The sequence below is a fragment of the Ignavibacteriota bacterium genome (assembly GCA_016707525.1).
GTDB lineage: Bacteria > Bacteroidota > Ignavibacteria > UBA10030 > UBA6906 > JAGDMK01.
The window spans coordinates 57,672-115,342 of record JADJHP010000007.1; the positions used below are offsets into that span (position 1 = coordinate 57,672).

The 57,671-nt window shown below is 62.0% G+C and carries 42 protein-coding genes and 1 pseudogene (2 of these 43 cut by a window edge); 9 read left to right on the top strand and 34 right to left on the bottom strand.

Translation table 11 applies throughout. From position 1 onward, the window contains the following. From tkt to IPI01_12310, 10 genes are all read right to left on the bottom strand, one after another. Window positions 1–1,663, bottom strand: partial view of a transketolase gene (tkt, locus tag IPI01_12265; GenBank protein ID MBK7258550.1) — the 5' portion only. The gene continues 362 nt to the left of window position 1, outside the view; 1,663 of the gene's 2,025 nt are visible here — the first part of the coding sequence; it begins with the start codon at window positions 1,661–1,663; its stop codon lies off the left edge, out of view. A 154-nt stretch (window positions 1,664–1,817) separates the two neighbouring features. After that, on the bottom strand, window positions 1,818–3,473 hold the full coding sequence (pgi, locus tag IPI01_12270) for a glucose-6-phosphate isomerase (protein ID MBK7258551.1): 1,656 nt from the start codon (window positions 3,471–3,473) through the stop codon (window positions 1,818–1,820). Window positions 3,474–3,531: 58 nt separating this feature from the next. Next, window positions 3,532–5,787 (bottom strand): thioredoxin family protein, encoded by a 2,256-nt coding sequence (locus tag IPI01_12275; GenBank protein ID MBK7258552.1) that lies wholly within the window; start codon window positions 5,785–5,787, stop codon window positions 3,532–3,534. Beyond that, a complete protein-coding gene (locus IPI01_12280; GenBank protein MBK7258553.1) occupies window positions 5,777–5,941 on the bottom strand; it encodes a hypothetical protein in 165 nt (54 codons plus the stop codon). Before IPI01_12280 ends, IPI01_12275 begins: the two co-directional genes overlap by 11 nt. 80 nt (window positions 5,942–6,021) lie before the next feature. Beyond that, complete coding sequence (locus IPI01_12285; protein ID MBK7258554.1) at window positions 6,022–6,627, bottom strand: RNA methyltransferase; 606 nt, start codon at window positions 6,625–6,627, stop codon at window positions 6,022–6,024. Further along, on the bottom strand, window positions 6,596–7,486 hold the full coding sequence (locus IPI01_12290; GenBank protein MBK7258555.1) for an EamA family transporter: 891 nt from the start codon (window positions 7,484–7,486) through the stop codon (window positions 6,596–6,598). Before IPI01_12290 ends, IPI01_12285 begins: the two co-directional genes overlap by 32 nt. After that, window positions 7,483–8,043 (bottom strand): hypothetical protein, encoded by a 561-nt coding sequence (locus tag IPI01_12295; GenBank protein MBK7258556.1) that lies wholly within the window; start codon window positions 8,041–8,043, stop codon window positions 7,483–7,485. Before IPI01_12295 ends, IPI01_12290 begins: the two co-directional genes overlap by 4 nt. Before the next feature lie 79 nt (window positions 8,044–8,122). Next, complete coding sequence (locus tag IPI01_12300) at window positions 8,123–10,525, bottom strand: immune inhibitor A (protein MBK7258557.1); 2,403 nt, start codon at window positions 10,523–10,525, stop codon at window positions 8,123–8,125. 45 nt (window positions 10,526–10,570) lie between these two features. Beyond that, window positions 10,571–12,037 (bottom strand): T9SS type A sorting domain-containing protein, encoded by a 1,467-nt coding sequence (locus tag IPI01_12305; protein MBK7258558.1) that lies wholly within the window; start codon window positions 12,035–12,037, stop codon window positions 10,571–10,573. Then, window positions 11,980–13,962: a hypothetical protein gene (locus IPI01_12310; GenBank protein ID MBK7258559.1), complete on the bottom strand. Its 1,983-nt coding sequence runs from the start codon at window positions 13,960–13,962 to the stop codon at window positions 11,980–11,982. The genes IPI01_12305 and IPI01_12310 overlap by 58 nt, the downstream gene beginning before the upstream one ends. Window positions 13,963–14,411: 449 nt before the next feature. On the opposite strand from IPI01_12310, the gene IPI01_12315 reads away from it, so the two are divergent. The 3 genes from IPI01_12315 to IPI01_12325 all read left to right on the top strand — a co-directional run bounded on the left by IPI01_12315 (window position 14,412) and on the right by IPI01_12325 (window position 20,575). Beyond that, window positions 14,412–17,705, top strand: coding sequence for a TonB-dependent receptor (locus tag IPI01_12315; protein MBK7258560.1), 3,294 nt, complete (start codon window positions 14,412–14,414; stop codon window positions 17,703–17,705). A 380-nt stretch (window positions 17,706–18,085) separates the two neighbouring features. After that, the gene (locus tag IPI01_12320) at window positions 18,086–19,159 is read left to right on the top strand and encodes an alanine--glyoxylate aminotransferase family protein (GenBank protein MBK7258561.1); all 1,074 of its coding nucleotides are present in this window, start codon (window positions 18,086–18,088) and stop codon (window positions 19,157–19,159) included. 174 nt (window positions 19,160–19,333) lie between these two features. After that, window positions 19,334–20,575 (top strand): DUF1015 domain-containing protein, encoded by a 1,242-nt coding sequence (locus IPI01_12325; protein MBK7258562.1) that lies wholly within the window; start codon window positions 19,334–19,336, stop codon window positions 20,573–20,575. A gap of 36 nt (window positions 20,576–20,611) precedes the next feature. Here the strand turns inward: IPI01_12325 and IPI01_12330 are convergent, their stop codons facing one another. Further along, the gene (locus IPI01_12330) at window positions 20,612–21,262 is read right to left on the bottom strand and encodes a helix-turn-helix domain-containing protein (protein ID MBK7258563.1); all 651 of its coding nucleotides are present in this window, start codon (window positions 21,260–21,262) and stop codon (window positions 20,612–20,614) included. Between the two features lie 124 nt (window positions 21,263–21,386). On the opposite strand from IPI01_12330, the gene IPI01_12335 reads away from it, so the two are divergent. Beyond that, window positions 21,387–22,301: a DUF72 domain-containing protein gene (locus IPI01_12335; protein ID MBK7258564.1), complete on the top strand. Its 915-nt coding sequence runs from the start codon at window positions 21,387–21,389 to the stop codon at window positions 22,299–22,301. A gap of 106 nt (window positions 22,302–22,407) precedes the next feature. On the opposite strand, the gene IPI01_12340 is transcribed toward IPI01_12335, so the two are convergent. The 11 genes from IPI01_12340 to IPI01_12390 form a co-directional block, all read right to left on the bottom strand. Then, the gene (locus tag IPI01_12340; GenBank protein ID MBK7258565.1) at window positions 22,408–23,412 is read right to left on the bottom strand and encodes a hypothetical protein; all 1,005 of its coding nucleotides are present in this window, start codon (window positions 23,410–23,412) and stop codon (window positions 22,408–22,410) included. Window positions 23,413–23,776: 364 nt separating this feature from the next. Next, a complete protein-coding gene (locus IPI01_12345; GenBank protein MBK7258566.1) occupies window positions 23,777–24,577 on the bottom strand; it encodes an SDR family oxidoreductase in 801 nt (266 codons plus the stop codon). 100 nt (window positions 24,578–24,677) lie between these two features. Then, window positions 24,678–25,262, bottom strand: coding sequence for a MarC family protein (locus IPI01_12350; protein ID MBK7258567.1), 585 nt, complete (start codon window positions 25,260–25,262; stop codon window positions 24,678–24,680). Between the two features lie 30 nt (window positions 25,263–25,292). After that, window positions 25,293–25,556, bottom strand: a complete 264-nt coding sequence (locus IPI01_12355; GenBank protein ID MBK7258568.1) for a hypothetical protein — start codon at window positions 25,554–25,556, stop codon at window positions 25,293–25,295. Window positions 25,557–25,638: 82 nt separating this feature from the next. After that, window positions 25,639–28,407, bottom strand: a complete 2,769-nt coding sequence (locus IPI01_12360) for a patatin-like phospholipase family protein (protein MBK7258569.1) — start codon at window positions 28,405–28,407, stop codon at window positions 25,639–25,641. Window positions 28,408–28,411: 4 nt separating this feature from the next. Further along, window positions 28,412–29,509, bottom strand: a complete 1,098-nt coding sequence (locus IPI01_12365) for a hypothetical protein (protein MBK7258570.1) — start codon at window positions 29,507–29,509, stop codon at window positions 28,412–28,414. Then, the gene (locus IPI01_12370; protein ID MBK7258571.1) at window positions 29,509–30,564 is read right to left on the bottom strand and encodes a PorV/PorQ family protein; all 1,056 of its coding nucleotides are present in this window, start codon (window positions 30,562–30,564) and stop codon (window positions 29,509–29,511) included. Before IPI01_12370 ends, IPI01_12365 begins: the two co-directional genes overlap by 1 nt. Window positions 30,565–30,568: 4 nt before the next feature. Next, entirely contained in the window at window positions 30,569–33,436 is a 2,868-nt protein-coding gene (locus IPI01_12375; protein ID MBK7258572.1) for a TonB-dependent receptor, read from the bottom strand. Window positions 33,437–33,556: 120 nt separating this feature from the next. Then, window positions 33,557–35,326: a hypothetical protein gene (locus IPI01_12380; GenBank protein MBK7258573.1), complete on the bottom strand. Its 1,770-nt coding sequence runs from the start codon at window positions 35,324–35,326 to the stop codon at window positions 33,557–33,559. Further along, on the bottom strand, window positions 35,327–37,582 hold the full coding sequence (locus IPI01_12385) for a T9SS type A sorting domain-containing protein (protein MBK7258574.1): 2,256 nt from the start codon (window positions 37,580–37,582) through the stop codon (window positions 35,327–35,329). Between the two features lie 72 nt (window positions 37,583–37,654). Next, window positions 37,655–39,781, bottom strand: coding sequence for a hypothetical protein (locus IPI01_12390; protein MBK7258575.1), 2,127 nt, complete (start codon window positions 39,779–39,781; stop codon window positions 37,655–37,657). Between the two features lie 155 nt (window positions 39,782–39,936). Between IPI01_12390 and IPI01_12395 the strand changes: the two genes are divergently transcribed. The 3 genes and pseudogenes from IPI01_12395 (at window position 39,937) to IPI01_12405 (ending at window position 44,153) form a co-directional block, all read left to right on the top strand. Then, entirely contained in the window at window positions 39,937–42,105 is a 2,169-nt protein-coding gene (locus IPI01_12395) for a BatA domain-containing protein (GenBank protein MBK7258576.1), read from the top strand. Continuing rightward, window positions 42,098–43,364: pseudogene (gene hflX / locus IPI01_12400) on the top strand (GTPase HflX). The gene IPI01_12395 and the pseudogene hflX overlap by 8 nt, the downstream one beginning before the upstream one ends. An 18-nt stretch (window positions 43,365–43,382) precedes the next feature. Further along, the gene (locus tag IPI01_12405; protein ID MBK7258577.1) at window positions 43,383–44,153 is read left to right on the top strand and encodes an inositol monophosphatase; all 771 of its coding nucleotides are present in this window, start codon (window positions 43,383–43,385) and stop codon (window positions 44,151–44,153) included. Between the two features lie 10 nt (window positions 44,154–44,163). Here the strand turns inward: IPI01_12405 and IPI01_12410 are convergent, their stop codons facing one another. From IPI01_12410 to glnD, 10 genes are all read right to left on the bottom strand, one after another. After that, window positions 44,164–44,610, bottom strand: a complete 447-nt coding sequence (locus IPI01_12410) for a CBS domain-containing protein (protein MBK7258578.1) — start codon at window positions 44,608–44,610, stop codon at window positions 44,164–44,166. 19 nt (window positions 44,611–44,629) lie between these two features. Next, the gene (locus IPI01_12415; protein ID MBK7258579.1) at window positions 44,630–45,973 is read right to left on the bottom strand and encodes a thymidine phosphorylase; all 1,344 of its coding nucleotides are present in this window, start codon (window positions 45,971–45,973) and stop codon (window positions 44,630–44,632) included. Further along, on the bottom strand, window positions 45,970–46,665 hold the full coding sequence (locus IPI01_12420; protein ID MBK7258580.1) for an HAD-IA family hydrolase: 696 nt from the start codon (window positions 46,663–46,665) through the stop codon (window positions 45,970–45,972). The genes IPI01_12415 and IPI01_12420 overlap by 4 nt, the downstream gene beginning before the upstream one ends. Before the next feature lie 13 nt (window positions 46,666–46,678). Beyond that, window positions 46,679–47,215, bottom strand: a complete 537-nt coding sequence (locus IPI01_12425; GenBank protein ID MBK7258581.1) for an NUDIX hydrolase — start codon at window positions 47,213–47,215, stop codon at window positions 46,679–46,681. 7 nt (window positions 47,216–47,222) lie between these two features. Continuing rightward, a complete protein-coding gene (locus IPI01_12430) occupies window positions 47,223–47,807 on the bottom strand; it encodes an orotate phosphoribosyltransferase (protein MBK7258582.1) in 585 nt (194 codons plus the stop codon). Between the two features lie 29 nt (window positions 47,808–47,836). Further along, window positions 47,837–48,502, bottom strand: a complete 666-nt coding sequence (locus tag IPI01_12435; protein MBK7258583.1) for a hypothetical protein — start codon at window positions 48,500–48,502, stop codon at window positions 47,837–47,839. Beyond that, window positions 48,496–48,942 carry a putative metal-dependent hydrolase gene (locus IPI01_12440; GenBank protein ID MBK7258584.1) on the bottom strand — a complete coding sequence of 149 codons (447 nt, stop codon included), beginning with the start codon at window positions 48,940–48,942 and terminating at the stop codon, window positions 48,496–48,498. Before IPI01_12440 ends, IPI01_12435 begins: the two co-directional genes overlap by 7 nt. Before the next feature lie 57 nt (window positions 48,943–48,999). Next, window positions 49,000–49,932 (bottom strand): radical SAM protein, encoded by a 933-nt coding sequence (locus tag IPI01_12445; GenBank protein MBK7258585.1) that lies wholly within the window; start codon window positions 49,930–49,932, stop codon window positions 49,000–49,002. Window positions 49,933–50,034: 102 nt separating this feature from the next. Then, a complete protein-coding gene (locus IPI01_12450) occupies window positions 50,035–50,877 on the bottom strand; it encodes a glutamate racemase (GenBank protein MBK7258586.1) in 843 nt (280 codons plus the stop codon). Continuing rightward, on the bottom strand, window positions 50,874–53,519 hold the full coding sequence (glnD, locus tag IPI01_12455; protein MBK7258587.1) for a [protein-PII] uridylyltransferase: 2,646 nt from the start codon (window positions 53,517–53,519) through the stop codon (window positions 50,874–50,876). Before glnD ends, IPI01_12450 begins: the two co-directional genes overlap by 4 nt. A 136-nt stretch (window positions 53,520–53,655) precedes the next feature. On the opposite strand from glnD, the gene IPI01_12460 reads away from it, so the two are divergent. Further along, window positions 53,656–53,898 (top strand): hypothetical protein, encoded by a 243-nt coding sequence (locus IPI01_12460; GenBank protein ID MBK7258588.1) that lies wholly within the window; start codon window positions 53,656–53,658, stop codon window positions 53,896–53,898. Window positions 53,899–54,045: 147 nt separating this feature from the next. Here the strand turns inward: IPI01_12460 and IPI01_12465 are convergent, their stop codons facing one another. Next, window positions 54,046–54,690 (bottom strand): site-2 protease family protein, encoded by a 645-nt coding sequence (locus tag IPI01_12465; GenBank protein MBK7258589.1) that lies wholly within the window; start codon window positions 54,688–54,690, stop codon window positions 54,046–54,048. 17 nt (window positions 54,691–54,707) lie between these two features. Continuing rightward, window positions 54,708–57,089: a family 78 glycoside hydrolase catalytic domain gene (locus tag IPI01_12470; GenBank protein ID MBK7258590.1), complete on the bottom strand. Its 2,382-nt coding sequence runs from the start codon at window positions 57,087–57,089 to the stop codon at window positions 54,708–54,710. Window positions 57,090–57,618: 529 nt separating this feature from the next. Between IPI01_12470 and IPI01_12475 the strand changes: the two genes are divergently transcribed. Next, on the top strand, window positions 57,619–57,671 hold the beginning of the coding sequence (locus tag IPI01_12475) for a pirin family protein (protein ID MBK7258591.1). 844 nt of this gene lie beyond the right edge of the window; only the first 53 of its 897 coding nucleotides appear in the window; it begins with the start codon at window positions 57,619–57,621; its stop codon lies beyond the right edge, outside the window.

Consider the following 57,671-nt stretch of genomic DNA (forward strand, 5'->3'; position numbering starts at 1 on the left):
ACACCACATACGCCCCGCGCGTGAGGTTCTCCGCGGGTGCGTGCTTCGTCCGGTCGATCACCGGCAGCTTCTGCCGCGTCAGCGCAAGCACCACAGGCCCGGTCCGGTGCTCGAGCGCGAACTTCCACGCCGCACGTGTCTCATTGGCATCGGAAGGCCGCAGCACGATCAGCCCGGGCATCGCACGGAGGGAGGCAAAATGTTCGACTGCCTGATGGGTCGGGCCGTCCTCGCCAAGGCCGATGCTGTCGTGCGTATACACGAAGATCGACGGATACCGGGAGAGTGCGGCGAGACGGACGGACGCGCGCATATAGTCCACGAAGCAGAAGAATGTCGCTCCGTACGGCGTGAGGAGATCGCTCACGGCGATGCCGTTCAGAATGGCGCCCATCGCATGTTCACGCACGCCGAACCGCAGATAGCGGCCGGCCCGGTTCTCGCGCAAGAAGTCCACGGCCCCCTTGAACCGCGTGTTGTTGGATGGCGTCAGGTCCGCAGACCCCCCGATCACCATCGGCAACTTCGGCATGATCGCATCGAGGATCTTTCCCTGGGCCTCGCGCGTCGCCATGGAGATCCCCGCTTCGAAGGCGGGTGCCGCTGTGCGCCAGAGTTCCTCCCACCCCTCGGGCAGGCGCCGGGCAGCGGCATTCTCGAACGTCTTCGCCAGATCGGGATGTGCCTGTGCGTAGCGGGCGAACATCGCCGACCACTCGCCGTGGGCCTTTGCCCCGGCGGGCACGCACGCACGGAACTGCGCAAGCGCTGCATCGGGAATGAAGAAGGACTTCTCCGGATCCCACCCGTACCGCTGCTTCGTGAGCGCCACCTCGGGCGGACCGAGCGGCGACCCGTGAGCATCATGGGTGTCCTGCTTGTTGGGGCTTCCCCACCCGATATGCGTGCGCATCTTGATCATCGACGGCCGGTTCTTTTCGGCCTTCGCCACGATCAACGCCTTCTCGAGCGCCACCAGATCGTTGCCGTCACCACCCACGGTCTGGACGAACCAGCCGTACGCTTCATAGCGGGCAGCAACGTCTTCCGAGAACGACAGCGACGTCGACCCATCAATGGTGATATGATTGTCGTCATAGATGACGATGAGATTGTCCAGGCCCAGATGGCCGGCAAGAGAGGATGCCTCCGACGAGACGCCTTCCTGCAGACAGCCATCGCCGGCGATCACATACACCTTGTAGTCGATCACCGGGAACCCATCACGGTTGTAATATGCGGCGAGATACTTCTCGGCGATCGCCATGCCCACGGCACTCGAGATGCCCTGGCCCAACGGCCCGGTGGTCAGTTCCACACCCGGCGTGTGGCCGTACTCGGGATGGCCCGGGGTCAGGCTTCCCATCTGGCGGAACTGCTTGATGTCCTCCAGCGTGAGCGGGTAGCCGGTAAGATGCAGCATCGCATACAGCAGCATACACCCGTGGCCGGCCGAGAGCACGAACCGGTCCCGGTTCACCCACTTCGGGTCCGCGGGGTCATGCTTCATATGCCTGGTCCAGAGCGCATAGGCCGCGGGCGCCATACCCATCGTGATGCCCGGATGGCCGGAATTGGCCTTCTGTATCGCGTCAATGCAAAGGCAGCGAATGGTATTTATCGAAAGGTCATCCAGCTCGCTGACACCGGAATGACGCGGCAATGGAGAGGTCGTCTGTGTCACTTCAAAACTCCAGAGAGGTAAGGGGAGAATTCGCTACATCTTCAAAAGATAGGAAAAATCACGAGAGATACAATGCGAACGCCCCGGCCAGGAGCGGCCGGGGCGCGAAGGGAACATTGCTTTGAACCGGGGATCAGGATCGCGAAGCAGCCAGATTCCGCCTGACCTCGTCGATAAGCCCGGCCGTCGACGCATCGTGAACAGCACGGGGCCCGTTGGGATCCAATTCCGGAAGAATGGCCTTTGCCAGCTGTTTTCCGAGCTCAACGCCCCATTGGTCGAAGGAATTGATCCGCCACACGATGCCCTGGACGAATATCCTATGCTCATACATGGCAAGGAGGGACCCCATTGAACGAGGGGTTAATTTTTTGAACAGGATGCTCGTCGTGGGACGGTTGCCGGGGAATACCTTGTGCGGGAGCAATCGCTCCAGTGCCTCACCGGACATGCCGGCACGGGCAAGTTCTTCGCGCGCCTCCTCTGTGGTCTTGCCGCGCATGAGCGCTTCGGTCTGCGCCAGGAAGTTCGAAAGGAGCAGGCGGTGATGCTCGCCGAGCGGGTTGTGGCTTTCCAGCGGCATGAGGAAATCCGCCGGCACCATCTGCGTCCCCTGATGGATCAACTGGTAGAACGCATGCTGCCCGTTCGTCCCCGGCTCACCCCAGATGATGGGCCCCGTGGCATAGGTCACCGGCTGGCCGTCGCGGTCCACCCGCTTCCCGTTGCTCTCCATATCCGCCTGCTGCAGATAGGCCGGCAGCCGGTGCAGGTACTGATCATAGGGCAGGATGGCATGACTGCGGGCGTCGAAGAAATTCACGTACCAGATCCCGAGCATCGCCAGCAGCACCGGGATGTTCTTCTCCAGCGGGGCCGTACGAAAATGCTCATCCATCCCATGTGCGCCGTCGAGCATCTCCTCGAAGCCCTCCATCCCGATCGCCAGGGCGATCGACAACCCGATGGCGGACCAGAGCGAGTACCTGCCGCCCACCCAATCCCAGAACGCGAACATGTTCTTCGGATCGATCCCGAACTTCACCACCTCCGCGGTGTTCGTTGAGAGGGCCACGAAGTGCAGCGACACATCCGCTTTGTCCCCGAGCCTCCGCACGAACCAATCGCGCGCGCTGTGGGCGTTGGCGAGCGTCTCCTGCGTGGTGAAGGTCTTGGACGCGATGATGAAGAGTGTCGTCGCCGGGTCGAGGTGGCGCAGGACCTCAGCGCAGTGTGTTCCGTCCACATTGGAGACGAAGTGCACCTTCAACCGCGGATGGTGGTACGGGCGCAGGGCTTCGGTCACCATGACGGGCCCGAGGTCGGAGCCGCCGATGCCGATATTCACGATGTCCGTGATCGGAAGCCCCGTACATCCGTGCCATTGCCCGTCGCGTACTGCGGTCACGAATTCCCGCATATGGTTCAGGACCGCCCGCACGTCGGGGATCACATCCCTGCCATCGACCTGCATCGGTGCGGGGCCGCGTGCGCGGAGCGCGACGTGGTACACCGCACGCCCCTCGGTGAAATTGATCTTCTCGCCTGCGAACATCCGGTCGCGCCATCCCTCCAGATCCTCCTGGCGGGCGAGCGACATCAGCAGGCGCAGGGTCTCATCCGTCGTGATATGCTTCGAGAGATCGAACAGGATGTCCTCATGCCGCAGCGAGAACCGTGTAAAGCGCGAAGGGTCCTTCGCGAACAGGTCGCGCATGTGGACGGACCGCATGGCCTGATGATGTTCCGTGAGGGCACGCCAGGCGGGGGTGAGGGGAAGTGGCGTCATGGAGATCTCCAGGCCGGTGGTGGTATCGTTGAACGAACGATCATGGGAAGACCGCACATCACCGTGCTGCCGGTTGCCCCGGGGCAACGGCCCGATCGAGGGCATCGAGGACAATGCCGGTCGTGATCACTTCGGGAAGAACGATCGGCGACACCGCATCGCCGGTGCGGAACACAACGTACAACGGCACACCGGATCTCCCGAACCGGGAGAGCAGCCGGGTGATCTCAGGATTGCGGTTCGTCCAATCGGCCTTCATCGCCACGATGCCGGACGAGCGGAAGCGTTCCATCACCGCCGGATCATGCAAGACCGTACGTTCATTCACCTTGCAGGTCAGGCACCACTCCGCGGTGAAGTCGAGGAACACCGGCTTCCCGGCGCGGAGATGAGCTTCCAGGCCGCTCGTCGAGAAAGGCTCCCATGCGATGCCTTCGCCGGCCGGCTGCACCCCCTGTTGTCCGGGACTGCCGGCGACCGCCGCACGGATATCCAGCGTCGATTCGATGAAGTAGAGATATCCACCCACGGCGATCACGGCGGAAAGCAACCAGACCAGGTACACCTGCCGGCGTGACGCGGTGAGCGTGGCAAAGCGCCCGACCAGCCATGCCGCGACCGCGACCGCAAGGAGGAATGCGCCGGTCCATATCACGGCTTCCATGCCGAGCTGCTTGCCGAGGATATACAACAGCCAGAGCAATGTCGCCATCATCAGGAAGCCCATGAACTGCTTTGCGGCTTCCATCCATGCACCCGGCTTCGGGAGGTATTTCAGCCATGCCGGCCGCGCCGTGAGCAGCAGGTAGGGCAGTGCCATACCGAACGCTGCAAGTCCAAAGATCAACAGGATACCGCCCGCGGGTTGTGCGAACGCAAAGCCCAGCGCCGAGCCGAGGAAGGGCGCCGTGCACGGCGTGGCAAGAATGGTCGCGAACACGCCTTCCGAGAATGAACTCAGATAGGCGCTCCCCTTTCCTTCCTGACGCGCGATCGTGGAGCTGACCCCGGCCACGGCTGCACCCGGGAGCCGGATCTCATACACCCCGAACAGGCTCAAGCCGAAGGCGAACACGACTGCACTCATGATGATGACGAACACCGGCTCCTGGAATTGGAATCCCCAGCCGACCTGCTGGCCGGCAAGCTTGAGCAGGATCACGATCAGAGCGAGTACGAGGAACGACGCGAGGATACCGGCGGAGAACGCCCACCCGAGCCGGCGTACGCGCCGCGGCTCATCACCCGCCATTTTCACCAGGCCGAAGATCTTCAATGCGATCACCGGCAACACGCACGGCATCACATTCAGGAGCATTCCCCCGAAGACCGCGAAGAGTGCGTAGACCCAGAGCGAAGGTTGCCCTTCCGCCCCTCCTGCCGACGCAAAGTCCCTGTCCAACAACCCTTTCCCGGCACCCGGTGCAACCGTCTGCACATGCAACGGGATGCTGATCTCCAGCCCCCGCGCCGTACCCGCATTGTCGCGGTACACAAGAACACCCTGCACCTGTGATGGCTGTGGAACGTCGGGTGTGGACGTCACAGGAAGAGTGATGACGGCTTCGTTCCCCTCCATCCTCACCGTGGTCCGTCCGGTGGAAAGCCCTTCGACAGGATACGGAAAGATATCCGGAAGTGACGACGCGCCGATGACGGCATGTCCGGACTGTGCGGCAGAGACGCGGACGATGATCGCTGTCTCCTCCACGGTGGCGCTGAACCGTACGGGGGAGTTCTCGCCCGGGGGAACAGGGATCAGGGAACGGTACCGTGAAAAGAGGGATGCATGCGCGGGGACCGGGTCACCTTCACGTACCGGAAGGACAAGTGTTGCACTCCCTTCGCCCGGGACGCAGGTGCGCTCGCATTCGAGCCAGCTCGCATCCAATCGCACTGTTGCCGTGGTTCCCGGTACAAGATCGGCGGGAGGCGTGACCGGAACGAGCAGCATGACCTCATCCGCATAGGCGAATGTGAGAAGGTCACCCTCCTCCACCTTCTTTTCCGGCAAGGGCCAGGCAGGAGCGCCGGCGGTGAATCCTGAGGGAAGCGTCCACTTCAATTCCGTCGGCAAGCCCGACTCCCCGGGATTGCGCCAGTAGGTGTGCCACCCCTTGTCCATGCGCAGGAGAACACCGACCGTGAACGGCGTGCCCGGACGGATCTCCCGGACATCGGCAACGAGGCTGACCCGGGTATGTCCTGTCGCATCTGGTTGTTCGGTCGGGGTAGCTCGTGAGTCGGGTCGGGGAACGAGGAGGAGGACGATCAGCAGGCTGAGAGCACGAAGGAACGTACCGCTACTTTTCATCCGGTTCGCCTTTGTCACTATCGTGGAGGAAGTTCTTCTGCCAACGTTTACGGATCAGCAGAACAAAATAACCGAATACAACGATACCCACGATCAGGAGCAGAAAGAGATTCATGCTCCAGAACGAATAGGTATCCTGGTCCTGTACTACCATGAGGGATCTTCCGTGTGTTCCAGGGGTGCATCTCACACATTGTATGAATATAGAGAATAGGGTATGCGGATGCAAGCCGCTCAGCGGTGGAGCCAGTCCTGCAACAAGCGGTCATAGTCGCCGGGCGGCAGTGCAGGCGCCGGCAGGGGGCCCCGTGCCAGCCTCTGGCGGAGGGTCTCGTAGAGGAGAACAGCGGTCGCAACGGACACATTCAGGCTTTCGATCATGCCCTGCATCGGGATCTGGACTGCGGCATCAGCGAGGCGCAACGCGTCATCCGACACGCCGCGGTGTTCGTTCCCGAGGACGAAAGCGATGGGCCCCGAAAGGTCCTCTTCGAAGATCGTCCGCGACCCCGTAGTGACGCGCGTTGCCAGTATCCGGTAGCCTTCCGCACGGAGAGTCGCAAAGCACGACTCCACCGACGTATGTTTGCGCCGGTCCACCCATTTGCTGGCGCTGGAGGAACTCTTCTTCCCGATGCGCGGGAATTTCTCGGTGGTGTACAATAATTCCACACCCACCACGCCGACGGCATCGCATGAACGGAGAATGGCGCTCACGTTGTGAGGGTCGTGGATATTCTCCATGACGACCGTCAGCCCCGGAAGGCGCCGCCCCAGGACCTCGGCGATGCGCTTCTGGCGGCGTGTACTAGGAAGCAAGATGTTCTTCGGGTTGGACATGGAGAAGGAAGATGGCGATGATGACGAGAACGGCGCCTGCGGCCTGCAGCGGCTGCAGCACTTCTCCGAGGAAGAATGCGGCGGTCACGATGGCGACGACAGGCTCGAGTGTACTGGTGATGATGGCGCGTGACGGCACGATCCACCGGAGTGCGCCAAAGAACAGCGAGTGCGGGATCAGCAGCGAAAAGACGGCGAGGAGGGACAACGCTCCCCACGTCGCACCGTCGAGGCCCGCATCGACCACCTTCCACGGCGGGTTCACAAAGAGCCAGAACAGGGACGCGAAGAGGATCGAATACACCGTCATGGTCCACACGCTGTGCGTACGGAGCACCGTACGCGAAAAGATCGTCAGAAAAGCGAAACCGATGATCGATGCGATGCCTGTGACGGCGCCCAGGGCAGAGATCGTGAGGACCGACCGGTCGTATGCCCCGACCGCCAGGAAGCATCCGGCGAGCGAGAGGAGTGCTGCACCCACCTTCATGCCGGTCCAACGTTCTTCCTTGCTCCACACCGCATACAACATCACGAAGAGCGGAGCGGTATACTGGATCAGGATCGCGGTCGCGACCGTGCTCTCACGGATCGTGAAGTAGTACGTGAAATTGGTGCTGGCCACGCCGATGCATCCGAGCAATGCGAACTTCCAGAGTTCGGTCCACCGCACGCGCAATACCTCGCGCCGGAAGATCAGGAAGAACAGGAGGAGCAGGATGACGGAGAATGTCACGCGTGATTGGACGACGAGGACGGGATCCAGGCTGCGGTTCAGCAGGGCCTTGGCACCGGTGGCAGATACGCCCCAGAGCACGGCTGCGCCGATGATCATGATGATGCCGCGGACCTCTTTCATGCGACGGGCGGAACCTCTCCGGCAGGCGGTTCGGCCTGCTCATCGGCCTTCCGCCGGCACCAGTCACTGCGGTCGGAATCCCCCGCCAGATCGTACAGCTGGGCGAGCCGGCGGTACAGGACCTCGGGATGTGGCACGGTGTCCACTCCACGGCGCAGGAAATCCACCAGCGCCATCAGGGGAGGGATATTCAGGTCGGGATCGTAACAGTCACACGCATCGAGGTACGGAGCCACCTCCCCGGGCCGTATCGCGGACGCCTTCATATAATAGTAGAGGGCCAGTTCGTAATTGTCATCCGCTGATGACGTGACCTCGAAGACGCTCGCCAGCCAGAGATAGACATCATAGGCGAGAGCGTCGAACTCTGCTGCGAGCTTTTCACCGAACAGCCTGATCTCATCCGGGGTCAGCGACTGGTTCCAGAACAGCAGCCGGTACGGCTCGACATCGTTGACCCCCTGGCGGAGCGCCGCCTGGAAGACGTCGAAGATCTCGTTGAAGTCAGTGGAGGTCGAGAATGTGTGACGTATGTCGTCTAAGGAATAGGGGCTCATGGTGGCAGGAGTCTGAGCGAAACTTATGAAACGCCATCAAGAAAAGCAACCTGCACCCGCGGGAAGCGTGTCGCACCGGTCAGCGCAGGAGGACCAGTGGCCGTGTTACGACAGCGGCGCCGCAGCGCAATTGATAGAAATACATCCCGGAGGGCAAGTGCGAGGCATCGAACGGGATCTCATGGATGCCAACCGGTAGGGACTCCCGGAGCAGTTCGCCACGCCCGCGCCCGAGCAGATCGAAGACAGCAAGCGAAACGGTGACCGGCGAAGGCTGTCCGCCCTCCGAAAGAACCTCGAAACGGATCCGTGTCTGTCCGTTGAACGGGTTCGGGAAATTCTGATGCAACCGGAGGGAAACGGGCTGCACACCCTCCGGCACTGCCGTAGGCTGCGCCCGGTAGACGAGGACCCGGATGTCGTCAATATAGATCCCATCGTGCTCCTGGTAGAGATCGGATTCCATCCGGAAGCGCAGGCGGATGGTCGAACCAGCGAGATGGTCCAGGTCCATCACCTCCTCGACCCAATCGGGTTGCCAACGGTCCAGACACGGCTGGCCCACGGACTGCTTGCCCCCGGTCGCTCCCGACCCGGGACGGGTGAAGCGCCCTCCCAGGGGCAACCAGGTGATCCCCCCATTGGTCGAGGCTTCGACACTTGCACAATCATACGCGTGTTCGATGTTCCACCGCGCCTTGAACCGCAACTCCGCATGCGGCCCGTTCAGCGTGACCGGATCCTGCAGCGTGTATGTGCTCGACACGTTCCGGCCATAGTCACCGGCCGGGCTATCGGTATAACTCAGCCACCCCGAGAACGCGGTGCGTGCCGTCGTATCCCAGAGCGCCCCTCCCTGCGCCGCCACCGCGGTCCAGGCCACGCGCGCACTATCCGCGCCATCCGAGAATACGGCGGTTGGCACCCCGGCGCGAATGGCGATGGAGTCGCGGCTGCGTCCGGCAGAAGAGGACACCTGCGTCAGAAGCCAGACGCGGGTACCATCGGCGATGCCACTCTCCCGCCGCATGCGGACGGTGAGCGGAGTGTTCGTTGGTGTATTCACAAAAAGGTCGGACGGCGCAATGACGGTGCCGTTCGCCGCGCTGAATTGCACCGTCACGCCATTCGAGATCGTCTGAACACCGGCGTTGACAAGGCGCAGCGAGACAGCGATGGTATCACCTGTGCGATGCTGTTCCTGGGAGACCAACTCGATCCGGTACTTCTCGCCCGCGAGCCGGGCAGCCATCAGATTCGTCTCCAGATTCTCCTCGGCGATCGGCACGATGCGTGACGGCACCGGCCAGAATCCATCCTCCAGCCCCCCCACCTCAACCGTCATCGCAAAGGTCCGCGGCTTGGTGTCAACGTCGCCGTACATCCAGTCATCGGAATCGCCGTTCGTTTCGTACCCGATCGTCGCCACACTCGTGCCGAAATCGTAATAGCTGTGCGATGTCATCATACCGGCAAGGCGGCGGTAGATCGCGGAGTCCGGCGGCATCATCGCGCTCCATCCCCAGGGATAGAGCAGCGCATTCGCATACGAATGAAAGTTGACTGCGAGAGCGAAGCCACGCGCGACGCAGAGATCGCGGAGTGCTCTGGTCTCGGGCTCGGAGAATGCCGCGGGACCGCGGTACGTGTCCCGGCTGGAGAGAGGACTGGAGCCTGTGTTGTCGGCGCCCCATTGGTATCCGTAGTTGCGGTTCAGATCCACCCCGTAGGATCCGTCGCCATTGTCCCGCCGGTTCTTCCGCCACATCCCTCCGCCACCGGGGGCGATGGTCTCATTGTGGACGTAGCCGTCAGGATTGACCACCGGCACGAACGTCAGCTCCCGATGATCCAGGATGTCCGTCACGTCGTCGTTGATGCCGTACTGCTCGAGAAGGTACCACATCGTATAGAGGAGGGTCATCATCCCGCCGGGCTCGCGCGCATGATGCAGCGCCGTGAAGAGCGCGCGCGGCTCGGCCTCGTCGATATCGGGATTGCGCGTGATGCGCACGCCCCAGATCGTCCGGTTCTCGGCCGTGACACCGATGGCTTCGCGGAACGTGATGAGCGACGGGTAGGCACGGCGCATGGAGTCGAGCTCTGCTTCCACTTCCGCCAGCGTCAGATATCCGCCCATGGAACCGAGATGGAAGTGGTTGACGCGGGACTGCCCGGATGGAACGGCACGTGCGTTGTCGCGGCGTGCCCTGTCGGCATAGGTACGGGTGACATCCGGATCCAGAACGGTCAGGGTGATGCCGAGCCCCTCCACCCGGGAGATCTCAGCACCGGTCAACATGAGGGTCCTGCCGCCACCCGGAAGACGAACAGCTTCTTCCACCGGGATACCGGCAGCGCCCATCCGCGCGAGTTCAGGAGCCCCCGCCTCGAAGCGGACGCGCATATGCGGACCATCACCGGCACGCACAGCGATGCATCCGAACAGGCCTGCCAGCAGCACTGCGGATACACGGAACAACCACCGATCAATACCTGATACTGTCATCGTGGGACCCGGCCATCCTCACCGGAGCAGAAGCATTTTCATCGTATCCGTGGAACCTCCCGCACGCATCGTGCACAGGTACACACCGCTCGCCATGCGTGCCGCGTCGAACGGTACGCGGTACGTACCGGGCGTCATCGGGCCGTCGACCAGCGTCGCGACCTCGCGCCCGAGGATGTCGAAGACCTGCACACGCACCTGCACGGCAGTACCCGTGCCACCCTGCACCCTGACGCCGATCATGGTCATGCCGTTGAAGGGATTGGGATAGTTCTGGATCAGTCCCATCGTCTCCGGGATGCCGGCGTCCACCTGATCGACCCCGACCGTGATCGTACCCGTGCCGCCGAACTGCGTGTACCGCGCGGCGAATTCCTGAAGATAGGCAAGCGCGACCGTGTCATCCTCGACGATGAGGGTGTTCTCGTTATTGGAGTTCTCGGCGGCGTTCGTCCAGTTGTGCGACCCGGTGATCACCGTTGGATGATTCACCCGGTCCCAGTTCGCGCCCCAATCGGCGGAGAGAATGGCATACTTGTGATGCAGAAGGCCACTCCCCGCTTTCAACCGGATGTCCATTCCTTTGCCGACCAGGTAGTCATACTGCGAGCCCTGATCATCCTTGCTGTCGATCGCGCCCAGAACGCGGAGTCCTGCGGTGTGCCGCGCCAGCAACGCATTGGCGATGTCGGACCGCGTGAGCGTCAGCAGCGAGAAATAGATCGACGCCTGCGCACTGTTCACGGCGTCGATGATGTACGACGTGGTGTGGTCGCTCGGGCTGAAATAGCACGAGACACGACGACCGCCGATGATGAACCGGTGCGGCGTGTTGTCCGTCTTGCGGGCGCCAAAGCGTGAGACAGCAGCGTTGGGCGACTCGGTCGTGCTTCCCCACATCTCATTGAATTCTGTCACGAACGCTCCTGCCAGCGCGGGGTCCTGGATCTCCATCGCGTTCTGGTAGTCGAGGTTCGTTCCCGGATCGGTCGGGTTCCAGGAACCCGTCCACACCCATACACTGTCCGCCACCCCGCCGCGACCGTCGATCACCACGAACTTGTTGTGCATCAATCCGGCACCTGCGTTCACCGGATCGAACGCATCGGTGATGAGCGGCACTCCTGCCGTGGCGAGCGCATTCAGCGCTGCCGAGTTCCTGTTGTCCGCTTCGCAAACCACGCGAACACTCACCCCCCGGCTGCGCGCAGCGATGAGGGCATTGGCAAGTTCCGTCCCGGGCGACCCGCTCAGGCTGTAGAATGCCGCGTCGATCGAGGTGCGTGCGGCACCGATCCGCGCAAGGAGGCGTACGACGAGGTTCTGTTCCCCGTTCGCCGGAGGGACATAGGACGGGAAGGAGGTCGAGACGCTCTTGTTGAAATACACACGTATCGTCCCCGTCGCCGTCAACGGCGACGCGGTGCTCACGAGCATGTCGCCGGCCTTGCTGGTATCGCCCGCCGCCACAGAGAAGGCTTGCACGTGGTAGATCGTTGCAGGCTCGAGGCCGGAAGAGCGACCTCGTGCCCGGTCCTGGAGGCGCTATCGGTCCCGGCGATCCCGAGTTCATACGCCACGGTCTTCCCGTAGCGCACCCGGGACGTTCCCGGATTCACGGTCGTCCAGGTCAGACGGAAGCCCTCCGGCGTCATGTCCTTTTCTACGGGAACGGTGGCAATGACCGGACCGGCGGAGATGATGTCGGCCGGTGTGCGCGGCATCAGCTGGTATCCACCGATGTACGGCGACGCGCTGATGAACTGCCCGACGACGCCGATGATATCGCATGCCGACAGCGGTATCGGCGTGCCGACCAGCGTGGTGTTGTTGTCGATCCGCAGTTGGGTCGAGTCGGATCCACCCGTCACGATATAATTCGTATTGGCGACCCACGCACCGCTGGCCGCAACGTGGACGTTGTTGACCCGCACAAGGCGCCCTTCGAACTCTTCGACGCCTCCCGCACCGTCGTGCGCGATCTGTCCGGCGGTGACCGGCACAGGCGTGACGTCATTGCCGGAACTCAGGAGCGTGTGCAGGATCGGGCTCACGATCTCCGTGAGTCCGGAGAAAGGCTGGACAAGCCCCGACACCACAACCTCGTCACCCCGGGAAACCGCGGTGGAGAATGTCGTGCCGAAGACCGCCATACCGCCGGTGTTGTCCTGGATATAGGAGGGCCCGCCGAACTCATTGGCAACGGTCACCACCCCGCGCACCGTCACCAGCCGTGCATTCAGAACCGGGATGCCATTGGCATCGTTGGCCTTCACCGTGGCGATGGGAAGCGGGACGCCGTACACGTAGACCGAAGGGGGGGTGCCGATGGCAAAGATGGAATCCGGATGCGTGCCGGTCTGTGCCGCGATCACGAACGATGCGGTGGTATCCGGCGCAACGATATTGGCGACGGTGATCCGCGCGCTGTCCGGCCCTGCTACACTCAGTCCGCTGATCGCAAGCGTATCCCCGGAGATCGCGACGATGGGGCTTCCCCCTGCGGTCACGGAAACATCGCCGGATGCCTGCGACCAGCTCCAGCGTGCGGGGATGATGATGCGGGCATGGGAGATCACGTACGGGTTCTCACCGAGGATCGTCAGCGTGATCGTATGCGTGCCGGTTCCCTGGATCACGCCGGGTGCGGCGCGAACGATACCATGGCCGATCGCACCGGCCGTTGCACTCGCATCGGTCTCCTGTCCTGCAGAGATGACCCATGGGCCGGGGAAAGCGAGGGAACGTGTTCCGTCATCGTTCAGGGCAACGAGGGAGTCGATGACCCCTGCCGGGACGGCGATCTTGAATCCGCCGGCTGCGTAGGAGTATCCTTCCGTGATGGCGTTGTCTTCTGAACGATACGAGCCGACGACCGCGCCACCGGCATAGGCCAGGATGCCTTTGTTCGGTGCGGGGGAGGATGAACGTACGAGCCATCCCCCGTTGCCGGCCGGGGTGGTATTGAGCACGGCAAAGGTCTTCGGTGACGAGGTCAGATTCGTGGAAGTCGCGCCGACCCTGGCAGCACGGACGGATCCGGTGGTCCCGAGGCCGGTATTGTGCTTTGCATGGATCCACCCCGACCAATTGCCAGAGGCATCAATGGCAACAACAGGCTGATTCGCGGCGTTGTACGCCGTGGTATTGCTCCAGGTACTCCCGGTCCACATGAACTCGTTGTTCGTGCCGGAGTAGATCTTCAGAAATGCCTGTCCATTCGCAGCCAGCGTCCAGTTCTGGATGCGGACGAAGACCGCATACGGATAGCCGGTTGTCCCCGTCCCACCGCCGTCAGCGATACTGTTGGGAATGGCAACGGCCGTCAGCGATGCCTGGGAAATGGCCACAGTGTGAGCGAACAGGATGGCGATAAGAAGAGAAGCAAAGCGGGAGGCTGGTTGACGCATGGGGAGATCCGTGATCCGTATTCCGATCAGCCAGATCCCCCCAGGGTCTGGACTCTTTATCTGTAGTGTAAAGATACTTATAGATATTTCGAGGTGCAAGGATGGCAGGCCGGGAGGCTGTTCTTGTCAGAGAACGGCACACGTCAATGTCATTTTGACAGCAGGGAGCACATCCGGAACCCACGCAGAGCACGCATATCTGCCATGATTTCATAGTATTATAGAGAGAACCCTTGTCAGGTGTCAAGTTTTTTAATATTTGGTTAACTTGCTTTTTCAGGATTCTCCCCGTAGATTGGTGCCGGCTTCTCTCTCGCTCTACACCGCTCTCTGTCAATCCCATGTAACGACCCAAACGCGTTGGCACAGAGGCATAAGTACACCCGTACATCCGTACGCACCAGGAAACACCCAGCATCACCCAGCAGGCTCACTAACAGGAGGAGTGGATGAAAACAACTACGACCATGTGGACGGTGGTGGCAGTTCTTGTTTTGCTCATGGCCGCCCCGACCGCGATCTTCGCACAGGGAACCACGACAGGCGCCATCAGCGGGCGGGTCATCAGCGCGACGGGCGAGGTTCTGCCCGGAGCAACCGTGACCGCCAGGCACACAGAAAGCGGAAGCACGTGGGGTTCGAGCAGCCGCGAGAACGGCCGGTTCGTGATCCCGAACCTCCGTGTCGGCGGCCCGTATACGGTCACTGTCGCCCTCGTTGGATACAAGAAAACATCTCGCGAGAACATCTACACGATCGTCTCCCAGACGACCGAGGTGGACTTCACGCTGACAGAGACTCCGGTGGAGACCGAAGAGCTGGTCATCCGCGGAACGCGGCAGGAGGGATCCGACAAGACCGGATCAAGCACGAACGTGGATAAGCTGACCTTTGCCCTCCTGCCGACCATCACCGGCCGGTTCCAGGATTTCGTACGTCTGACCCCGGAATCCCGTGGCAGCTCGTACGGTGGCAACTCCTACATGGGCCAGGACAGCCGCTACAATAATACCACGATCGATGGCGCCTACTTCAACAACTCGTTCGGCCTGATGGGCCAGGTCGGTGAGCGCACCGGCGTCGCCCCGATCTCCCTCGACGCGATCGAGCAGGTCCAGGTGAACATCGCTCCGTACGATGTGCGACAGGGCAACTTCGTTGGCGCCGCGATGAACAGCGTCACGAAGAGCGGTACCAACTCATGGTCCGGCACCGTTGCCTTCGGCACCCGGAACAACAGCTTCGTGGGCACGCAGGCCGGCATCAATACGTATAACCCGGGCACGTTCCGCTACAACAAGATCACGTTCAGCCTCGGCGGCCCGATCATCAAAGACAAGCTGTTCTTCTTCGCGAACTATGAAGGCGACAAGACCACGGCACCGGGCACGAGCTTCACCGCCAACCCGGGTGGAGCAACGGTGGGTGGCAACATGACCCGCGTGCTCGCGAGCGACCTGAACGCCCTGTCCACCTTCCTGAAGTCCAGTTTCGGCTACGATGCAGGTTCGTACGAGGGATATGATTTCGAGACCCCCGGCAAGCGGTACCTCCTGAAACTCGACTACAACGTCGACGATAAGAACAAGGTCACGCTGCGCTACAACCGCCTGGATTCCGAGACCCCGGTCCTCATGTCGAACTCGAGCTCCCTCGGCTTCGGCACGCGCCGCAGCAGCACCACGGGCCTCAACTTCACGGGCTCGAACTACAGCATCCTCGAGAACAGCTACTCGGTCGTGGGCGAGTGGAACTCGATCCTGAGCAACGACATGTACAACAACCTCATCGTGGGCTACAGCTACAGCGATGAGAGCCGCGGCGATGCGGGCACCCTCTTCCCGTTCGTCGACATCCTGAACTCTGGTTCGGTCTACACCTCGTTCGGTTCCGAGCCGTTCACCCCGAACAACGAACTCCGCTACTCCAGCTGGCAGGTGCAGGACAACTTCACGTGGGACCTCGGTACGGGCCATGTGCTGACGTTCGGCTTCGCCGGCGAGAAGTACCATTCGGAGAACGTGTTCTTCCCGGGCAAACAGAGCGTGTATGTCTACAATTCGCTGCAGGACTTCTACACGGACGCCCAGGGATATCTGACGAACCCGAACCGGACGGTCTCGCCTGTCACCCTCCGTTCGTTCCAGGTCCGCTACAACAACATCCCGGGCCAGGAGAAACCGGTCCAGCCCCTTGATGTGTACTATGTGGGCCTGTATGCACAGGATGAGTATCAGGTCACGAAGGACCTCAAGCTGACCCTCGGCCTGCGTTTCGACATTCCGAGCTTCGGCGAGACCGGCTACCTGAATGCCAACGCGGATGCGCTGTCGTTCATGGATGAGAACGGTGCCTCGGTCAAGTACAGCACGGCAAAACTGCCGGGTGCCAAGATCCTCTTTTCCCCCCGCGCCGGCTTCAACTACGACGTGTTCGGCGACCGCACCACGCAGGTGCGCGGCGGTACCGGTATCTTCACCGGCCGTCCGGCCTATGTGTGGATCTCGAACCAGATCGGCAACACGGGCGTGCTGACCGGCTTCATCTCGGCCACCAACACCACCGCCTATCCGTTCAATCCGAATCCGGATGCCTACAAGCCTGCGGCCACCGGCAACCCGGCGTCGTCGTATGAACTCGCGTTGACGGATCCGGACTTCAAATTCCCGCAGCAGTGGCGCACCAACATCGCCGTCGACCAGAAGCTGCCGTTCGACGTTACCGCGACAGCAGAATTCATCTATGGCCGCGAGATCAACGGCGTCTATTACATCAACGCCAACCTGACCGCGCCGAATACGGCATTCACAGGTGCCGACACCCGTCCCCGGTGGACCACCACGAACCGCATCAACGCGAACGTGTCGAACGCCACCGTCATTAAGAATCAGAACGACGGCTGGAACTATATGGTGTCCTTATCCCTCACGCGTCAGCTCGCCGACGGCTTCTTCGGCAAGGTCGGCTTCAACTATGGCGTGTCCAAGAATACGGTCGATCCCGGTTCCATCGCCTTCGGCTCGTGGAGCGCCAACCAGGTGCCCGGCAACCCGAACAACGCCCCCGTGTCATTCAGCCAGAACTCGCCGGGCTCCCGTCTGTTCACAGCGCTCTCGTACCGCCTCGACTACTTCGACTTTGGTGCGACGACGGTGTCGGTATTCTTTGACAACTACAGCGTCGGCGTCGTCAGCGGCACCACCCTCGGCAGCAATGGCAGCTACACCTACAGCGGCGATGTGAACGGTGACGGTAACTCAAGCAACGACCTGATCTACGTCCCGCGCAACACGTCGGAAATGAGCTTCGCCGCCATCACCGGCAGCGTACCCTTCACGCCCGAGCAGCAGGCCGCGGCCTGGGATGCGTACATTGCGCAGGATGAGTATCTGAACAGCCGCCGGGGCAGCTATGCCGAACGCGGTGGTGCATTCATGCCGTGGGTGTCCCGCCTGGATCTCAGCCTCATCCAGTCGGTCTATACCGATCTGTTCAACAAGCGCCAGAATTTCGAGATCCGTCTCGACATCCTGAACTTCGGCAATCTTCTGAGCGACAACTGGGGCCAGATGAAACGTTTCGTCAATCTCCAGCCGCTGACCTACGTCAGCACAAGCACCGCTGGTGTGCCGACGTACCGGATGCGCGTTGTGAACAATAGGTTGATGGACCACACGTTTGAAACAGCAGCGAACCTGGCCGATGTGTATAGCTTCCAGCTCGGCCTGAAGTACTTCTTCTAAGCAGCACCTTCCCTGGTTGCCCGGAATTCGCATCAGGCCCGGATGCAGCAGCCAGTATGAACATACAGCGGGCTCAACGAACGGCGTCTGTCCCCCAGGGACGGGCGCCGTTCGCGTTTCAACCCGGCCGACGGTAGAGAGCCCCGCCGTGCCCTCCCACAGCGGAAACGCGACTCCTGTGTGGGCGATGCAGGAGGGAATTGGCAGGGCCGTTCCGCCTCTTGAGCATTTCCGCCGTGGGAGGGCACGGAGGGGCAAACCGACGGCCTCTCTGCGCGTTGCAATTGTGGTGACAAATGGCGAAATTTATAGCGTTGTACCCGGACCACCGTTGTTACTGACCCCGACATCTTGCCCCGCACATACCAGGAGAGGTACGCATGCATAAGAAATTGTTCATCCCGGGCCCGACCGAGGTAGCCCCGGATGTACTCCAGAAGATGGCCACCCCCATGATGGGGCACCGCTCCAAGGACGCCTCCACGCTCCAGCGTGAGATCAGCGACAAGATGAAGCAGGTGTTCCATACCGTGAACCCGATCCTCCTCTCCACGTCATCGGGATCCGGCCTCATGGAAGGATCCATCCGCTCCATGACCGCCAAACGCGCGATGTGCTTCTCCGTCGGCGCCTTCGGCAAACGCTGGTACAAGATGGCCCTCGCCAACGGCGTCGAGGCCGACCTCGTTGAGTCGGAGTTCGGCAAGCCGACCACCGCAGAGATGGTGGACAAGGCACTGGCCACGGGCAAGTACGACGTCCTGACCGTCACGCATAACGAGACCTCCACGGGCGTCATGAATCCCGTTGCCGAGATCGCACAGGTCGTGAAGAAGTATCCCGATGTGATCTGGCTCGTGGATACCGTCAGTTCCATGGCAGGCGTCAAGATCCCCGTGGACGAACTGGGCATCGACGTGTGCATCACGTCCACCCAGAAAGCCCTGGCACTTCCTCCGGGCATGGCGATCTGCTCCATCTCCCCGAAGGCACTCGAACACGGCAAGCAGGTGAAGTACCGCGGATGGTACCTGGACCTCCTCGAACTCTATAAGTATGTGGAGACCAAGGATCACCAGTATTCCGCGACGCCGTCGCTCTCCCACATGTTCGCGCTGCACTATCAACTCGACCGCATCCTTGCGGAAGGGCTCGAGAAGCGCTATGCGCGTCACAAGGAGATGGCGGAGTTCACGCGCGCCTGGGCGAAAGAACATTTCGCACTCTTCCCGGAAGAGAAGTATGCGTCGCAGACCCTCACCACCATCACCAACACGCGGAATATCTCCGTGAAGGCGTTGAACGACGCGCTGGGCAAGATGGGCATGCAGATCTCCAACGGCTACGGCGACCTGAAAGAGAAGACCTTCCGCATCGCGCACATGGGCGAATTGACCATGGCCGATATGAAAGAGGTCACCTCGGCCATCGAAAAGGTACTGCCAACGCTCTAGCAGCGAAGACAGAGGATGGAACAAGGATGAGTGGAGGGACTGCCCCTTCACTCATTCCTTCTCACTCCCCTCCTCTCTCCTGGCGACGTGTTCTTCGTACAGAGCGCGGGCTTCCTTGTTTCTTGTCTGTCGTACTGACATTTTCCCTCTTTCTTTCATTTCTCGACCAACGACATGTCGACCCTCCGTCCGTTCAAAGGATTCCGCCCGCAGCCACAGTTCGCAGCGCAGGTGGCAGCCAAACCCTACGATGTGCTCAACTCCGATGAGGCGCGCACCGAGGCCGCCGGCAATCCGCTCTCCTTCCTGCATGTCGGGAAGCCCGAGATCGATCTGCCACCCGACATCCACCTGTACGATGAGCGGGTGTACCTCAAGGGGAAGGAGAACCTGGAGAAGCTCATCCGGGATGGCGTGCTGATGGAGGAGAAGACGCCTGCATTCTATGTGTATGCACAGACGATGCATGGCCACACCCAGTTCGGGATCGTGGGATGTGCGGCCGTTGCAGAGTATCTGAACAACACGATCAAGAAGCACGAGCTGACCCGTAAGGACAAAGAGGACGACCGGACGAAGCACGTCCGGGTCACCAATGCACACTCCGGCCCGATCTTCCTGACCTATCGGGCCGAACCGGCGATCGATGCGATCGTTGCGCGCGTGAGCGCCGCGAAGGCGGAATACGATTTCACGGCGCCGGATGGGATCCGGCACCAATTGTGGGTCATTGCGGATACGGCGACCGTCCATGCGGTCGCCGAGGCGTTCACGAAGGTCCCTGCGCTGTATGTTGCCGATGGCCACCATCGCTCGGCGGCAGCGGCCCGCGTGGGTAAGGAACTCGCCGATGCGAATCCGAACCACCGCGGCGATGAGGAATACAATTTCTTCCTCGCGGTGCTCTTCCCCGCCCCGCAGTTGCGCATCATGGACTACAACCGTGTGGTCAAGGACCTGAACGGTCGGACCGAAGAGGCGTTCTTCGCCGAACTCCGGAAGGTCTTCAGCGTGGCACCTGCCGCAACGCAACACCGTCCGGCCCGCAAGGGTGAGTATGGGATGTATATGAAGGGGCGGTGGTACATCCTGACCGCACCGTCATCGCTCACCTCGATCGCCGATCCTGTCGAGCGGTTGGACGTGTCCATCCTGCAGAAGTATCTGCTTGCGCCGGTGCTGGGCATCGATGATCCGCGGACGAGCAAGCGCATCGATTTTGTGGGTGGGATCCGCGGGTTGGGTGAACTGGAGAAGCGCGTGGACAGCGGGGAGATGACGGTCGCGTTCGCGATGTTCCCGACATCGATCGACGAGCTTCTGGCCATCGCCGATGCGGGACAGATCATGCCGCCGAAGTCGACCTGGTTCGAGCCGAAGCTCCGCGACGGCGTCGTGGTTCACATGGTGTCGTAACACAGGGAAGAGTGCCGTGGGCACTCTTCCCGTCTCTTACAGCTCTTTGATGAGTTTGATGACCTTCCACACGAAATTCACTTCCCGCTTCTTCACCGTCACCGGTTCGAATTCGGGATTGAAGGGAATGAGGTGGATGTAGTTCCCTTCGAACTTCACTTTCTTCAGCGTATCCTCGCCGTTCACGCGCACAACGCAGATGTCGCCGCTGCGCGCTTCCTGCTGCGGACTCACGATCACGACGTCACCGTCCTCGATCCGCGTGGCCATACTATTCCCCTTCACCCGCAACGCGAACGCCTGCGGGTCCTTCACATCATCGACGGTCACATAATCGTCGGTGTAGTCGGGATGGAACATCGTGGCCACCTTGCCGGCAGGCACGGAGGACACCAGGGGGAGATCGACGAGACGGTTCTTCCTGCGCGCGGACCCCGGGAGATGGAACATGTTGTCCGGCCGGGGCGTGGAGGGATAGACGTCGCCCTCCCCGGTCAACAACCAGCTCGCCGATACCCCCGTCGCTTTGGCCAGGCGCGTGATCGATACCCCGTCGGGCACCTGCTCACCCTTCTCCCACCGCTGGAGCGTGCGCGTGACCACGCCGGCCTTGTCTGCCAACGCCGCCTGGTCCATCTCCTTGTTCTCCCTCGCCTCGCGCAACCGGTCGCCGATGGAATTCTTCATGATTCTTTCCGGGACATAATTGTCAACTTTCCTCTTGACAGGACGACATAAATGTCGTATGTTGCTGGTGTCAAATATACGGAACATCAACGCGAGTGTCAAGACGTTTCTTTCGGAGGAAGCTATGAGCCAGAACGGGATCCGGTATCATGTAGGCGTCGGCGGTTGGGAACACGATGTGCTCGACAGGTGCCTCTATCCGTCCGCCGGATTGTCGCCCGCGGCGAAGCTGGAGATCTACGCACGCTATTTCAGCACGACGGAGATCCGGCCCACATTCTGGGACGATTCCCTTGGCGCCGATGATGCCCGCGAGTGGGCGCGCGCGGTGGAGGCGCGGAGTGACTTCCGGTTCATCGTGAAGGCCCATTCGTCGCTCACCCACGGCCGGTCGGTCACCGCACCGGTGGTGCGATCCCTCACCGAGGTCCTCTCCGCCCTGCAGCACTCCGGCCACCTCGGTGCGGTCCTGGCCCAGTTTCCCTACGCGTTCACGAACACCGGTGCGAACAGATTCCATCTCGAGAAGCTCGCCGCTGCTCTGAAGGGCTTCCCGCTGCACATCGAACTCCGGCATGCATCCTGGGAAGGTCCATCCCTTGCCCCCTTCCTCCAGGAGATCGGCGCGGCATCCGTTCATGCCGACCTGCCGCGCATCAAGCAATTCCCGATCACGTTCCCGCGCCCCCGCGGCGAACGTTCCTACTTCCGCCTGCACGGCCGGAATGAAAAGGCCTGGCTGCTCAACACCTACGATGTGCGCTACGACTATCTCTACAATGCGCGGGAACTCCGTGAACTGAAACGCCGCATCGATGGCGCCCCGGCGGAATGCCATGATGCCTACGTCATCCTGAACAACACCACCGGCGGCAAAGCCGTCGCAAACGCCTTTGAGATGCTGAGCGCGCTGCACGACGGATGCACGGTGCCCATGCCGGTGCAGGCGTTGCAGGCCTTCCCACATCTCGCACCGATCGCACGGCGCGAAGCAGCAACGGGATCTCTGTTCGAAGGTGCGTACAGGCATGCGGGGTGATGCGGGGATGCAGATCTGACGGCAGGCAACATCGTCATGATCCTCAGTACGCAGAAAGCGGCGCCGGGATGGGCGCCGCTTTCTTTTTGTTGCGAACTTCTCCCGCTCAGGACCTTCCCTGACCGCCACCGGAACGCGGACGGAACGGCTTCCCGGATCCGCCTCTCGGCGGACCGGATGAACGCGGCTTGAACGGCCGCCCGGATCCTCCGGAAGGACCACTCTTCCTGAAATCCGGACGGTCACCCTTCGGCGGACCACTCCGTTTGAAATCCGGACGGTCGCCCTTCGGCGGGCCACTCCGCTTGAAATCCGGACGGTCACCCTTCGGCGGGCCACTCCGCTTGAAATCCGGACGGTCGCCCTTCGGCGGACCACTCCGTTTGAAATCCGGACGGTCACCCTTCGGCGGACCACTCCGTTTGAAATCCGGACGGTCGCCCTTCGGCGGACCACTCCGTTTGAAATCAGGACGGTCACCTCTCGGCGGGCCACTCCGCTTGAAGTCCGGACGGTCGCCTCTCGGCGGGCCACTCCGCTTGAAGTCCGGACGGTCACCTCTCGGCGGGCCACTCCGCTTGAAATCCGGACGGTCACCCTTCGGCGGGCCACTCCGCTTGAAGTCCGGACGGTCGCCTCTCGGCGGGCCACTCCGTTTGAAGTCCGGACGGCCACCTCTCGGCGGGCCGCTCCGCTTGAAATCCGGACGGCCACCCTCGGCCGATCCGCTCTTCCTGAAATCCGGCCGACCACCTTGCGATGGTCCACTCTTGCGATACTCAGGACGCCCACCCTGCGACGAGCCGCCCTTACGGAACTCAGGCCGGCCGGCCTGTGAGCTTCCTCCCTTGCGATACTCTGGCTTGTCTCCCCGGGGTGGCCCGCTCTTGCGGAACTCGGGCCGTCCACCCTCTGGAGGGCCGGACTTCCGGTACACCGGGCCATAGCCCTGCGAACCGCCGCCTTCAGCTACCGGTGCACCTCCCGGACGCAGCCACTTCACGAACGATCCCTGGAATTCATAGGCTTCCGCAGAGGCAGCAAGATTCTCCGTTACGGGTGTGAGCCACATATCCCGCGCCATGGAGGGCGTGCTCTCGCCTTTCCGCAACACCCGCTCCTTGTACGTCTTCTTCCAGAGCGTATGCCCGAGTTCCTCGACAAGGATCGCATGCGCACCCGACCGGAACGCACTCAGGAATCCCTTTCATGTACGAGGTATCCTCTTTTCCCTGCACGAGAAGCAGCACGCGCGACGGGAGAAAACTGTACGCCTGGATCTCGAACCCGTGTTCCACGGCGGCTTCGCGGAGCATGCTCAATGCCTTCAGCACGCGTTCACGCGTTGTGAAGACCGGCTTGTCCTCCGCTACTTCGAGCGTGATCGTATACCGATGCCGTCCACGATAGTCGAATCGCGGGCGGGGCTCCTCCCCGGCACTGTGCAGACGCATCACTTCAGTGGTTGCCATAACTTAGAAGAGTCCCTTCAGAAGTCCGCCATCAACGCTGATGGTGGCCCCGGTGATATAACTGGCGCGTTCGGAACCGAGGAAGACGATCATATTCGCCAGTTCCCCGGGTTCGCCGTAGCGCTGTAGCGGAATGTCACGAGATTGTTTCGCGAAGAAGTCATCAAGAGACACCCCCGCCTCCTTCGCGCGCGAGGTGCCGATCTGCTCCATCCGGGCGGTCCGCATGAAGCCCGGGGCAACGCTATTCACAAGGATACCATCCTTTGCGTACTGCGATGCCAGCACGCGCGATAGTCCGAGGATACCCGGACGGATGGCCGACGAGATGATCAGGTCATTGATCGGCTGCTTGGCGGCGATCGACGTGATGTTGACGATGCGCCCCCACTTGCGCTTCTGCATGTGCGGGAGGACCGCACGTATCATCCGCACGGTGCTCATCAGCGTCAGCGCCACCCCCTTCTCCCATGTGGCATCGTCCAGGTCCGGGAACGTCCCCACCGGAGGGCCACCCGCATTCGTCACAAGAACATCGATCCGGCCGAACAGTTTCACCGTGCGTGCGACAACAGCAGCGATCTGACGGGGTTTGGTGAGGTCGGCAACGACGGGGACAACCCGGGCCGCATTCTCGACGGCCGCCGCACGGATCTCATCCGCGGCCAGCTGCAGCACCTTCTTCTGCCGTGAACAGATCACCACATGAGCGCCCTCACGGGCGAACCCCAACGCCGCGGCCTTGCCCAGTCCCTGACTGGCAGCGCAGACCAGCGCAACACGACCACGAAGACCGAGATCCATATGTCCCTCTGTCCGTCATATGCGAGATGAGTGCAGCCTGACTACTGCAACGTGGTCCGTGGGGCGCGTGTCGTTCCCATCCGGCACCACCCCCACACCGTCATTCCATCATGCGGAGCATGCCCTGGATACCGCTGCGGATCATCATCACCGCGATACCGCAGAGGAAGAGCGCCGCAACCTTCGCAATGGCCTTGGCGCCGGCCTCGCGAAGGACCCGTGTCATCAGCCCGGCCCGGTCGAACACCAACCACACGATGACCATGTTGGTCAGGAGCGATACCACGGCCCAACCATAGCCATACGAATTCACCAGGACCAGGATCGTGGTAAGTCCGGCAGGCCCCATGATGAGCGGGATCCCGATCGGTACCACCCCCACCCGCGCACCGGGGAGGCGTTTCAGTTCGTGCGAGAAGAGCAGGTCGTTCACCGCAAGCACGAGGAGGACGATCCCGCCGCCGACACGGAAATCATGTTCCGTGATCCCGAGAAAGCCGAACAGCAATTTGCCAGCAACAAGGAACACGAGCGAAATGCCGAACGCCGTGAGCGTTGCCTCGGCAGCGAGCGTGCGCCGTGCACCGTCACTCATGCCTTCCGTGAGCCCGACATACAGGGGCAGGACTCCGAACACATCGATGGCAACGAATAACGGGATGAATGCCTGAAAGAAGAGTTCCATGGGTGATCACTCTCCGCGCCGCGGCGTGGATCAGACCGAGATGCCTTTCGCCCGCAACGCATCTTTGATGCGCTGGACCGCCTCTGCTTCGGGGATCTCCAGCCGTGCCATCGTGGTCTGTACCACGATCTCCAGCGGATCCTTCCGGTTCGTCAGCCAGTACCAGACGTTGTATCCGAGCCGATCGCGGTCATGCGGTTCGCTCACAGGAATGCCGCTCACCGCGGCATAGGCAACGGATTCGAGGGAATCTGCAGGGCCGGGCTTCACCGGGGATGGTGCTTTGGTGGTCATCGTGATGGTCCGATCGTCAATGGATCTGTACATCCGGAGAACGGGTCAAAAGCGTGCATAATATACGCATTCTCCGCTGGGTTTACAATTGATAGCCAAGCATGACATACGCCAGGAACGGACCCTGCTGCACCGGTTGGTTGGGAAGGTCGGAGGTAAAGTAGAATGCCTTGCCTACGCCGAAGACGGCCGGGCCCACGGGGGTCGCGAACGCCAGCTCCACACCGACCCCATGAAGCAGGGAGCTGAACTTGATCTCTTCCGGCACCGCCGAGATGGTCCCGAGGTCGTATCGGGCACGGAGATACGTGTCGAAAAGCAACTGGATGGGAAGCTTGTACCGCACCTCCATGTTCATCAGCAGGAGCTGACGGCCGCGGCGGTCGTCTTCCCGCAGACCGAAGAACGAATCGCGCCCTCCCAGCCGGAACTGTTGTGCCAGCGGCATGGTGTTGTCCGCAAACCCGAGCGTGAACCGGGGATGGAACGTGAGCGCCTTCCCCCAACTGGCATAATTCTCATACATCGCCTGCAGGGAATTGTATCCGACCTGACTGCCGAGCCCTTCGAGCGAGAACTCGTACGACATCCGGAATCCCACTCCTTTTGTCGGGAACGGATACGAGTCCTTGGTATCCACCAGGGTGGCAAGGCGAACGATCGCCAGGCGATACCGCTCATCCATGCCGGCAAGGTCCTGGACGTTCAGGAGCCGGATGTTCTGCCAGGTGAATTCCGCGGTCGCGTTGCCCAGGCGCTCGAGAAGGCTTCCGAAGGAGACCGTGAACCCGTAGCGGATGTCGCGATACTCCCCGAGGAGGTCACGGTCCCACCGGTTCGGATGCGTCTTGGGAGCATTGCCGTACAGATACGTGTCCCACGTGCGATGAAAGACGCTCACACCCAACGTGAGGTAGGTATTGAAAAGCCCCTTCATATTGAAATCGAGCGTTGCGTCACCGTTGCGCTGGCCGCCCGCAAGCTGGAATCCGAGTTGCATACCCGTCCCCTGCCAGTTCTCATCACGGATGTCCAGCATCCCCTGCAGCTGCCGCTCGTCGTCGGCGCGCAACCCGAGCCGCACCAACTGCGACGGCCGTTCCTTGATCCGGATGGTGAGGACGATCTCCTTCGTGAGGGAGGTCAGCTCAAGATACACGTACTCGAACAACCGTGTGCCCGATAATTGCGACAGTCCGCGGCGCGCCTGGTCGAGCCGGAACACTTCCCCGGGGGTGAGCGGGAATTCCTGCAGGACGAATGCATCCTGTGTCCGTACGCCACCCTGAATTTCGATGCGTGAGATGATCCCTTCATCGATCATCAGCACCAGCGCCCCACGCACCTCGTCGAACCTCACGGAGTCGATGTGCGCAAGGGAGAACCCTTCCCTGCGATACAGCCGGGTCAATCCCTCCAACGCCCCCGCTGTTGCGGCATGATTCAGGACACGGCCAAGGAGCGGGGTGAACACACTCCGGAGTTGTGCGTCCGAAAGGATCGTGTTTCCCGTGAACGACACCGACCGCAGTGTCGGGTTCGGTGATGCAAAGATCGACGATCGGGTCCCCGTCGGCCCTGTGTGCACCTGCGCCCACACACTGTCGAAGTAGCCGCTCGCATAGACCTTTCCGAGGAACCCTTCAAGATCATACAGCGGTACCGGCCCGACTCCCACCGGCAGCTTCCACCGGTCCCACAACGAATCAGGTATCGAGGCATCACCGCGTTCAACGATGAGCGGTGCAGGGAGCACCGGCCCGCCAGCGACCGCGGCCAGGCTGTCGCTCCGGTGTGCATAGATCGCCATGATCTCCTGGATGTGCCGCTCCGCGGTTTCGTCACCCTTTCTGATCAGCGAATCGAGTCCATGAAACGACGAGGAAAGGTGCCGCCCGATGTCCGGCGTGATGACGATGTCCGCATCACCCATCTGGGCTTCATTCAGCCTCTTCATCATGATGCCCATGATCTGATCGGCCGTCTGCCAGGGCGAACGCATCTCGTCCGCCGTGCGGAGCCCGCTGGTCGAGTTCACGGCAATGATGATATCACACCCCGCACCACGGGCGATATCGACGGGAACATTCGAGACCAACCCACCGTCCACCAGCCGCATGCTGTCCCTCTCGATCGGGCTGAACAGCAGCGGGACCGTCGCACTGGCGCGCATGGCCTCGGCAAGGGAACCATCGCGCAGCACGATCCGCTCCCCCGACACCAGGTCGGTGGCGACGGCCCGGAACGGTATCTTCAGATGATCGAAATCGGGGAAAGGATAGTACAGCGCCTGGAGCATGCGTGCGCTGAGGAAGTCCGTGAGCCGCTGGCCGGAGGAGACCGCCGGAGGGAGCACCGGCTCGAGGCCTTCGAAGCGGATGGCGATGAAACTTCTGTCGTCCGCCAGCTTCTGGTCGACGAAGAGCTGTGAACGCTGTGTTTCGTCGCCGAGGACGATCACATCGTCCCAGTTCGTATGGGTGGCGAGGCTTTCCAGTTCGGCGACAGTGTACCCCGCCGCATACAACCCGCCGACGATCGAGCCCATACTCGTCGAAGCGATGAAGTCGATCGGGATGCCATGCCGCTCGAGAGCACGGATGACACCGATCTGTGCGGCACCGCGCGACCCACCGCCGCTCAACACGATCCCGACCTTCGGGCGTTGCAGGGTCTTCTCGCGCAGCAGTCCGCGCTGGACGGCAAAGGGTTGACGGAACCGGGGATACAGTGTGAATGTGGAATCGGAGGAGGACGCAGATCCGGGGAGCGCGGTAAGGAGGAAGAGCGTACAGGCCAGCAGCCTGCCGGCCGTGAGCATGCGGCGGTATGCACCGATCATATCGTGCACGGCGTTACCTCGGGACGTCCGTGCTCAACCGGTACCGGAGGATGATCCCCTGTTCCTGGTCGAGCACATACAGGATCTTCTCGAAGAAGGCGAGCGCTGAAGGCCGGCGCATCAGGCCTTCCGACCGCACGCGCCCGAACGACTCCCCGCGAAGGACCCCGCGGCTGTTGAACTTGAAAATGCTGTCGGCGCCGATATCCGCAATGAACACGTCACGCCGCGACGGATCGATCGCTACCGCCCTTGCCCGCGCGAACCGGGCCGGTTTGATGAAATCCACCGACCGGTCCTCGGCGCGCGCCGGATCGAACCGGGGCAGCCACCCCTGGAAGTCGCTCGTGCTGGAATACGTCATCCAGAGCGAGCCATACGCAACGCCGTCCGACGATTGAACCAGCACGAAGTCCATGCTGTTCGGGAACGCCGTGATCGATGTCGGATGATTGATGTTCGCAATGCCCGTCCCGGACCCTGTCACGAACGCCGGGAGCGGTGTGACGAACACATCGTTCTTGTCGAACAGCAGCACCCTGCCATCGGGATCGATGAGGCTGGAATTGTCCGATCCGTCGCGTGCCGCGAGATACGAGTTGTCGGCGAGCACGGTGATGCCGGAGAAACGCCGCCGCGGATGGGCGAGTTCACGCCAGACGGTATCGACCCGTGACCGGTCCAGCCGGTGCGCGGAATCCGCCGAGGCGGAGACAAGATGGATACGGAAGATGGCGCCGACGGTATCGCCGTTGGCGGCGACCATCTCGCCACAGACCAGAAGGTCCAGACGGCTGTCCTGCGACACCGCCACCGGATGCACCATGGTGCGTTCACTCAGCATGCCGCCGGCCCGATTGAGCATGACGAGGCGGTTCGCGCGGGTGTCGGCCACATACAGCAACTGGTCCTTGCCGATCACCATGCCCTCGGGACCGGTGAAACCTCCGAACGGAGGCATGATCGCGACATAGGCCGTGTCCAGCAACGATGCTGGCTGTTGCGGCAGCGTCGCAAGGTCCATCGGCTTGTCACACCCGATGAATGCCAGAGCCACCCCGGCGAGGGCGACGCACGCAACACGCGATATGGAAGCAATGGTCAGGCGCATCACAGGCTGAATGTCACAGAGAATCGGTGCACGGCACCCAGAAGATTGAAATGGGCATACGCATAGTCCGCGGAGATCGTACTCACGTCGGTTGCAACCCTGAAACCGGCACCAAGCATGAAGCTTTCTTCGGAGGTTTCATCCGCGGCAAGAAGCTTCTGGCCGATCGTCCGCTTCAACCCGCCACGCAGGAAGAACGTATTCTGCCAGGCGTACTCCACGCCGACCCGGACGTTCTCGGCGTTGTCGTTCGGATGATTGAGCTGCACGGACGTCGTGACGCGGTGTTCGTCCGTCATCACCGGTTCGAACGCAAAGCCAAGCTTGAACACCGTGGGCAGAGAGAACGACTGGAAGTCCGTCACGGTCCCGCCGTCCGTCTGCGTCGCCGTCCCATCCGGCTTCACGTCGGCGCCGAAGTTCGTGATCACGACCGCGAACCGCGCGGTCCCGAGGCCGGTCCAGTAGTACGTGCCCAGGTCCACCATGAATGACCGCATCTTCAGCATATCCAGGGTCTCTTCCGCATACCGGACCGTTGCGCCGAAGCTGAACTGTTCAGTCATCTTGCGTGCGTACGAAAGCCCGATGCCTACATCGCCAAAGGAGAAGTACCGTCCCGTCCCCAATGGGCGGGTCTCGGTGGTGATCTCCATATCCTGCATGTGCAGCGAGGTCATCGACAGACCAACAGCATCCACCGCGGTGAGATGGTACACAGCACCGAGATACTCGTGACGGATATCGGCCACATACTCGGTGTGTGCCACGAAGACCTCGTTCTCCGTCATCTGTGCCATGCCTGCCGGGTTCCAGTACAGGCTGGAAGCGTCGTTGGCAACGGCAACGTACGATTCGCCCATCGCAACACCCCGCGCACCCACCCCGATCTTCAGGAACTGGAATGCCGAGATGCCAGCGCGCTGGCCGCCGAGGTTCGGCACAAGTTGCCCGGACACCGGCGCAGCACCCAGCAGCACGGCCAGGGCAAGCACCGTCAGGCATCCGGCAGATGCCGGGCAACGGGGGCGGTATGTGCGTGTGGTGCGCTTCATGGGATCAGAACCTGAACGACAGACTGCCGCGGATCGTGCGCGGATTGAGATACCGGGCCGGGTTATAGGGGAACGGCGACACGTTCCCGACCAGCGTCGGATACAACGGATCATTGTAGCCTGTCGGCGTCCGGTCACCGTATTCGTACGCCTTGCCGGTCACCGGGTTCACGATCTGCGAGTTCCTCGCATCAAAGAGATTCTGGACCTCGATGCTGGCGACGAGTTTTCCCACACCGAGATCGATCGCTTTCTCGATGTTCACATCGATGTAGAACCAGTTCTCACCCACGGCGCCGTTCACGTTGTCGTAGTCGGCGATGTACTGCGGCCGGCCGGTGGCGGCTTCCACACCCGTGTAGATCTGCGACGTGTAGCGCTTGCCGGACTGGAAGAAGACGCGGACGAACGCATTCCACTCGTCCAGGATGCCCGGTGCAACGCCGAAGACCGGCTGGCCCTTCGGAGCCGTGAAATTCAGTGTCGCGGAGATCTGCAACGGCCGGTCCCAGATCAGATAGATCTCCCGGATGTTCTCCGGCTCGCCCTGCGACAGTCGCACAAGGTTCTCATTCGGCGTCGAGCTCTTGCCGGTCGCGATCGAATACGACCCCGAGACCCCGCCGCGGAACCAGTTCCCGAAGCGGGTCTTGTACTCGACCTCGATGCCGCGGACGCGTCCGTAGTCGGAATTGAGATACGTCGAATAATACTGCGCACCGCCGACCGTGTTCACCCGCAACACGCTCTTCTCGGTGATGTAATCGAAGATGTCCTTGTAGAACGCCGTGATCGTCAGGACATCGCTGCCCGAGAGCTGGTTGCGCAGGCCGAGCTCATAGGCGACGGTCGTCTCCGGATTCAGATTCGGGTTGCCGACCGGGAGCGACGAGCGTACCGACGATTGATTGAGCTTCGCGTACACGAACTGCGGACGCGGCAGCTTCGAGAAATGGCCGTACGAGAAGAACAACGTCTGATTGTCGGAGACCGGGTGCGAGATGCCGAGGCGCGGGCTCAAACGCGCCTTGAACCTGCGTCCGAACAACGAGATCGTATTGTCGAGATACGCCTGCCGCAATGCCGGAGAAATGATCAGGGAGGTCGACGTATCCGAGGCGACATCATCCACGAACTTCCCCGGCGCCCAGTAGTCCAGGCGCAGGCCGAAGTTCAACAACATGCCGCTCAGCGCCAGGTTGTCCTGCGCATAGAAGGCCCCCTGCATCGCCTGAACACTGTAGATGTCGTGGTCGAATCCGAGCGGCTTGACCCACGGACGGTAGATGTCGACCATCTGCATATCCTGGAACCGCATCTCAAAACCGGTCTTGAACTTGTTCTTCTCCGTGAAGAAGTTGGTCAGGTCGCCCTTGAAGGTATACTCGGTCAGGAAATGGTCGCGCCATGAAGTGGGTGAACCCAGATCATAGAATCCGTCGCCGGGCACCACACCGGTGGTGTCCTTGCCCGGCCGGTAATACGTGATCGGCAGCGTGACGATGTCCTGCGGTTCAAGGTAGTCGCTGAACGCCTTGCCGTTCGCATCGCCACGGATATGCGCGGTGTACCGGCTCAGCTTCAGTTCATAGAACATCTGCTTGTTGAGGGTGTGCGTCCACGACAACGAATGCTGGACGTTGACCTGTGTGAATGTCTGCGCGCTGTCCGGGATATTCTGAAAGAGGTACTGATAACCCGGGTTCGGTTCCACGTATTCGAGCGTTGCCTGGATCGCCTGCGAGTTCTGGTCGATCACCACGGACTGGTTATAGGCGTACGACAGTTTCACGGTGCTGCTCGGTTTCCACGTCAGCTTGCTGAGCCAGGAATAGTTGTTCGAGCGCCGCGGTGCCCATGACGAGCCCTTCCAGATCGAAGAGTACAGGCCATGCGGTGCACGGACCATCCAACCATTGGGGCGGTAGTCCGGCCCGATCGTCTCCACCCAGCGCGTGAAGCCGTCGGTCAGGTTGACGTATGCCGAGCCAAAGAAGCTCAGGGTACCGGGGATCTGCAGGCCCAGCGCAGGAAGGACGTAGGTCGTCAACGGCTCCGGGCCGCTCAGCGTTGCATCAAAGATATCGGTGTTCCAATTCGACCGGCTGTCGTTGTTGAAGCCGAAGTGATCCGTCTTGTAGCCGAGTGCGCCGTTGTACTTGTCGGACCCTTCTCGCGTGGTGATGTTCACGATGCCGGAGGTTGCCTGTCCGTACTCGGCATTGTACCCGCCCGTGATGACCTCGACCTCCTGGATCGATGCCGGGCTGAGCTGCAGGCCGAAGCCGGATCCGGCCATCGGGTCCTGCACCGAGATGCCATCCAGCAGATACGCATTCTCGTGCGTGCGGCCACCGCGGATATGGATCTCGTTGTCGGCCATGACGACGCCGGGCTGCATCGCCACCACCGCCTGCACATTCTGCACGGCCGCGGCCTGGATGTCCGCCTGCTGCACATTCCTGCGGCTCGAGGTCTCTTCGATATCGAACAACGGTTTCTCACCGATGATCACCACATCCTGATCCAGCGTGAGGACGGTCTCTTCCATCTTCGCGGACACGGTCGCGGTGGCCCCGGCCTCGACCTTCACATTCGTGAAGCGTAACACCTTGTAGCCAAGCAACGACACCTCAATGGTATAGGTGCCGGGGTTCACGCGCTCGATGCGGACGTTCCCATCGATGTCGGTCGTCCCGCCGTAGTACGTCCCCTTCACCGTCACGTTCGCACCGGGCAGTCCTTCCCCGGTCTTCGCCTCCACGACCTTGCCGAGGATGCGGCCAGTCGTGGGCGTCTGGGCATACGCCTGCGATGCCGCCAGGAAGGCAGCAAGCAGGAGGATCCCGATATGTCGTGTGGTGTGGATCATGATGTGAAACGCCGGGGTTGTAGGCGCAGCTTCCTTCGCCCGCACCGTGTATCGGCGGACGCAACGTCCACCCGGTCATTCGCGATACTGATTGTAGGGGCGCAGCATGCTGCGCCCTTCCTAGAATATGAAACGATTCACCCTCTGACCCGGACTGAACTGCGTCAGCGCCTTCGCCAGGAATGCACTGAGGCCCAGAGGATTCCCGAGCGATGTATTATTGAGCACGTGCAACGGCACGCCCACAAAAATGATCGTGTTCTGTCCGTCGATGACCGCGATATTGGGTGCACCGAGATAGCGCTGCGGCGACCGCGTATCCGCCTGCAGCCGGTAGAGATACCGTGCATCCGAACGCCGGTAGATGGGCCGCATGAACACCGAATGGATCGACGGCGACGCATTGAACGCAAGCCGCGGGAAGATCAATGACGGATCCGAGCTGTCGGCATGCATCACATAGTTGGCCGGGATGCGCGAATCACCCGCCACCGCCGGCGGCGGTGCCGGACGCGTCGGCGAGAGATCGACACTGCTCACGCTGTCGATCGGCGCAAAGTCCTTGAGCGCTCCGCGCGGGTCCGTGGTGTTCAGGAACATCGTCGAGAAGATCACCCGTCCGCCGTTCTGCAGATACGGAAAGACGGACAACTGTGCGACGCCCAGACTCGGCAACTGATCGGTGTACCAGAGAATGTTGTCGTACAACATGAATGTCTGGATGAGCGCCGGGTCGACGAAGTGCGGCACCAGGCGGCCATACTTCCCCGATTCCTTGTCCGTGGCCGTCAACCCGAGGCCGATGTCCAGTATATCCACCTGGGTGAACTGTCCGCCCGGCACAGCGGCAAGCGACGACAGATACGTGGTGCGTGCCGTCGCGGCATCGAAATTCGTGTAGTCGTTGACAAGCAAAATCTTCGCGCGGGGCTTCCGCACATACCAGCGGTCGGTCCCTGACGGCATCTTCAGGACGGGGCTGTACTCGCCCGCCACATCGCGCGCTTCAATGTACATCACGTTCTGATCATCCAACCGGAGATTCGCGAGCTGCCCCACAAGGCGGCGCCCGAGGAAACTCCCGCTGTACACATCAGCCGTGACCGTGGACCCCGCAGCATCACTTCTGCTCCGGGGTACCACCAGCGTCAGAATGGTGTCGCGCAGCCCCACCGTCAGCCACTGACCTGTGGTGGCGCCGGTGTCGTTGAGCGCTATCCGGTAGGACGACAGCGTATTGTCACCATCCGGGTCCGACCCCTTGAACCCGATCGACACTACCGTGAACGTGGTGTCCGGCAACCGCTGTGCCGTGTTCGGGTCCGCCGGATTCGGTAACAAGCCGATCGATGGAGGCGTGTTCCTGATCGGGAAGGTTTGCACCGCCCCGACAGGGTCCGTGGCCGCCGACAGCGACGGCAGGGATTCATCCGCGCTGTCGAAGACACCGTTGTCGTTCTTGTCCCAGTACGGTGCCGGATCCATACGGACAATGGCATGTTCCGGGAGCCCGCCGAACCCATCATCCACGGCACGCACCACCACCGCAAACCGGCGGAAGAGCGTATCGAGCGGGAACAACAGCGTGGAATCGTTCTTTGTCACCCACGTATACCGGAGCGTATCGGGCTTCGGCAATGAGGTCACCGATCCCGTCACGACCTTGAACGAGAACAGATACCCGCGCACCAACCCGTCGGGCGATTCGCCCCACCACCGGAGGTGCGTCCTGCTCACACCCGTACTGACGTCCCCCTCCGGGAACAGCCACATGTACGTCCGCGGCTGTTGCCCGGGCACCGGATCATCCGCCAGCTGTTCCTTGCACGAAGGCAGGGCCAGCGCAAGGGCCAGGAGGATGACAGATGCTCTATGGAGACGGTGCGTCACTTACTTCACCAACATCATCTTTTTCACCGCACGGAACGAACCGCTCTCGATGCGGAAGAAGTACACACCGCTCGACAGCGAGGAGGCATTGAAGTTCGCCGTATGCACGCCTGCCGGCAGCACGCCGTTCACCAGCGTCGCCATGTCCTGGCCGAGCAGGTTGTACACCTTCAGGGTGGTCTGGCCGGCGTTCGGGAGTGCGAACCGGATCGTCGTGGACGGGTTGAACGGATTCGGATAGTTCTGATCCAGAACGTACGTTGCGGGGATCTGCGTTTCCACCTGCCCGTCCACGCCCGTCAGCGTCACGCCCACGAAGTCCGCGTCCGTGCGCGGCACGAACTTATACTGGTTGAAGCTGTAATAGACGATGCCGGTCAGCGAACCGATCTTGTTCCCGACCTTGAGGACGATCTTCCCGAGCGCACTGTCGGCGGGGACGTTCGAGTACGAGTACTTGCCGCTCCGCTGCACGACCACCGCGCCCGAGCCGTCGTTCACGGTGTACTCGGTCGGATCGGAGAATGTCGGGTTGACGTCGGTGACGGTGACATTGTTGAACTTCACCAGCATGCCTTCATACTGCTCGGCAGAGGGGGTGCCGTTGCCGACGCTGAACGTGCCGGTGGTCTTCACGACCGCGGCCGGCTCCGGATTGCTGCCCGTTGCCTTCACGACACTGGTGATGTTTCCCAGACGGGTCACATCGAACTGTTCCTGCACGGTGCCGGTGACCGTCACGCTGTCGCCATTGCGCAGCGCAGCCATTGCCTTCTGTGCGGTGGTGTCGGACGTGGTCAGCCAGATGCCGCTCCACGGAGCATTCGTGCTTTGCATGTACCAGGCGTTGGTGCTGCCATTGGTGTACGGCGACAGGCCGATCTTCGTCGTATCGCCGGTGATGATACCGGAAAGGGAGAGGACGGCGCCGAGGTACGGCGTACGGCCATTCACGTACGGCGTATACTGCACATCCTGGATCGCCAGCGCGCGGACAAGCGACGTATAGAAGAAGAAGCCCTTCGACGTATCCGAGGCGATACCGCCGGATGCCGAGGAGTTCGCGAGACGAACTGTCTGGCCGAACGAATCAGCCACGGCAACGAAATACCGCACCACCGTGTTGGTGGTCTGCTGCGGGATCGACGCGACGTAGGTGGTATCGGACGCCTGATAGTTCATCGTCAACGCGGTGAACGCCCCGTAGTTGGTGCTGTAGTAGAGCTGCACCGTCTTCGGGACCGATCCGTTGGTCTGCTGGCTCACGCGCACACTGATCCTTGCGCTGGAATCCGGCGTGACGACCACCGGGTTCCGCCGGTGCGAGGAGACAAGCGGAGGCGTCGGTGCTTGTGCGAACACGATATCACCCGGATACATCGGGCAGATGCGATACCCGCGCGGGCCTTCACTGCCCGACGCGGTGGTGATGTAGCCACGGATGGTGTCGATCCGCGTACCGTTGCCCATCGCCGCATAGATGCGTGCCCACGCCGTATCGGCGGGATACAGGGGCAGCGAACTGCTGCCATGGCCGAGGGTGAAATAGTGCGACCAGTCATAATCCGACATTTCATTGCCGGAGCCGTCGACGAAACTGAACGTACCGCGGCTCGTGCTCACCTTGTTGTTGACGGTCACGTTGTGGAACTCCACGTACATGCCTTCATACGGTTCGCCGGTGGCGAACTTCACCGTACCGGTGGAGAACAATCCCGTATAGAAGTCGCCGATGTTCTTCACGAGCGGCTTCGGCAGCGGCTTCGCATCGAGGATCGTGATCGCGTTCCCGGCGAGGGGCGCGATCTGCGTCGCGCTGGTCCCGCGCGAGGTCGGGAACTCGCTGACGATGCCGACGAAATTGATGATGTCTCCGGCTTCCACGTTGAGGAAACCATCGCTCTTCAACTGGCTGGTATCCGCCAGATTGGCACGAAGCAGCATGCCGCCCCACTGACCGACGTTCGTTGCGGTATCATACAGCACCATCGTCCAGATGCCGGCCGTATAGGTGACTATGCCGGGAGGAACAACGACCTGCGCGGTCACCCGCACCGTGTCACCCAGATACGGAGAGGTCTGCAGTGTCCACCGTGTTTGTGTGGAGTTCGCGGAAAAGCCAGCGATGCCGTCCGCGACGGCCAGAGATTCGGCAGGCACCTGCTGAAGCTCATGGATCGAAACTTCCGGCATCTGTGCCAGCGCGGCCGAAGCCGCAGCGGCGACGACGAACGCAACGAGGAGAATACGCTTCATGTCAACCTCTCTTTGAGTGTATTTGATAGAGAACCAGGACAACCTGCCGTTCCCGCTCCGCGGGACCGGCACCTACTTGATCACAAGGAACTTGCCGGTCTGCACATCACCGGTCTCACTATCCTTCACGCTGAACAGGTACAGGCCCGTTGCGATGGCCTGGTCGAATTTCGTGATGAGGTCCCACGCGTGCTCGCCACCCGAGAACTGCACCGGGACGTCGCTCCCGCCGTAGGTACGGAACCACTGGATATCGCGTCCGGAATACGTTGCGGCATCGTGCGGGATCTCGGCGACGATATCACCGGCAAGCGTGTACACGCGGATCGTGCAGCGCTGCGGAAGGTTCATGAAATAGATCTTGCGTGTCCGCTCATTCGTGCCATCCCACATCCCACGGGCATAGTACGGGTTCGGATACACGCTCACCGTGCGTGTGCCGTCGTTCACCGGAGCGCCGGGAACCGCGCGCACGGTCACCATCTTGCTCTCCAGCGGTGTCACCCCGGCAGCGGCATCACCCTGATCGAACGACGACACGCCGTAGACATATTGCCAGCCGTTCAGATGGCTCACAGTCACGCCCGGAGGCGGAAAGCGGTACCAGTAATGCGTCGTGTCACCCGCGAACGTCTTCGCCTGCGGCAGCAGGATGCGACCGAAGCCGGTATTGTAGCCGATGCTGTCGTCATTCCGGTCGAACTCGCCGACAAGCGGGATGCTCAGGAGCAGGTTCGCCTGATCCGTGAAATCCGCGCCGGCATTCGAACGGTAGATCCGGTACCCTTCAAAATCCTGCTTTCGTGAGATGGGGTCGATCGACGACTCCGCGCTGTACTTGTCCCAGTACACCGCAACATTCTGATTCTCGATCTCCGCCCGCACCATGGGCGGCTTCGGCGGCTGCGGCAAACGGTAATGGTCGAGCACGCCGTTGCCGTTCAGATCCTCACCCGCATCGAGGATGTTGTTCCCGTTCAGGTCCTCGCCGTCATATGCCTGCTGGCAGAGCGCCGCATTGGATGCGAGCCCTTTCCGCTGATCCCGGGTGTCCAGACGGGCTGCCGCAGTACCGACCTTGCGGGCACAAACCACACCGAAGACCACGCGCAGGGAATCGCCCGGGCGGAGCGTGACGAACGGCCCCGCCGAAAGCATCGTGGTCATGTTGTCGGGTTGGATGCGAAGCGGGTCGATCTTGGCCTGGGGTAACGAACCGGACAGACGCTCGAACCTGCTGCGCGCACCGAGGATATTCTCCGCATCGTCCTGCGGCGAGAAATAATCCGCATCGCCGCTCGCACTGCTGAAACGCCATGCATTGTAATACGTGCGCCGCCGGAGATCGCCGAGCGAATCCACTCCCCGCGGGAAGGGGGTCGTGCCGAGCAGTTTGATGCCGATGTACGAATCCGCCGCCGGAGGCGTGGGGATGCCGTCGTAGTCGAACGTGTAGCCGATCCGGGCCGTATCCAGGTACCCGTTCCCGCCGTGGGTGAAATATCCCGGGGTCCCGGGGCGGACGTTGTTGGTGTTGCGCACCACATTGTTCGTCCAGAGGCCCACGTACACCGAATCGAGTGTATCGGTACCCGTATTATAGAGAGTGTAGTTCAGGATGACGAAGAAATCCGCGAAGGGGAAATTCCACGCATAACTTTCCTGGCGGACCGTCAGCCCGAGAGGAGCCGATTGATCGGGTGCCGAGCTGTCGCGTACGACACCGTCGGTGTACAGGGCAATGAAGTCCTGGTGGGAGATCGCATCAGGGCTGAAGTACGGGGATTCAGAAAGTGTGGAGCGCTGGGTGAGGTCCGTGCCGCTCAACGACATGAACTCCATCCCCTTGCCGGTCGTCGTGGACACCCGGTCGCTGGAACCCGTGCTGACGTGGATCTGGCCGGTCTTCCGCGAGAGCGCACCCACCCACAGGGCACCCTGATACATGTGTTCGACCCGGGATCCGCGGGGATATTCACAGGATGGCTGGCTGGGCCAGTAGGAGTTGCGGGAGCCGATCGTGCCGAAATTCGTGATGGTCAGGCCGATCGCACCCGCAGATGTCGCATTCCGGTCCGTATCCTCGGTTTTTTTTGCGAGTTCCTGCGCGTAAAGAGACGCTTCGCCGCTGGAGAGACGGACGATTTCCGGCAGGAGGACCACGGAGAGGAGCACGACAACACTGAACGGACGGCGCATGAACTCAGATTCGATCAACGGTGGATCGCGGGCGCAATGGAGAAAGGCGCATGTCTAATAATATATTTCTAATGCGCCGGAAAGTCAAGTTGCATTTGTGTGGGAATTTCTCCACTTTTTTGCACTACAAGACGATGACGTTCCTCAATCCAATCATGCTGTTCGGGCTCGCGGCCGCCGCCATCCCGATCCTCCTGCACCTCCTCAATCTCCGTAAGCTCAAGACCGTGGAGTTCAGCTCCCTGCGCTTTCTCCGGGAGCTTCAGCGGACGCGCATGCGGAGGATCCGGTTGCGGCAGTGGATCCTTCTCCTGCTGCGGACGCTCCTGATCCTGTGCCTGGTGCTCGCATTCTCGCGCCCGGCACTGCAGGGCTCCCTTGCGTCCCTCGGGGGCACCTCTGCCCGTTCAGCGATCGTACTGCTGATCGATGACTCGCCCTCCATGGCCCTCCGCAATGCCGGCGGCATCATCTTCGATCAGGCAAAGGCTGCGGCCCGCCGCATCATCGCTCTCGCACGCCCGGGCGATGAGTTCCATGTGATGCCGCTCTCGACGGCCCTGTCCGGAGACGGAGGATCCACCACCGTGTCTCCGCAGGAAGCGCTGCGCATCGTGGATGCGATGCAACTCTCCAACCGGTTCTCCATCGTCGCGCCCGCGATCCGCCAGGCGATCCATCAGACCCGCTCTTCCGCGGCGGTGAACAAAGAGTTCTACCTTCTCTCCGACCTCCAGGGGACCACATTCGTCCCCGATCCGGGCCACCGGGAGGAAGCGCCAGAGGACGCCGGGAACGTGCGGCTCTTCATCGCCCCATTCCCACCGGACCGCAGGGAGAACAGCGGGGTGATCGCCGCCACCGTGGAAAGCAGGATCCTGTCGCAGAACAGGCCTGTCACCATTCGCGCACTCGTGCAGAACTTCAGCGACACCCCGCTGCCTGATGCCGTCGCAAGCCTCTACATCGAAGGCACGCGCGTCGCACAACAATCGGCCACCATCCCGGCGCAGGGACGCATTCCCGTAGAACTCACCGGAGTTCCGAAACACCGGGGCATCCTCGGTTGCTCGGTGCGTATCGAAGACGACCTCCTGGAGATCGACAACCGGTGGTATTTCGCCCTCGCGATCCCGGAGACCATCGCCGTCCTTGTCGCCGGCGATCCACCAGCGTCCACCCGATATGCTGCGCTTGCGCTCTCGCTCGCGGGCGACTCTTCCGTGGCCGGGCTTTTCCGCATCCGTCAGGTTGCTCACGACCGGCTGATGACCGCGGATATCGAAGCGACCGACGTGCTCCTCCTGAGTGCCGGAAGCCCTCTACCGCAGGGTGCCGCCGAACGCATCGCTGCCGCGGTCCGTCATGGCATGGGACTGATGCTCTTCCCCGGTCCCGGCACCGATGCAACCCTTCTCTCGCGGGCACTCCTCCAGCCCCTGGGGATCCCGGCCATCACCATGCCCGTGCCGCGCCCGGAGAATGCCGGAACAACGGGCTTCCTGCGGTTCGGCACGATCGACCTTTCCCACCCGGTGTTCGCCGGGATGTTCGAACAGACGACAGTGAACACGACATCGCCGCCGGTCGAGTCGCCGCGCATCTCTGCTGCGGCCACACTGGCAACAGGAACCACCGGCACCACTCTCATCAGCATGACCGATGGGCGCCCGTTCCTCGTTGAATACCGGGCCGGCAACGGACGGATCATACTCTGCGCCGTCGATGCCGGAACGGCCTGGTCGGACCTTCCCGTGCGCGGTATCTTCCCGCCGCTCCTTCATCGTTCGATGGTGTACCTCTCGACCGCGGCATCCGCCGATACGGGATCCCGCATCGGCGACCGGTTGACCCTGTCGCTCCCACGGGCGTCGGGTGAGACCCGCCGCGAGTTCTCCGTCGTCGCACCCGATGGCACCGAAGAACGGGTCCTCCCGCAGGTTCGTGCAGGCGCGTTGTTCTTCACCACGTCCCCCGCTGAAGTGCCGGGGCTGTACACATTGCGCGATGCACAGACCGCGCGTACGGGAACGTCATCCGTCACATTGCAGGCGGTCGCCGTCAATCCCCGCCCGGAAGAATCCAACCTCGCCCCCGCAACGGACGGGATGATCGCCGCATGTGCAATGGCATGCGGGATCCACGAAGAGTATATCACAGAAGTGCAGAGTACCGATGCATGGGAACGGACCGTGGGCGAAGCACGCTACGGGGTCGAATTGTGGCAGGCCTTCCTCGTGATCGCGCTGGCCTGCGCTGCATTGGAAATGGTGATCGCGCGGACCACACGGGCCGCAGCGGGAGAAGGACCCCAGGATGCCTGAACTGAAACAGACCACAGAACGCGAACGCGCTCTCCTTGTCGCATTGAACTTCCGCTCGGCGGACAGGCTGCGTACGGCTGAGTATCTCGAAGAGCTCGGGTTGCTCGCGGATTCGGCAGGCGCGGACGTGCTGCAGAAGGTCGTGCAGGAGCGCCCCCATCCCGATGCCGCATTCTTTGTCGGCAAAGGAAAGGCGGAGGAGATCGGCAAGTTCGTCGAGGACCTGCACATCGACCTCGTGGTCTTCGACGACGACCTGTCCGCGGTGCAGGTCCGCAATCTGGGCAAGGTGATCACATGCAAGATCATGGACCGGAGCGGACTCATCCTGAGCATCTTCGCCTCACGTGCACGCACGCGGGAGGCCAAGACCCAGGTGGAACTCGCGCAGCTCCAGTACATGCTGCCGCGGCTCACACGCCAGTGGACCCACCTTTCGAAGCAGTACGGAGGCATCGGCACGAAGGGGCCGGGCGAAACGCAGATCGAGACGGACCGCCGCGCCATCCGCACACGGATCAGTCATCTCCGGACGAAGCTCAGCGACATCGACCGCGAACGGGAGACCCAGCGGAAGGGGCGTGACCAGTTCCCGCGCGTTGCGCTCGTCGGGCTACACCAACGCCGGCAAGTCGACCCTGCTGAACTGGTTCTCCGATGCCGGGGTCCTCGCGGAGAACCGGCTGTTCGCAACGCTGGACTCCACCGTCCGCAGCGTCCGCCTCTCCCCGCTCCATACCATTCTGCTGTCGGACACCGTCGGGTTCATCCGGAAACTCCCCCACCATCTGGTGGCGTCGTTCAAGAGCACCCTGGATGAGGTCCGCGAGGCCGACATCCTTCTGCACATCGTGGACATCAGCCACCCGTTGTTCGAAGAGCAGATGGCGGTGGTCCAGGAGACGCTGCAGGACATCGGGGCCGGAGACAAACGCATGATCGTCGTCTTCAACAAGATCGATGCGCTGGAGGAACGGTCGAAGATCCCGCTCCTCACGGCGAATTTTCCGGAAGCGGTCTTCGTCTCGGCGACCCGGGGCATTCAGATGTCCGTGCTGCAGGACAAGATCCTCGCCATTCTGGATTCGGAGATCCTCGAACGAACGATCACACTCCCGACCAATGCATCGCGGCGGATCGCGCAACTACACGAGGTCGCCCAGGTGCTGGAGACGACGTACGACGGGAACGAAGCGACCATCCGGTTCCGCATCCACCGTGTGACCGCCGAACGGCTTGGCATACTCACCGCACTATGAACACGAGAAAGAACACCCATGCTCAACGTAGCCATTGAGGCGGCCCGCGAAGCCGGACGCTTCCTGAAACTCGGGATCGGCAAGGTACGCACCATCGAAGTGAAGGCGGGCGACGAACGGAATCTTGTCTCCGAGATGGACAAGGGCGCCGAAGAGCGCATCATCAGCATCATCCGCCGCAATTATCCCTCACACGCCATCCTCGCGGAAGAGAGCGGTGGGAGTCTCGCCCCTGCGGAATACCGCTGGATCATCGACCCGCTGGACGGAACGACGAACTACCTGCACGGCGTGCCGATCTTTTCGGTGAGCATCGGGATCGAGCGGCGCGGCGAACTCGTGGCCGGCGTCGTGTACGACCCGAATCAGGATGAGATGTTCACGGCGGAGAAAGGGGCGGGCGCATTCCTGAACGGCAAACGGCTGAAGGTGTCATCGTCGTCCGTGCTGTCGGAAAGCCTGCTGGTCACCGGATTCCCGTACAACGTGACGGAGAATCCGGACAATGCCGTCGAACATTTCGTGCACTTCCTGATGGAGGCGCGCGGCGTGCGCCGGCTCGGCTCCGCGGCGATCGATCTGTGCTATGTGGCCGCCGGACGGTTCGATGCTTTCTGGGAAGTGAGCCTGAGCCCGTGGGACATGGCGGCAGGCGCGCTCCTGGTGCAGGAGGCGGGAGGGCGCATCACCGATATGCAGGGAGCACCGCTGAACATCTATAAGAAGAGCGTCCTCGCGAGCAATGGCCCCATCCATGAGGCCATGCTCAAGATCATCACATCGAAGTGACCGTCGTCCATCAACCGCCCGTTTCGGCGGGCGGGAGATGGAACATGTAGTTCTGCAGGAATTCGATCTTCCCTTCCGTCTCCAGCACGACCATCTGCAGCAGGTCGCGCAGCGACAGCATCCCGAGCAGGATGTCGCCGTCCACCACCGGCAGATGCCGGCACTTCGCCGCTTTCATCTTGCTCAGCGACGACTCCACGGTATCGTCCGCGAGGGCGATCACGATATTCCTGGTCATCACCGACCCGACGCTGGTCTTCATCGGATCGTGTTGCTTGCACACCACCCTGCTGATCACATCCCTCTCCGAGAAGATCCCGACAAGCAGCCCCTCCTCCACGACCGCCAGCGCCCCGACGTTCTCGCGTGCCATGATCTCCGCCGCCATCTGCACCGTTGCCGCCTTGCCGACGGTAACGACCTTGTGTCCCTTCACCAGATCCCGCACCTGCTTCATGGATGGGCCCTTTCTTTGATCAGTGGACGATGGGCGTGGTCCACGGGCGTTTGCCGTTGGCATCTACGACAGCACCGATGGTCGGGCGAAGTGTGCCCTCCGGCGGCCCGCAATGCATGCAACGGGCAAGATCACCGGCCACACGATGGAACGATGCTTCGCGGTCTCCCATCACCCGGGCGATGGGCTCGCCCCGGCGGACAGGATCTCCGAGTTTCTTCAACAGGATGACGCCGGCCTTCGGTTCGATGATATCATCGGACCGGAGCCGCCCGGCGCCGAGCTCGGCGGCAAGGACCCCGATGCGCCGTGTCTCGAACCGTGTCACCACCCCGTCCGCCGGGCTCAGGATATCCTCCGTGTAGCGCGGTGCCGGATAACGGTCGGGCTGCTCGAGCACATCCGTTGCGCCACCCTGCCTGCGGACACCCTCCAGGAACTTCTCATACGCGCGGCCGGACCAGATCGCGGACTGACAGAGCGCCATCCCTTCTTCGATGCTCTTCGCTTTGCCGCCCAGCATCACCATGGCGCCGCCCAGGACGAGCGTCACCTCCATGAGGTCCGGCACATTCTTCCCGCGGAGACATTCCACGGACTCCACGACCTCGACCCAATTGCCGATGGCCATGCCGAGGGGCTGGTCCATGCTGGTGAGGAACGCCACCGTGGTCTTCCCCGCCATCGTCCCGATCCGCACCAATGTCGAGGCCAGGGCCTCGGCGTCGGCATCGTTCTGCATGAACGCACCATCGCCGGTCTTCACGTCCAGCACCAGTGCATCGATCCCTTCGGCGAGCTTCTTGCTCATGATGCTGCCGGAGATCAGCGGTATGGATTCCACGGTCCCCGTCACATCACGCAGCGCATACATCCGGCGGTCCGCCGGCGCAACATCCTTCGTCTGCCCGATGAGCACCATCCCGACCTCAGCGATCACCTTCTTGTACTCTTCCACGCTGAGGTTCGTGCGGAACCCCGGTATGGATTCCAGTTTGTCCAGCGTGCCGCCCGTGTGGCCGAGCCCGCGTCCGGAGATCATGGGGACCGGCACGCCGCAGGCGGCCACCATCGGCGCGAGGATGAGCGACACCTTGTCGCCCACGCCGCCGGTGGAGTGCTTGTCCACCTTGATGCCGGGAATGGACGAGAGATCGATCACCTCGCCCGAATGCAGCATCAGGTCGGTGAAGGTGGCGGTCTCGGTGTCGGTCATGCCGCGGAAGAAGACCGCCATGAGCAGAGCCGACATCTGGTAGTCCGGCAACCTGTCCTGCACGTACGCGGTGATGATCCACCGGAGTTCTTCGGGTGTCAGCTCGCCGCCGTTCCGTTTCTTTCGGATGAGTTCTACGGGATTCATGATGCCTGTCGTTCGTGTGGTGTGTCATACGCCATGCGCGGTTCGCCGGTCTGCGCGATCTGCAGCACCCCGGTGATGGTGTCGAGCATGTGGTCGGGACGGAACGCGGTCAACGCTTCGCGCGAGAGCGATCCGTAGGTGACCGCGCAGGTCGCGACGCCCGCGGCGCGGCCCGCAAGGATGTCCGCATCGGTGTCGCCAACCATCAGGGTCTCCGCCGGCGACCAGGCAAGGGCGCGCAGGACCGCAAGGATGACATCGGGTGCGGGTTTGAACGGGATATTCTCGCTCCCCTGCAACAGGTCGAACATCCCGGTGATGCCGAAGTGCTCGGTCGCCCGCAGGATCCCCTGTCCCTTCTTCGTGGATGCGACCGCAAGCCGGTGTCCGTGTTTCCGGAGCTCATCAAGAGTCTCCCTGACCCCCGGGAACAACGTCGTTGTCTTCAGCGCGCGGGGCGGATAGTACTCGGCGTAATGCGCGATCGCCTCCGGGATGCGGTGATGCTCCGGGGGCGGGAGGACGCGCGCAAAGGTCTCGTGCAGGGACTTGCCGATCAGAGGATAGAGGTCCTCCTCACGCAACGTATGCACGCCGAGTTGCTGCAGCGACCACACCTGCGCACCGGCAATATCGCGCCGTGAATCGGTCAGGGTCCCGTCAAAATCGAATATGATGTTCCGGAACGTCATGGCGTGGCCCCGTTCAACGGAGATGCGGTGCGGCCAGGAGCAACCCGATGATGGTCTTGGCGTCCTTGATCCGCCCATCCTGCACCATCGCCAGTGCCCCGGCATATGGAAGCATGTGGACGTTCATCGTGAACTCTCCTTCTTCACGCTTGTGGCCGTCCGGTGCCGGCCGCAGCCCGCGCGCAAGATACACATGCAATTCTTCATCGCAGAAACCGGGCGTGGTGTAGAACGAGCACAGGTGGACCGGCGCGTCCGCGAGCCATCCCGTTTCCTCCTCGAGTTCGCGCAGCGCGCACAGGGCCGGGTCCTCGCCCGGGGAGAGTTTGCCCGCGGGGAGTTCGAGGATGTGGCGCTCGAGTGGATACCGCAACTGATCGACCAGGATGATACGGCCGTCATCCATCACGGGAACCACCGCCGCACCGCCCGGGTGATGTGCGACTTCACGCACGGAACGGTTCCCCGAGGGATACTGCACCTGATCCACGAACAGATCGATGATGCGACCCTTGTACAGGACCTCGCGGCTGAGACGGGTCAGTTCCATGCGGCGGTCACTTGTTCCCCCGGCTGCCGGGTTTGACCGCGGCGGATCCCGCCGCGCACAGCGGACAGCTTTCCGGCTTGTACGTCACCGCCGTCATGGTGAGCACGGCAGCATGCTTCCCGGCATACCCGGGAAAGGTGACGGCTCCACCGCTGCGGTCCACGATGCACGACACCCCCACGACCTCACCGCCAGCCTGCTGCACAAGTTCGATCACCTCGTTCACAGACCCGCCGGTCGTGACGACGTCTTCACAGACGAGGATCCGCTCTCCGCGGGCGATCTCAAACCCGCGGCGGAGCTGCATCGTACCATCTTTGCGTTCGGTGAACATCGTGCGCACACCCAGCTGTCGGCCGACCTCCTGCCCGACGACGATACCGCCGAGCGCGGGAGCGACAACGGCGTGGACCGACCGGCCACGGGCATCGGTGGCAAGGACGGTGCACAGCGACGCACAGTGTTCCGGATACTGGAGCACTTTCGCACACTGGAAGTACTGGTTGCTGTGCAATCCCGAGGTCAACTGGAAGTGCCCTTCCAGCAACGCACCGGTTCGTTTGAAGATCGAGAGGACATCCTGAGCATTCATCGCATCTTTCCGCAACTATCCGGGGAACATTACAACGTGAATTTGAGTCCACCCCGAACGCCGACGAACAGGCTCAGGTTCGGTTCATTGTGGAGATAGGTCAGGTGTGCTTCTCCCTGGATGGCGATCGTCCTGGAAAGATAGTGGTCGATGCCAAGGGTCCCGGAGGCGGTCAGGCGGAACGAACCGGGCACATCATAGTACGTCACGCGCACCGCATTGACGATGTCCTTGTACTCCGCGCCGGTGATCCGTGTGAAGCCGACCTCCGCTCCGATGAAGGGTGAGGTCCTGAGCGTGGGCTGAAAATAGCGCCGCATCGAGAGGAACACGTTCAGGGTAACGATGTCCTTGATCTGCACCGGGACCGAGGGGTTCCATACCTGAAAGTTACCAGCCCGGAAACTGAAGAGGGTGGCCTCTGCACCGAACCCGATCTTCACATGTTCGGACGCGCGGAAGTGCATGGAAAATCCCGCGGCCGGGCCGCGCATCCAATACCGCTTGAAGGACCGATGATTGAACGGATGGCTCATCCCGCCCCAGATCTCCAGCGTACGCTCGCGCGGCGTGTACATCTGCCGGAGTTGCGCCCGCGTATCGTTCTGCCGTTTCGTCTGTGCGTGCGATCCGGCGGACGACAGTGTCAGAAGGGCCACGCTCACCAGGAGGGCAATGCGCAGTGCTCTTACCATTGATGCTTCTCCCGGAGAGAACGGATGTGGCCGCAGTGCTTCACGCCGTGCCCGGCATAGGTCGCCAGCATCGACGCCAGGGTCACTTCTCCACGCTCCGGGTGCAGCGCACCGCGCGTCCAGGCGCTCTCCGGCAGTTGTTCCAGGAACGATGCCCACCGTGCATGCAATCCCATAAGAATGACGAGCGAAGGCTCGATGGGCCCGGTCGAATCCGGCTGCGACGCCCAGACATCCTGGTTGTACGGCTGGATGGTGGGATGGTCCTCCGTCACGATCTTCCGCATCCGGATGTAGGCATGCATGTGCGAGTCCGCCAGATGATGCACGACCTGCCGCGCCGTCCACCCACCCTCGCGGTACGGCGTATCCAGCCGCTCCTCACTGAGTCCCGCCACCACTTCGCGCAACGCGGCGGGTAACGCCCGTATCGCTTCTATCTGCTGCTTCTGATCTCATTCATACTCCCTCGCCTCCATTGTCTTTCAACAAAGTTCTTAGTTCTTAATTCTTAACTCGTTGTTCCGGAACGGATCCACCCGATCCTCGAATGCCGGCCGGTAATGCTCCGCCGCATCCTGCTCCTGGACCCACCCGTTATGCAGGCCCAGTTCATCGAGCATGGTGAGGACCCGCTGATACTCGCTCTCCCGGATCTTCCGGTCAAGAAGCGGCGTCGTGGCCGCCCGGTGCACCGGGTAGTACTGCGCCATCACACTCATCGTGACATCGGGACCGAGCGTATCGCGGACCCACGTGAGTGATGCACGGCTTCCGGCCAGATCGTTCGGCAAGACCAGATGACGGATGATGAGTCCGCGCCGCACAAGACCGGCCGCATCGGTCACCAGTGCCGAGCCGACCTGCCGGTGCATCTCGGCGATGGCAGCCCGCGCGTGGCGGGGATAGTCGTCGATCTTTGAATACTGCAACGCCAGATCACTCTCCGCATACTTCAGGTCCGGCAAGTAGATGTCCACGACGCCGTCCAGAAGCCGGAGGACCTCGGGTGCATCGAACGCATTGGTGTTATACACGAGGGGAAGCCGGAGCCCTCGTTCCACGGCGATGGTGAGTGCGCGCACGATGGCCGGGACCACATGGCTCGGGGAAACGAGCCCTATGGCATGCGCTCCCTGCCCCTGAAGGGCAAGCATGATCGCCGCCAGCTCCTCGAACGAGGTCTCATGGACGCGCTCCTCACGGTGGTTCTGACTGATGGCGTGGTTCTGGCAGTACACGCACCGGAGGTTACAGTTGCCGAAGAAGATATTGCCAACACCGTGCTCCCCGCCCAGCGCGGGCTCCTCGCCGAAATGCAGTGTCCACGACGAGACCACCGGAAGGTATCCGGTGTAGCACCGGGCCTGCTCGTTGGCGATACGGTCGACCCCGCACACAAGAGGGCATACAGTGCACCGGCGGAGCATCCCATCGAGAGCATCCGCGCGGCGGTGGAGTTCACCGGATCGGTGCAGGGCGATATATGAAGGAACGAAGTCCACAGATCGAGTACGACAATATAGTGAAGTTCACCCGAGTGGTGCAACTCCGGAGCCGTCGACCGCCACGCGGCGGACGCGCCCCATGCTCTGGCCGAGGAAGAGTTCCCCTATCTCGGCGAATTTCGCCGGAATATCGCTGACATAGAACTGCAGATGCGGCCGCTCCGTGCTCGTATTCCGTATCCCGTGCTCTTCGAGCTGGCGTTCGACCTCGGCGGCCGCCGCTTCACCCGAATCGATGAGCGTGACACCCGGCCCCACCGCACCCGCGATTGCGGGTGCAAGAAGCGGGTAATGTGTGCATCCCAGGATCAGCGTGTCGATCTTCTCGAGCGTCAGCGGGAACAGGTACTCCTTCGCGATCAACCGTGTCGCCTGATGGTCCACCCACCCCTCCTCGGCCAGCGGCACGAAGAGCGGACACGCGGCAGAGACCGTGTGCACATCCGGAGCGAGCGCACGGATCGCATGCACATACGCCCCGCTGTTCACCGTCGCATGCGTCCCGATGATGCCGATGCGCCGGCGCCCCGAGGTCTGCATCGCTGCCGCTGCACCCGGAAGGATGACGCCGACCACCGGCACGCGTGCGTGCTTCTGGACGACATCCAGCGCGACCGCGGACACGGTGTTGCAGGCGATCACCACCATCTTCACGCGATGGCTCATGAGGAACGCGACATCCTGTGCGGCATATTCGCGCACGACCTGGGGCGATTTCGGCCCGTACGGCACGCGCGCCGTATCCCCGAAGTACACGATGTTCTCATGCGGCAGGCGTGCCGTCAGGGCACGCACAACGGTCAGGCCGCCGATACCGCTGTCGAAAACGCCAATGGGTTGCCCCTGCTGCGCACGTGTGGCTGTCATGCCGGTCCAAGTTCAGTGGTACGGTGTAGTGTCGCCAGGATCTTCGTACGGATACCCTCCCGTCGCGCATCATCGACCACCGGCGTGCCGGACTGCTCGAGGACGTAGAACGAATCCACGATGCCGTCGACCCGCGTGGCGATCTTCGCGAACACGATGTTCAGGCCCAGCCGGGAGATCGCTTCGGTGATGCGGTACAGAAAGCCGACGGAATCCGGAGCGTACACGTCGATGATCGTATACCCCGGTGTTTCCTCGAATTCCACGTCGGTGCGGATGTTCGGATTCGCACCGGTCCGGGCCCGGCGCTTCCATTTCCGGTGATGCTCGCGGAAGAGCCCCTCCACATTCGTCCGGCCGGCCATCAGGTCCTCCATCTCACGCGCGATGCGGTCGCACGCCGGCTGGTCCAACTGCCGGTGCGTCATCGCACCGCTCACCCGGAACCTGTCGATGATGAGGCCGTCCGACCTCGTGAAAATGTTCGCATCGAAGATATTGGCATCGTGTGCGGTGAGAACGGCGCAGAAGCGCGACAGGGCGAACGGCGCGTCGCGCGCGATAACGGTGACATCGGTGAAGGACCCCTGGTGGACGAAGATGGTGCTCACGTCCTTCTGCTGCCTGCCCACCTCGATGTGCCGCGCGATGTCCTCCGGCGTGAACACGGCCTGATACGCATCGGCATTCATGCCGCGGAGATGGGTGGCCACTTCTTCGGCCGGCAAGGAGCCCTCCAGCGACGCGGCCAGTGCCGTCTCCGCCTCAAGGCGCCGGGTGGCATGATAGTCGTCGATCTCGGTCCCGCGGAGGTTCCTGTCCAGCACGTCCTCGGTGCGTCGGTACAGATCGTGCAACATCGCTGCCTTCCATTCGGTCCACACAGACGTATTGACCGCAGAGAGGTCAGCGTAGGTCAGCACATACAGGTAGTCCAGCAGCACGGGCTCATCGAACCGTGCCGCAAACTCCCTGATCGTCGCAGGATCGTGCACGTTGCGGCGGAATGCCGTCTGCTCCATGGCAAGATGCTGGCGGACGAGAAAGCCGACCTGTGGTGCCAGGTGGGACAGGCCCAGCTCGCCGAGGACGCGCTCGGCCACGGCCACCCCTGTGATCTCATGGTCCGCCACACCGAGCGGCTTTGCGATGTCGTGCAGGAGCGTCGCAAGAATGATCACTTCGCGGTCGGGCAACTCACGGAACGCTTCGCCGAGCGGGCTGTTCACGGTGGCGAGCCGCTCCGCATTCGTGATCGCGATCAGCGTATGCTCGTCCGCCGTGAAATAGTGGTAGACGTTGTGCTGGAAGAAGGAGACAAGTTCGCCGAAGGCCGGGATGAACCATCCCATGACGCCAAGATCGTTCGCCACGCGGAGGACCTCCCCCGCACGGCCGGAGCGGAGGATGCGGCGGAAGGATGCGGTAACGGCAGGCAGCTGGCGGTCGTCATCACGCAGGCGCGTCAGGCCGCGTTCGATCGCCGCCTGAACCCGGAAGTCGAGCGTGAGCCCCGTCTCGGCCGCGAGCGCAAAACATTCGAACATGGCCCCCGCGTCTTCAAGCGTACGGACACCGGGAGCGAGGAAGATCTTGTTCTCCGAGATCCTGATGAACGCGGAACCGTTCGCCGGGGCCTTCATGGAGCGCGCGGCGGGCTCGATGATGTCGCGGAACCGTTCACTCAGCCGGCGGTGGAGCCGGTGGACCAGGCGGGCGTGACGGTAATACGAGGCCATGAAGACCTCGACGGAGCGGAGCTCCGCCTGGGCCCCGAAACCGAGTGCCGTCGCCACATCACGCTGGAGCGCATACTCCAGCGTGTCATTCTCCACCTCGCGTTGAAAATGCATTTCATGGCGCGTGCGGAAGAGGAACCCCAGGGCCTCGCGGATCTCCGCGACCTCCTCCACCTCCAGTGCACCCTGCTGCTGTAGCACCTCCAGAAAGGTCGCCGTGGCCGGACGTCCATCTTCGAGGGCGAACAGGAACGCCGGGTCCACGCCACGGTGGAGCCAGAAGACCATATGGACATCGCGCAACCCGCCGGCGCTCTTCTTGATATTCGGTTCGAGCAATTTCACGGACGACCCGAACCGTTCGTGCCGCGCCTGCATGTCGTCGAAGACCCCGTGGATGTACCACTTGTCCGGCGCGCCCTGGATCTTCCCGCGGACGGCTTCTCCGAGACGGCGGGCCAGGGCATCATTCCCCGCCAGGAACCTGGACTCCAGCACGGTGGTCCATGCATCGTGCGAATGCCCGTACAGGGCGAGCGCGTCCTTCTGGGTCCGCACGCTGTGGCCAACATCCAGGCCGGCATCCCAGAGCATATGCAACAGTCGCTTCACCTCGCCATTGATCTTTTCCATGTCCCCGGTGCTGTCAATGAGGACCATGATGTCGATGTCGGAATGCGGGCACAGTTCATTGCGTCCGTATCCGCCGATGGCCATGAGCGCACAACGGGAATGCAGGGCGGGGTCGACGCTGAGCTCGAAGGCACGGCGCAGAACATCATCCATGGCGCGGGTGAGCGCCTGGCACGTCGCCCAGCCGTCGGCACCGGCCCTGTGGGCCTGCCGGACCTCTTCGCGGCGCGTCTGGAGCATGGAACGGAGGGAATCGATCTCTGGGAGCATGGGAAAAGATACCGATTGACGGGGGGAGATTCAACAAGGAAGAGTTGCGAATGGGGCTGGGATTCCTTACACTTCGGCACGCTCCCCCCCACCATACCACGATCACGAGGCCGCCATGAACGAACAATTTCCAGGCATGCAACCCAGCTCGGAACCCCTGAGCGTCAAGGAATGGTTTGTCACGCTGTTCATCACGTATATCCCTCTCGTCGGACTCATCATGATGCTGGTCTGGGCATTCGACAGCAGCACGAACGTCAACAAGAAAAACTTCGCCAAGGCATCGTTGATCTGGATGCTCATCGGCATCGCGCTGGCGATCGTGTTCCTGATCGCGTTCGCGGGACTGATCATGAGTCTCGGGGAGTCATACAACTGAACGGTGTGGCACGGGAAGAGGGAAGAAGGAAGCGTTGCCGGCGGACCCCGCCGCGCTTTCCTTCTTCCATCTTCCTGCTTCTCTCTTCTTCCTTCCTCTCTCTTCTTCCTTCCCTTCCCCTCTCCTCTTCCTTCTTTCGTTCTTCTCCTACTTGGGAAATCCGAAGAGTCGTAGCAGTTCCTCCGTCATCCACCTCACCGCTTTCCCGATCGGCAGGATGTCCACCCGCGCCACCTGCTCCGCCACGATGATGCCGAACAGGAGAAGCGCGCCGTATTTCATGAAGGTGGCGGCGTGCGGTGTGTTGCGCAGGTCCAGCGCGCTCATCAGCACATGCGATCCGTCCAGCGGAGGGAGCGGAATGGCATTGAAGACGAACAACCCGAGATTCACCTGGATCCCGGCAATGATGAGCCGGATGATCCACCCGTACAGGTCCTCGCCGCGATACGGGATGACGGTCATGATCACTGCCAGCGTGGCGGCACCCGTGATCGCCACCAGCAGATTGGAGATCGGCCCGGCGGCGGCGATGAGCGCATCATCACGTCTCGGGTACCGCAACTTCGTCGGATCGATCATCACCGGTTTCGCCCAGCCGAACCCGAGCAGGACGAGGAAGAGGAATCCGAACAGGTCGATGTGCACCAGAGGATTGAGCGACGTCCGCCCCATCGATCGCGCCGTGTCATCACCCAGACGCAAGGCCACCGTTGCATGGGCGTACTCGTGCACGGTGAGCCCGATGATCACACCGGGGAGAAAATAGATGATCGCCTCAAGACTGAACATGTGCTCTCCGTCCGTCGTCAGTTGATGTTCACGCGGTACGTGACCCGTCCCGGGGCCACGGCATGCCGTTCACCGTTCGGGAGGATCGCCTCGGTCTTCACGCCGCGGGGTGCATCGATCGTGATCTCGAACTTCTTCCCCTTCTTCGTCCATGCGACGGCGAACGTCCCGGTGGGCGCTGTGAACGTCGATCGCACGAACTCCAGCGCTCCGGGATTCGGCGCGATCAGGACGTGGCGCCATCCCGTGCTGCCCGGCTTCTGCCGGATGCCCGCGACGTAGGCATATTGCCACTCCATGAGATGCCCCATCATGAAGTGATTCATGCTCATCCCCGTGCCCGGACGGGCATCCCAGCTTTCCGGCAACGAGGTAAATCCCTGGTTGACCATGAATCCATAGCTGCCGCGGTTCTCACGGGAATACACGCGGTGCAGAACATCGTTCCGCCCTCCTTCGGCAAGGGAACGCACGAAGAAGATCTGCAGCACCTCTCCCACGGTCTGCTGCCACTGCCGCTTCTCAAGATCATCGATGATCGCCCCGAGCACCGCCGGCCTGTCCTTCTCCGGCACCAGGCCCACACTCAACGCAACACTGTTTCCGCCCTGGCACGAACCATGGTTCTTGATCGTCTTCGTGGTCGCATCATAGAAGTGCCGCTGGAAGTCGGCCCGGATCTGCCGGTACAACGCCTCGTACCTGCGGGCATCGCCCCGATCGTTCAGCACGCTGGCCGCCCGGGCCAGCGTCTTCGCGCCGAGTGCCCAGATCGCCGTGCCACTGACCTCGTTCGGCGTCCAGACCGACGGCCCATCACCTTTGCCGTGGCCATAGTCACACCAATCGCCGAGGTTGCTGGTGATGATCCCATCAGCCGCCTGGGAGGACAGATAGTCGACGAACAACTTCATGCTCGCATAGTTCGCCTTCAGGACCGAGGCATCGCCGTACCACTCATAGATATGCCACGGGATCAGCACGCTGGAGATGCCCCACTCGGGGGCTTCATTCCAGTAGCCGTGGGGCGGAAGAGCGATCAGATAGTTCGGACAATTCGTCGGCACGTGGCCATCCGGCAACTGCGTGTCACGCACGTCGCGTGCGATCTTCGTGAACCACGTGCGGACATCGAAGCGGTAACTCATGGCGCCGCCCATGTGCCAGTTCTCTTCCTGCCATCCGTTCTTCTCACGGTGCGGACAGTCGGTGGCGACATAGTTCATGTTGGACCGGATCGACCAGTCGATCATGTGATGCGCACGGTTCTGCAGGGTGCTCGAGGATTCGAACGTACCCACGATCGCATTCGCCGCGCGGACATGCACAAGCTCCATCGCACGGATGACCGGAAGATGATCGGGATTCGGGCTGCCGGCAGGGACGGCACCGGTCACCCCCACATACTGACATCCCTCATAACAAAAGAGGATCTGATGCGATTCGGGCCCACCGCCCCGCAGGGTATAGTCGTGCCAGATATCCTTCTTCGTGCCCCAGGTGTACGTGAACTTCACCGCACCCGTGGAGTCCATGTACTCGCAGGGCTTCATGCGGAAGGTCTTGCCCGCGTCGCCTTCGACCGTAAAACGGACAAGCGCGGATGAGTTCTGCGGAAAGACGTACGTGTATTCACCCGGGCGCGGGTTCTTGATCTCCGTGGGGGCAAAGACCTCGAAGGCCTGGATCGGAGGGCCGGTGTACGGCTCGATCGCCGCACCAGGAGGCGTTACGACCTCCACCGGATGCCAGGATGCCGCATCGAACCCCGGGCTGTCCCAACCTTTCTGCTGCCGACGCGCATCGTAGTCTTCACCGGCATAGATGTTGGAGAAGGTCAGCGGACTCTCATGCCACTTCCAGTCCTTGTCCGAACGGATCCCCAGCACACTGCCGTCGTCCATCGCCACAGTTCCTTCGAGCCGGAAGAGATACGGCACCCCACCGGAGAAGTCGGGCATCGCATCGGTCTTGATGTACCGCCCGGTGTCGTTCGCCGCTCCCACGCGCCAGAAGGAGTTGCCGAGTTGCGCACCGATCACATTCTCCCCGACGGTCAGGAGGCCGGCAAGATCGAACTCCTGCCAGTAGATGGTCTTGTTGTACTGCGACCACGGCTGGTTGATCAGGGATGTGCCGACGCGTTTTCCGTTCACCGACAGTTCAAAATGGCCGAGCCCGATCACGCGCACGGTACCGGACACTGGCTTGCGCGGAAGGACGAAGGACGTACGCACCATCGGACACGGTGTCGTTGGGCCGTTCTTCTCAGCCCGGAACGGGGCGATCCAGACAGGCGGCATCTTGCCTGACAGCCGTGGGATCACGGCGCTCGTGGCAAACGTGGTGAGGAGTAAGGCTGCACCGAGTACGCCACACACAACAAACGGTCGCATCATGATTGGTCCTTCGATCGGTTGGGCACCGCGGCACGCATCTCTGGGTAGCAATGTAGCAAGCGGTGCACGGGGAAGCAAGCCTCGGCGGGTCCGACCCAGCCGGTCTCCCGGCGGGAAGAAGGGGCAGTGGTGGTTCTTTCTCATAGCGGCCGGATCCCACCTGCACACTGCTACCTGGGAGTCCACCTTTGCAGGCCCACCGCTCCGCGCGCCCACCAACCGACACCTAGCCCCGGCCCGGCCTCCGCGAGGCAGAAACCCCCTCCGTCCAGCCCCCGGTCGCAACACGATCCTTCCCGAAGACATGAAGAACCATGGGAGGAACACCCCGAAACAAGCCCGGGCAGCCGGCGGACCCTCGCGGCCCCGAAACCTCCCCCGCGGGGATATCCAGGGGCGGCGCAAGGCTGTCCCCCCCGCGGGCTCCCCGGTGCGCCCCCGGGGGCGGGGGGGGGTCCGTTCTATGGAACTCTGATCGAGCCGCCGACTGTTATGAGAGAGAACGTCTTCATAGGAGAGAGGCACATCCATGTCCATACGACCCGTACGCAAGGTTTCACAATCCCAGCCCACGCTCGAAGG

Excerpts from the sequence above, each read along its gene's own strand:
- pgi (MBK7258551.1), bottom strand. The coding sequence starts at position 3,473 with ATGACGCCACTTCCCCTCACCCCCGCCTGGCGTGCCCTCACGGAACAT.
- IPI01_12345 (MBK7258566.1), bottom strand. The coding sequence starts at position 24,577 with ATGGATCTCGGTCTTCGTGGTCGTGTTGCGCTGGTCTGCGCTGCCAGT.
- IPI01_12320 (MBK7258561.1), top strand. The coding sequence starts at position 18,086 with ATGCATAAGAAATTGTTCATCCCGGGCCCGACCGAGGTAGCCCCGGAT.
- IPI01_12395 (MBK7258576.1), top strand. The coding sequence starts at position 39,937 with ATGCTGTTCGGGCTCGCGGCCGCCGCCATCCCGATCCTCCTGCACCTC.
- IPI01_12370 (MBK7258571.1), bottom strand. The coding sequence starts at position 30,564 with ATGAAGCGCACCACACGCACATACCGCCCCCGTTGCCCGGCATCTGCC.
- IPI01_12405 (MBK7258577.1), top strand. The coding sequence starts at position 43,383 with ATGCTCAACGTAGCCATTGAGGCGGCCCGCGAAGCCGGACGCTTCCTG.
- IPI01_12335 (MBK7258564.1), top strand. The coding sequence starts at position 21,387 with ATGAGCCAGAACGGGATCCGGTATCATGTAGGCGTCGGCGGTTGGGAA.
- IPI01_12435 (MBK7258583.1), bottom strand. The coding sequence starts at position 48,502 with ATGGTAAGAGCACTGCGCATTGCCCTCCTGGTGAGCGTGGCCCTTCTG.
- IPI01_12425 (MBK7258581.1), bottom strand. The coding sequence starts at position 47,215 with ATGGAACTGACCCGTCTCAGCCGCGAGGTCCTGTACAAGGGTCGCATC.
- IPI01_12350 (MBK7258567.1), bottom strand. The coding sequence starts at position 25,262 with ATGGAACTCTTCTTTCAGGCATTCATCCCGTTATTCGTTGCCATCGAT.
- IPI01_12275 (MBK7258552.1), bottom strand. The coding sequence starts at position 5,787 with ATGAAAAGTAGCGGTACGTTCCTTCGTGCTCTCAGCCTGCTGATCGTC.
- IPI01_12355 (MBK7258568.1), bottom strand. The coding sequence starts at position 25,556 with ATGACCACCAAAGCACCATCCCCGGTGAAGCCCGGCCCTGCAGATTCC.
- IPI01_12315 (MBK7258560.1), top strand. The coding sequence starts at position 14,412 with ATGAAAACAACTACGACCATGTGGACGGTGGTGGCAGTTCTTGTTTTG.
- IPI01_12290 (MBK7258555.1), bottom strand. The coding sequence starts at position 7,486 with ATGAAAGAGGTCCGCGGCATCATCATGATCATCGGCGCAGCCGTGCTC.
- IPI01_12410 (MBK7258578.1), bottom strand. The coding sequence starts at position 44,610 with ATGAAGCAGGTGCGGGATCTGGTGAAGGGACACAAGGTCGTTACCGTC.
- glnD (MBK7258587.1), bottom strand. The coding sequence starts at position 53,519 with ATGCTCCCAGAGATCGATTCCCTCCGTTCCATGCTCCAGACGCGCCGC.
- IPI01_12445 (MBK7258585.1), bottom strand. The coding sequence starts at position 49,932 with ATGCTCCGCCGGTGCACTGTATGCCCTCTTGTGTGCGGGGTCGACCGT.
- IPI01_12415 (MBK7258579.1), bottom strand. The coding sequence starts at position 45,973 with ATGAATCCCGTAGAACTCATCCGAAAGAAACGGAACGGCGGCGAGCTG.
- IPI01_12285 (MBK7258554.1), bottom strand. The coding sequence starts at position 6,627 with ATGTCCAACCCGAAGAACATCTTGCTTCCTAGTACACGCCGCCAGAAG.
- IPI01_12375 (MBK7258572.1), bottom strand. The coding sequence starts at position 33,436 with ATGATCCACACCACACGACATATCGGGATCCTCCTGCTTGCTGCCTTC.
- IPI01_12430 (MBK7258582.1), bottom strand. The coding sequence starts at position 47,807 with ATGAATGCTCAGGATGTCCTCTCGATCTTCAAACGAACCGGTGCGTTG.
- IPI01_12365 (MBK7258570.1), bottom strand. The coding sequence starts at position 29,509 with ATGCGCCTGACCATTGCTTCCATATCGCGTGTTGCGTGCGTCGCCCTC.
- IPI01_12420 (MBK7258580.1), bottom strand. The coding sequence starts at position 46,665 with ATGACGTTCCGGAACATCATATTCGATTTTGACGGGACCCTGACCGAT.
- IPI01_12465 (MBK7258589.1), bottom strand. The coding sequence starts at position 54,690 with ATGTTCAGTCTTGAGGCGATCATCTATTTTCTCCCCGGTGTGATCATC.
- IPI01_12390 (MBK7258575.1), bottom strand. The coding sequence starts at position 39,781 with ATGCGCCGTCCGTTCAGTGTTGTCGTGCTCCTCTCCGTGGTCCTCCTG.
- IPI01_12470 (MBK7258590.1), bottom strand. The coding sequence starts at position 57,089 with ATGATGCGACCGTTTGTTGTGTGTGGCGTACTCGGTGCAGCCTTACTC.
- IPI01_12330 (MBK7258563.1), bottom strand. The coding sequence starts at position 21,262 with ATGAAGAATTCCATCGGCGACCGGTTGCGCGAGGCGAGGGAGAACAAG.
- IPI01_12450 (MBK7258586.1), bottom strand. The coding sequence starts at position 50,877 with ATGACAGCCACACGTGCGCAGCAGGGGCAACCCATTGGCGTTTTCGAC.
- IPI01_12280 (MBK7258553.1), bottom strand. The coding sequence starts at position 5,941 with ATGGTAGTACAGGACCAGGATACCTATTCGTTCTGGAGCATGAATCTC.
- IPI01_12295 (MBK7258556.1), bottom strand. The coding sequence starts at position 8,043 with ATGAGCCCCTATTCCTTAGACGACATACGTCACACATTCTCGACCTCC.
- IPI01_12460 (MBK7258588.1), top strand. The coding sequence starts at position 53,656 with ATGCAACCCAGCTCGGAACCCCTGAGCGTCAAGGAATGGTTTGTCACG.
- IPI01_12385 (MBK7258574.1), bottom strand. The coding sequence starts at position 37,582 with ATGAAGCGTATTCTCCTCGTTGCGTTCGTCGTCGCCGCTGCGGCTTCG.
- IPI01_12325 (MBK7258562.1), top strand. The coding sequence starts at position 19,334 with ATGTCGACCCTCCGTCCGTTCAAAGGATTCCGCCCGCAGCCACAGTTC.
- IPI01_12310 (MBK7258559.1), bottom strand. The coding sequence starts at position 13,962 with ATGCGTCAACCAGCCTCCCGCTTTGCTTCTCTTCTTATCGCCATCCTG.